At 60.2% G+C, this 56,977-nt stretch carries 46 protein-coding genes and 1 tRNA gene; 22 read left to right on the top strand and 25 right to left on the bottom strand.

Annotated elements, in window-relative coordinates; all coding sequences use genetic code 11:
* The first annotated feature begins 279 nt into the window (after positions 1-279).
* Positions 280-1,941 carry a helix-turn-helix transcriptional regulator gene (locus tag AC6I1V_RS07925; RefSeq protein ID WP_486855018.1) on the top strand — a complete coding sequence of 554 codons (1,662 nt, stop codon included), beginning with the start codon at positions 280-282 and terminating at the stop codon, positions 1,939-1,941.
* Positions 1,942-3,399: 1,458 nt separating this feature from the next.
* On the opposite strand, the gene AC6I1V_RS07920 is transcribed toward AC6I1V_RS07925, so the two are convergent.
* The 3 genes from AC6I1V_RS07920 to rpiB form a co-directional block, all read right to left on the bottom strand.
* Complete coding sequence (locus tag AC6I1V_RS07920) at positions 3,400-4,854, bottom strand: beta-barrel assembly-enhancing protease (RefSeq protein ID WP_486853767.1); 1,455 nt, start codon at positions 4,852-4,854, stop codon at positions 3,400-3,402.
* Complete coding sequence (gene cysS / locus AC6I1V_RS07915; RefSeq protein ID WP_486853768.1) at positions 4,839-6,296, bottom strand: cysteine--tRNA ligase; 1,458 nt, start codon at positions 6,294-6,296, stop codon at positions 4,839-4,841. Before cysS ends, AC6I1V_RS07920 begins: the two co-directional genes overlap by 16 nt.
* A 286-nt stretch (positions 6,297-6,582) precedes the next feature.
* Complete coding sequence (gene rpiB, locus AC6I1V_RS07910) at positions 6,583-7,041, bottom strand: ribose 5-phosphate isomerase B (RefSeq protein ID WP_486853769.1); 459 nt, start codon at positions 7,039-7,041, stop codon at positions 6,583-6,585.
* A gap of 291 nt (positions 7,042-7,332) precedes the next feature.
* Between rpiB and AC6I1V_RS07905 the strand changes: the two genes are divergently transcribed.
* Positions 7,333-7,701: a hypothetical protein gene (locus AC6I1V_RS07905; protein WP_486853770.1), complete on the top strand. Its 369-nt coding sequence runs from the start codon at positions 7,333-7,335 to the stop codon at positions 7,699-7,701.
* A gap of 147 nt (positions 7,702-7,848) precedes the next feature.
* Here AC6I1V_RS07905 and AC6I1V_RS07900 read toward each other — a convergent pair whose 3' ends face one another.
* From AC6I1V_RS07900 to AC6I1V_RS07885, 4 genes are all read right to left on the bottom strand, one after another.
* Entirely contained in the window at positions 7,849-8,172 is a 324-nt protein-coding gene (locus AC6I1V_RS07900) for a hypothetical protein (RefSeq protein WP_302552453.1), read from the bottom strand.
* Positions 8,172-8,978: a hypothetical protein gene (locus tag AC6I1V_RS07895; protein WP_486853771.1), complete on the bottom strand. Its 807-nt coding sequence runs from the start codon at positions 8,976-8,978 to the stop codon at positions 8,172-8,174. Before AC6I1V_RS07895 ends, AC6I1V_RS07900 begins: the two co-directional genes overlap by 1 nt.
* Complete coding sequence (locus AC6I1V_RS07890; RefSeq protein WP_337430502.1) at positions 8,975-10,744, bottom strand: tetratricopeptide repeat protein; 1,770 nt, start codon at positions 10,742-10,744, stop codon at positions 8,975-8,977. Before AC6I1V_RS07890 ends, AC6I1V_RS07895 begins: the two co-directional genes overlap by 4 nt.
* 104 nt (positions 10,745-10,848) lie before the next feature.
* Positions 10,849-12,054: a sigma-70 family RNA polymerase sigma factor gene (locus tag AC6I1V_RS07885; protein ID WP_302552450.1), complete on the bottom strand. Its 1,206-nt coding sequence runs from the start codon at positions 12,052-12,054 to the stop codon at positions 10,849-10,851.
* Positions 12,055-12,360: 306 nt separating this feature from the next.
* On the opposite strand from AC6I1V_RS07885, the gene AC6I1V_RS07880 reads away from it, so the two are divergent.
* The 6 genes from AC6I1V_RS07880 to AC6I1V_RS07855 all read left to right on the top strand — a co-directional run bounded on the left by AC6I1V_RS07880 (position 12,361) and on the right by AC6I1V_RS07855 (position 18,041).
* Positions 12,361-14,778 carry a homocysteine S-methyltransferase family protein gene (locus AC6I1V_RS07880; protein WP_486853772.1) on the top strand — a complete coding sequence of 806 codons (2,418 nt, stop codon included), beginning with the start codon at positions 12,361-12,363 and terminating at the stop codon, positions 14,776-14,778.
* 15 nt (positions 14,779-14,793) lie between these two features.
* On the top strand, positions 14,794-15,270 hold the full coding sequence (locus tag AC6I1V_RS07875; RefSeq protein WP_486853773.1) for a TlpA family protein disulfide reductase: 477 nt from the start codon (positions 14,794-14,796) through the stop codon (positions 15,268-15,270).
* A 102-nt stretch (positions 15,271-15,372) separates the two neighbouring features.
* Positions 15,373-15,831 carry an N-acetyltransferase gene (locus AC6I1V_RS07870; protein WP_302552447.1) on the top strand — a complete coding sequence of 153 codons (459 nt, stop codon included), beginning with the start codon at positions 15,373-15,375 and terminating at the stop codon, positions 15,829-15,831.
* 39 nt (positions 15,832-15,870) lie between these two features.
* The gene (gene hpt, locus AC6I1V_RS07865) at positions 15,871-16,401 is read left to right on the top strand and encodes a hypoxanthine phosphoribosyltransferase (RefSeq protein WP_308770835.1); all 531 of its coding nucleotides are present in this window, start codon (positions 15,871-15,873) and stop codon (positions 16,399-16,401) included.
* Positions 16,402-16,418: 17 nt separating this feature from the next.
* Positions 16,419-17,159 (top strand): DUF3426 domain-containing protein, encoded by a 741-nt coding sequence (locus AC6I1V_RS07860; RefSeq protein ID WP_302552445.1) that lies wholly within the window; start codon positions 16,419-16,421, stop codon positions 17,157-17,159.
* Between the two features lie 552 nt (positions 17,160-17,711).
* Positions 17,712-18,041, top strand: coding sequence for a CGGC domain-containing protein (locus tag AC6I1V_RS07855; RefSeq protein WP_486849899.1), 330 nt, complete (start codon positions 17,712-17,714; stop codon positions 18,039-18,041).
* Positions 18,042-18,973: 932 nt separating this feature from the next.
* Here AC6I1V_RS07855 and AC6I1V_RS07850 read toward each other — a convergent pair.
* The 5 genes from AC6I1V_RS07850 to AC6I1V_RS07830 form a co-directional block, all read right to left on the bottom strand.
* Positions 18,974-22,204, bottom strand: a complete 3,231-nt coding sequence (locus tag AC6I1V_RS07850; RefSeq protein ID WP_486853774.1) for a UvrD-helicase domain-containing protein — start codon at positions 22,202-22,204, stop codon at positions 18,974-18,976.
* 9 nt (positions 22,205-22,213) lie between these two features.
* Positions 22,214-23,005, bottom strand: coding sequence for a tRNA1(Val) (adenine(37)-N6)-methyltransferase (locus AC6I1V_RS07845; protein ID WP_486853775.1), 792 nt, complete (start codon positions 23,003-23,005; stop codon positions 22,214-22,216).
* Positions 23,006-23,275: 270 nt separating this feature from the next.
* Positions 23,276-23,584, bottom strand: a complete 309-nt coding sequence (locus AC6I1V_RS07840; RefSeq protein WP_486853776.1) for a Dabb family protein — start codon at positions 23,582-23,584, stop codon at positions 23,276-23,278.
* A gap of 29 nt (positions 23,585-23,613) precedes the next feature.
* The gene (locus AC6I1V_RS07835; protein WP_486853777.1) at positions 23,614-26,130 is read right to left on the bottom strand and encodes a carbamoyltransferase HypF; all 2,517 of its coding nucleotides are present in this window, start codon (positions 26,128-26,130) and stop codon (positions 23,614-23,616) included.
* Complete coding sequence (locus tag AC6I1V_RS07830) at positions 26,127-26,285, bottom strand: hypothetical protein (RefSeq protein ID WP_337431761.1); 159 nt, start codon at positions 26,283-26,285, stop codon at positions 26,127-26,129. Before AC6I1V_RS07830 ends, AC6I1V_RS07835 begins: the two co-directional genes overlap by 4 nt.
* 89 nt (positions 26,286-26,374) lie before the next feature.
* On the opposite strand from AC6I1V_RS07830, the gene AC6I1V_RS07825 reads away from it, so the two are divergent.
* The 7 genes from AC6I1V_RS07825 (at position 26,375) to AC6I1V_RS07795 (ending at position 34,080) form a co-directional block, all read left to right on the top strand.
* The gene (locus tag AC6I1V_RS07825) at positions 26,375-28,048 is read left to right on the top strand and encodes an AMP-binding protein (RefSeq protein ID WP_337431760.1); all 1,674 of its coding nucleotides are present in this window, start codon (positions 26,375-26,377) and stop codon (positions 28,046-28,048) included.
* A gap of 66 nt (positions 28,049-28,114) precedes the next feature.
* The gene (locus AC6I1V_RS07820) at positions 28,115-28,831 is read left to right on the top strand and encodes an aspartate/glutamate racemase family protein (RefSeq protein WP_486853778.1); all 717 of its coding nucleotides are present in this window, start codon (positions 28,115-28,117) and stop codon (positions 28,829-28,831) included.
* Positions 28,831-29,385 (top strand): homoserine kinase, encoded by a 555-nt coding sequence (gene thrB / locus AC6I1V_RS07815; protein WP_302552437.1) that lies wholly within the window; start codon positions 28,831-28,833, stop codon positions 29,383-29,385. The genes AC6I1V_RS07820 and thrB overlap by 1 nt, the downstream gene beginning before the upstream one ends.
* Positions 29,382-30,206, top strand: a complete 825-nt coding sequence (locus AC6I1V_RS07810) for an amino acid ABC transporter permease (RefSeq protein ID WP_486853779.1) — start codon at positions 29,382-29,384, stop codon at positions 30,204-30,206. The genes thrB and AC6I1V_RS07810 overlap by 4 nt, the downstream gene beginning before the upstream one ends.
* A gap of 630 nt (positions 30,207-30,836) precedes the next feature.
* A complete protein-coding gene (locus tag AC6I1V_RS07805; RefSeq protein WP_308770863.1) occupies positions 30,837-31,643 on the top strand; it encodes a transporter substrate-binding domain-containing protein in 807 nt (268 codons plus the stop codon).
* Positions 31,640-32,578, top strand: coding sequence for an amino acid ABC transporter permease (locus tag AC6I1V_RS07800; protein ID WP_486853780.1), 939 nt, complete (start codon positions 31,640-31,642; stop codon positions 32,576-32,578). The genes AC6I1V_RS07805 and AC6I1V_RS07800 overlap by 4 nt, the downstream gene beginning before the upstream one ends.
* Before the next feature lie 950 nt (positions 32,579-33,528).
* Positions 33,529-34,080, top strand: coding sequence for a metal-dependent hydrolase (locus AC6I1V_RS07795; protein WP_337431755.1), 552 nt, complete (start codon positions 33,529-33,531; stop codon positions 34,078-34,080).
* A 1,203-nt stretch (positions 34,081-35,283) separates the two neighbouring features.
* Here the strand turns inward: AC6I1V_RS07795 and AC6I1V_RS07790 are convergent.
* The 5 genes from AC6I1V_RS07790 to AC6I1V_RS07770 all read right to left on the bottom strand — a co-directional run bounded on the left by AC6I1V_RS07790 (position 35,284) and on the right by AC6I1V_RS07770 (position 40,291).
* Positions 35,284-35,988 (bottom strand): ABC transporter ATP-binding protein, encoded by a 705-nt coding sequence (locus AC6I1V_RS07790; RefSeq protein ID WP_337431753.1) that lies wholly within the window; start codon positions 35,986-35,988, stop codon positions 35,284-35,286.
* Positions 35,981-36,787, bottom strand: a complete 807-nt coding sequence (locus tag AC6I1V_RS07785; RefSeq protein WP_472261879.1) for an ABC transporter ATP-binding protein — start codon at positions 36,785-36,787, stop codon at positions 35,981-35,983. Before AC6I1V_RS07785 ends, AC6I1V_RS07790 begins: the two co-directional genes overlap by 8 nt.
* Positions 36,784-38,028, bottom strand: coding sequence for an ABC transporter permease subunit (locus tag AC6I1V_RS07780; RefSeq protein WP_302553884.1), 1,245 nt, complete (start codon positions 38,026-38,028; stop codon positions 36,784-36,786). The genes AC6I1V_RS07785 and AC6I1V_RS07780 overlap by 4 nt, the downstream gene beginning before the upstream one ends.
* A gap of 11 nt (positions 38,029-38,039) precedes the next feature.
* Positions 38,040-38,948 (bottom strand): ABC transporter permease subunit, encoded by a 909-nt coding sequence (locus tag AC6I1V_RS07775; RefSeq protein WP_302553885.1) that lies wholly within the window; start codon positions 38,946-38,948, stop codon positions 38,040-38,042.
* 227 nt (positions 38,949-39,175) lie between these two features.
* Positions 39,176-40,291 (bottom strand): branched-chain amino acid ABC transporter substrate-binding protein, encoded by a 1,116-nt coding sequence (locus AC6I1V_RS07770; protein WP_486854491.1) that lies wholly within the window; start codon positions 40,289-40,291, stop codon positions 39,176-39,178.
* Between the two features lie 243 nt (positions 40,292-40,534).
* On the opposite strand from AC6I1V_RS07770, the gene ispE reads away from it, so the two are divergent.
* The 5 genes from ispE (at position 40,535) to pth (ending at position 44,168) form a co-directional block, all read left to right on the top strand.
* A complete protein-coding gene (gene ispE / locus AC6I1V_RS07765; protein ID WP_486854490.1) occupies positions 40,535-41,446 on the top strand; it encodes a 4-(cytidine 5'-diphospho)-2-C-methyl-D-erythritol kinase in 912 nt (303 codons plus the stop codon).
* A gap of 33 nt (positions 41,447-41,479) precedes the next feature.
* Positions 41,480-41,555 (top strand) — tRNA-Gln (locus AC6I1V_RS07760).
* 43 nt (positions 41,556-41,598) lie between these two features.
* Positions 41,599-42,534, top strand: a complete 936-nt coding sequence (locus AC6I1V_RS07755) for a ribose-phosphate diphosphokinase (protein ID WP_302553889.1) — start codon at positions 41,599-41,601, stop codon at positions 42,532-42,534.
* A 240-nt stretch (positions 42,535-42,774) separates the two neighbouring features.
* Entirely contained in the window at positions 42,775-43,356 is a 582-nt protein-coding gene (locus AC6I1V_RS07750) for a 50S ribosomal protein L25/general stress protein Ctc (RefSeq protein ID WP_302553890.1), read from the top strand.
* 215 nt (positions 43,357-43,571) lie between these two features.
* Positions 43,572-44,168: an aminoacyl-tRNA hydrolase gene (pth, locus tag AC6I1V_RS07745; protein WP_302553891.1), complete on the top strand. Its 597-nt coding sequence runs from the start codon at positions 43,572-43,574 to the stop codon at positions 44,166-44,168.
* 1,302 nt (positions 44,169-45,470) lie between these two features.
* Here the strand turns inward: pth and AC6I1V_RS07740 are convergent.
* The 6 genes from AC6I1V_RS07740 to AC6I1V_RS07715 all read right to left on the bottom strand — a co-directional run bounded on the left by AC6I1V_RS07740 (position 45,471) and on the right by AC6I1V_RS07715 (position 52,859).
* Positions 45,471-46,481: a bifunctional riboflavin kinase/FAD synthetase gene (locus AC6I1V_RS07740; RefSeq protein WP_486854489.1), complete on the bottom strand. Its 1,011-nt coding sequence runs from the start codon at positions 46,479-46,481 to the stop codon at positions 45,471-45,473.
* A 3-nt stretch (positions 46,482-46,484) separates the two neighbouring features.
* Positions 46,485-47,369 (bottom strand): DsbA family protein, encoded by an 885-nt coding sequence (locus AC6I1V_RS07735; protein ID WP_486854488.1) that lies wholly within the window; start codon positions 47,367-47,369, stop codon positions 46,485-46,487.
* A 147-nt stretch (positions 47,370-47,516) separates the two neighbouring features.
* Positions 47,517-49,238: an FAD-dependent oxidoreductase gene (locus AC6I1V_RS07730; protein WP_302554672.1), complete on the bottom strand. Its 1,722-nt coding sequence runs from the start codon at positions 49,236-49,238 to the stop codon at positions 47,517-47,519.
* Between the two features lie 107 nt (positions 49,239-49,345).
* Positions 49,346-49,669: a hypothetical protein gene (locus tag AC6I1V_RS07725; protein WP_497736956.1), complete on the bottom strand. Its 324-nt coding sequence runs from the start codon at positions 49,667-49,669 to the stop codon at positions 49,346-49,348.
* 152 nt (positions 49,670-49,821) lie between these two features.
* Positions 49,822-51,255: a carbon starvation CstA family protein gene (locus AC6I1V_RS07720; RefSeq protein WP_302553471.1), complete on the bottom strand. Its 1,434-nt coding sequence runs from the start codon at positions 51,253-51,255 to the stop codon at positions 49,822-49,824.
* Positions 51,256-51,485: 230 nt separating this feature from the next.
* Positions 51,486-52,859 carry a glycerate kinase type-2 family protein gene (locus AC6I1V_RS07715; RefSeq protein ID WP_486854657.1) on the bottom strand — a complete coding sequence of 458 codons (1,374 nt, stop codon included), beginning with the start codon at positions 52,857-52,859 and terminating at the stop codon, positions 51,486-51,488.
* 740 nt (positions 52,860-53,599) lie between these two features.
* Between AC6I1V_RS07715 and AC6I1V_RS07710 the strand changes: the two genes are divergently transcribed.
* Complete coding sequence (locus AC6I1V_RS07710; protein WP_486854656.1) at positions 53,600-54,595, top strand: D-2-hydroxyacid dehydrogenase; 996 nt, start codon at positions 53,600-53,602, stop codon at positions 54,593-54,595.
* 84 nt (positions 54,596-54,679) lie between these two features.
* A complete protein-coding gene (locus AC6I1V_RS07705) occupies positions 54,680-55,417 on the top strand; it encodes a class I SAM-dependent methyltransferase (protein ID WP_302553474.1) in 738 nt (245 codons plus the stop codon).
* A 509-nt stretch (positions 55,418-55,926) separates the two neighbouring features.
* On the opposite strand, the gene AC6I1V_RS07700 is transcribed toward AC6I1V_RS07705, so the two are convergent.
* Positions 55,927-56,310 (bottom strand): cupin domain-containing protein, encoded by a 384-nt coding sequence (locus AC6I1V_RS07700; protein WP_497736955.1) that lies wholly within the window; start codon positions 56,308-56,310, stop codon positions 55,927-55,929.
* Positions 56,311-56,582: 272 nt separating this feature from the next.
* Positions 56,583-56,966: a cupin domain-containing protein gene (locus AC6I1V_RS07695; protein WP_479859017.1), complete on the bottom strand. Its 384-nt coding sequence runs from the start codon at positions 56,964-56,966 to the stop codon at positions 56,583-56,585.
* Positions 56,967-56,977 lie beyond the last annotated feature (11 nt).

Raw genomic sequence — 56,977 nt, 5'->3', positions numbered from 1 at the left:
GTCCATTACTTGAAGAGGGGAAAATTGTGAAATAGCATATTAGATATAGTTTTACTGTTGATCTTTATCAGCGCATGTGCTTTTCTGGGCACATTCGCATAGGGACACAATTCGGGAACACCTTCCGGGACATACGGAATGGGTGCTGTTTCCGTAATCGGCTGGATGCCGGAGGGGCAACACGCAGGATGGGCTTTGGCGTAGGACAGCGCCGGGCCATGAGGGGAGTGTGGGAAGACCACGCTCGGGGGACCCTCTACACCAAAGATGGATATTGACATGAGACATCAGGAACGCAATGTTTCCGAGTTTGATGAAATCATAACCTATCCGCCGTCTGCCGCTCCTTCCGGGGAGAAACAGGTCATGAGCTGCGTTCAAGCTTTTACGGCGGCGCTTGGTTTCGCTATGTCCGCAGGGTGGGACTGGCTTCCATCAATGCACAGGTTGTGGCTCCGGGATTACTTCGAGGCGGTGAGCATGCCGACGCCGTTCGGCTTTTTCGGCACGCTGTCGGGAAGCATTTTCTTTAAGATGATTATGCTGCTTGCGCTTTGCCCCGTCATGGAGCGCCTCTTTCTTGCATTCCCGCTGGATCGCGTGGCCTTCCGCCGGAAACCTCTTCCGAACGCCGACAGCGCACTGTTCCCTTCGGCCATAAGGGAGCGCATTTATTTAAGCACACCCCTCATCCTCGCCCAAATCTCCGCCATCCTGCTCCTGCTTCTCTTGACGTTTTTCCTGCCGCCTTGCCTGAAAGGGCTCATGCCGTGGCTGCTTGGGACTGTTTCGGCTTTGTTCGGCCTGCTTTGGTTTGTGCTCCTGACCCTGCTGCCCGGCGTCTGGAGCTGCATCTCCTACGGCTTGGCAATCACGTTCAGCATCGCTATTTCCCTGCTTTTGGATGCGGCGCCGACAGAGTCGCTGGCCCATTTCAGGATGCTGTTTCCCCTTCTTTCGATCCCGTTGATATTCTTTGCTATGCCGCCTTCGGACGACATCAGGAGGCGTGTCCGGCGTCACCACCGCCAACATCTGTTCAGCCCTCGGGTAAAGGGCGTCTTGCTGCGCGGGCTGCTGCTGCGCCGGTTTTCGTATCTGGACATCCTCTCCAAGCAGGGAAGCGTCTATTTGGTTTTGTGCGTATTCCCCATTATGTATGGCGTTCAGATACTGCTTGATTTCTCAATCGGCTGCCCGATGGTGTCTTTCAATCTGATGCCCGATCCCCCGTTGGAGCGGCATGCCTTTCTCATCATGTCGGGAGAAATTTCAGGGGCTTTTCTCGCGTCGTCGCTGATCGCCTTCTTCCCAAGCCACTCGCTGCTGGTTCCCATGCTTGGCCTGTCGCTGTTCGGGTGCGGCTCACTGCTGACAGCGGTTTTCCCTTCCCCGCCGTTGAATTCCGTAGCCTTTTATATCATGCAGCTCTCTTCCGGCTGCTGCGCCGCGTTCGGCTTGTTTGTCCTGCACCAGTTTTTCCAGCGGAGCGGTTTCCTGTTCCGCACGTTGTCCAAGGCGCTTTTCCTGCTGACGCTGTTTGGTTCCATGGGCGGATATCTGCTGTGGAAGTTTGTGGACAATATCCACAACAGCTCCCTCAGTTCGCATGTGCTGTTCATGCATTTGCTGACCATTGGGGCCATTCTCGGCCTGTTCTTCGTGTATCTGATCCGGCGCCCGTTGCAGCACCTGATGGTCACGGCGCCGAGGCGGTCGCTGGAAGAGGCGTTTGTACCGGCCATTCAGGAAGATCCGTTTGAACAACTGACGCCCCGCGAACGCGAAGTCGCCGAACTGGTGCAGACCGGCATGAAAAATCTGGAAATCAGCGCAAAGCTCAACATCACCGAGACGACGCTGCGTGTCCACCTGCGCCGCATTTACCGGAAGCTCGGCATTCAGGGGCGCTCGAACCTGCGGGACTTCAACGCGCCGTAGGCGCTCCGCCCACCGAAGGCGTGCCTTTGGCTCCCACGGAAGCCTTTTCCGTCATCAATGCCGGAACTGGAAACGGCCCCGTGGCTGCCGGCCTGCGGGACGCCTTCCGTTTCCGCCCTTTCCCAACACCATCACAGAAAAGACGAAAACGGTTCCGCAATCGGGATTGCCCGGTTGCGGAACCGTTCTTGTCGACAAGAATCCTTTCTCCATACCGAGAGCGGCAGGCTAACTCATGCCAGCCAATGACCTGCCGGATTACCAAAGCCCTGCCACATTAGGCTGTGTCGTCGTTTGAGATTTAACCATTTGAAATTGTTAAAATATTTTTATATATAAATGTATAATAATTTCAACATATTATATATAACTAACAATACAACCTAGGCCCCTCCTTATAGGGGAAATAAACCGGGCATGAAGAAGATGGCCTATGCCCACAGCAACCCTTTCTCCATACGGGAAAGGCTAGGCTCCCCATTCGCTATGGCAGCGAGGCTGACTTGGCCTCTTCCCATGCGAAGGCTAGGTCATGTTGTTAATTATATAATCTATTGAAATTATCAAACTATTTTTCAAGCTATAAAATAAGGCTGTGTCATAGAAAACGGTTGATGCTTTATCTCTTGAAATTCAAAAGGGATAACCAATAAAATCCCCCGGTCATGGAGCCCGCCAGCGGAAAATTGGAGAAAAAGCATATATTTTTCAGTATATTGTCGAGACAAAACAACCATGTGCTATGACAGAGCCTAAAATAATTAAGGCTCTGTTATAGTTTGTGGTTGTTTCATTTCCACAGTGCTGTGAAAATACAGCCTTTTTTTCCGTTTTTCCTCTTGGCGGAATACAGGGCTAAGGCATTTTGTCGGTTATCCCTGTGGAACTTCAAGGAAAAAAGTATCAACCATTTTCTATAACACAGCCATAATTAAATAGTTATATGCAAAATAACAACGTAATCTAGGCGGTGAATTTTTCATGCAGGGAGTCGAGTCAGGCCGTCCCCCATACCGGGAGGGCAGATGCAAGGCATGGAACAGCGTGGCCAGCCCAGATGGGGCTGGCGCTTACTTTTGCGCAACACCTGAAAGGTGATGGAATAGAAAACCATCTCCCATGTTGGAAAGGCTTGAGCTTCTTTCCCACTCGGCAGGCGTAATGCAATTCCCACATATGAAAAGGGGCTTCAACACGGCAAGGACATCCCCAACCTCACCCACCACCCTCTTCCATACGGGAAGAAGGGCTCCAACCCCGTTTAAGGGCATGGATGCGGCCACGACAAACCATCCCCCATATAGGAAGGGGATTCCGCGACGGTTTCCGCCGGGACGGACTCCTTCCGCGCGGCCTCCCCACCGGTCGAAAGTCTTGGGAGGAGAGAGGGTGGGGTTTGGGGAGGGGGAGGGGAAACCTTCTCCAGAAGGGTTCCCCTCCCCCTCCCCAAGCATCTTACTACTTCCACACCTCTTGCCGTTCGGCATAGGCGGCTTCAAAGCGCTTGAGCTGATCCTGTTCGGCGGGCGTGCGGGCAAGGGGGCGGGCCTGCTTGAGCCAGCTCTCGGTCTTGCGCTTGTCGTTCTGATACAGGGCGCTGTAGGCGAGATGCAGGTAGGCGTCGAACACCTTCCCGGCCTCGCCGAGAGAACGCCCGTAATAATAATGCACTTCCGCGTCTTGCGGGAGCCTGCGGAGCACTTGCCGGTAATACTTGTGGGCGGAAGCCTTGTCGCCGCTGCCGTCCAGCAGCCGGGCGTAGAAGAACTGGGCCATGATGTCGTTGGGATCCAGCCCCAGCGCCCGGAGCAGCGTTTTCCCGGCCCGCGCGTCGCCCTTGTTGTAATAGAACCGCCCGGCCTCACGCGCTACGAGGGCATCGTTGGGCGCGCAGGAGAGCGCCTTGGAAAAGGCCGCGTCAGCATCTTTGATCTGGTTGCGGCGCTCGGCGAGGATGCCTTGCCCCATGTAGGCGAGGCAGTCGGGCTTTTTGCCTTCAAGCTGCTTGGCAAAGAACCGGGCCGCCGCGTCGGGATCGCCGTAACGGGCCCAGATCAGCGTCTTGACGCGGTTGAAGCGCGCGTCGTCTTCCTTGCGGTTGCGCACGGCGGCGGAAAGCCCCTGGATGCGGGCGTGGATTTCGTTGATGCGGCCCCCCACGTCGGGGTGGGTGGACAGGTATTCGGGGATGTCGATGCCCGACGTCCACTGCTTGCGGCGGATTTTCTCAAACGCGCCTTTCAGCCCCTGCGGGCGGTACCCCGCCGAGGTGAGGTATTGCAGGCCGATCTGGTCGGCTTCGGTTTCGTCCATGCGGCTGTAGTTGAGCATGGCGGCCTGCCCTGCGGCTACGCTGCCCGCGAAGATGGCCCCGCTGCCTTGTCCGCCGCCGAGGAGGGCCGCCGCCAGCGCGCCGACGAGGCTGCCGATGGTGACGGCCTGCGCCCGTTCCATACGGGTGGCGATGTGGCGCTGGGTGACGTGGGCCAGCTCGTGGCTGAGCACGCCCGCGAGTTCGGATTCATGGTCAAGCTGCATGATGAGCCCGGTGTGGACGAAGACGGAACCGCCCGGCACGGCGAAGGCGTTCATGCTGTTGTGCAGCAGCACGTTGGCGGTGAAGGGGAAGGGCTGCGGAGGGAAGGCCTTGGAGAGGCGGTCTACGATGGACTGGATGTAGCCCTTGATTTCAGGGTCTTCCACAAGCGGCATGCGGGAGCGGACGAGCACGTCGAACTTGCGTCCGAGCTCCTTTTCGTCCTTGACGCCGAAACTGCCGAAAAGCGCGGCCTGCGCCGGGATCGCGCCCTGAAAAAACAGGGCGAATGAAAGGATCACGGCGACGAGGCCGCGCCAGAGGCAGCCGGGGGCGTTCCCGGCCGCACCGTAGCGTGCGTTCAGATGATATCCCATACAGGGCCTTCGGGGGTGTCCCGGACTTCCACGCCGAGGGCCGCGAGCTCGTCGCGGGCCGCGTCGGAACGGGCGAAGTCCTTGGCGGCGCGGGCTTCCTGCCGTTCGTGGAGGAGTTCGGCCACCTTGTTCATGTCCAATCCCTTGCGGCGGGCGCGGATTTCACGCAGGGAGGCGAGGAAGTCTTCCGGCTTTTGCGCGAACAGGCCGAGCAGGGTATCCCATTTCGCGGTGGCGTCACGGAATGCCTTGAGGATGTCGCGGCCTCCCTCGTTGTTGCGGAGCTTCTTGTCTTCGAGCACGCGCCCGGCGATGCGGATCATGTTGAAGAGGTGCCCCATGGCGGCGGCGGTGTTCACGTCGTCTTCCAGCGCGTCCATGAAGGCCTGATCCTGCTGTTTCAACTCTTCCACAAGCTCGGCGGGAGCCGCGCCGGGCTTCCAGTTTTCGCGGGCCAGAGCCTTGTCCACTTCGCGCAGGCATTCATAGACGCGCTTCTGGCTGCGTTCGCTCTCGTCCATGTTGTCGAGCGAGAAGTCGATGGGGCTGCGGTAGTGCTTCCCGGCGAGGAAGTAGCGCAGGGTTTCGGCAAGGTAGGTTTCGAGGATGTCGCGGATGGTCTTGAAGTTGCCGAGCGACTTGGACATTTTTTCGGAATCGACCTGCACGAAGCCGTTGTGCATCCAGATGTTAGCGAGGGGCTTGCCGAGCGCGGCCTCGGTCTGGGCGATTTCGTTCTCGTGGTGGGGGAAGATGAGGTCAAGCCCGCCGCCGTGGATGTCCAGCGGCAGGGGGATGTACTTCTCGCTCATGGCGGAGCATTCGATGTGCCAGCCGGGGCGTCCCTTGCCCCACGGGCTTTCCCAGTAGGGTTCGCCGGGCTTGGCGCTTTTCCAAAGGGCGAAGTCCAGCGGATCTTCCTTTTCGTCGCCGGGCACGACGCGCGCGCCGGAACGCAGGTCGTCGGGCGTGCGGCCCGACAGTTTGCCGTAGCCGGGGAAGGAGCGCACGCGGAAATACACGTCGCCGGAAGGCGTGGCGTAGGCTTTGCCGTCGGCGATGAGGCGCTCGGTGAGGCTGAGCATTTCCTGAATGTGCTCCGTGGCCTTGGGCTCGATGTCGGCGCGGATCACGTTGAGGCGGTCCATGTCTTCATGGTAGGCCTTGATGTAGGTTTCCGCGATTTCGGTGCTGGAAACGCCTTCGTCGTTGGCGCGCTTGATGATCTTGTCGTCCACGTCGGTAAAGTTGCGGACGAAGGTGACTTCATAGCCTTTATAGCGGAGCAGGCGCACGAGGATGTCGAACGCCACCGCGGAACGGGCATGTCCGATATGCGACAGCGCGTAGGCCGTGATGCCGCAGGCGTAGACGCCCACCAGCCCCTTGCGGATGGGCGTGAAGGTTTCCTTTTTTCGGGACATGGTATTGTAGAACTGCATGGGGGCTCCTTTAGGCGCGGGGAAGGGGGAACCGGGGGGCGCTTTCGGCAAAAAGCACCTTTCCCGGCCCCACCCGCAAAAACTTTGGCTGATGGGGAGGCGCACGGCGGGAATCCCTTTACGCACGGAACCGGAAGCTGACGCCGCCGGCAGGCCCTTGCTTGGCCTTCGCGTGCCGTTACGTGCGGGCCCGGAAGCAAACAGAAATCCGCCGCCTGCCGTATGGGGCGGGCGTATTGGGGAGGCCGTCCGCGGCCGAGAACCGTTTTGGGGACGGGCCCGGCCCTTATCCTTCGATCTGGTTGATGCGGCGGAGGTGGCGGCCGCCTTCAAAAGCGGTGTTCAGGAACAGTTCCGCGATGTCGAGGGCCACGCCCTGCCCGGTTACGCGCTCGCCGAGGCACAGCACGTTGGCGTTGTTGTGCTGGCGGGTGGCGCGGGCCTGAAATTCACAGCCGCACAGCGCCGCGCGGATGCCGGGGATGTGGTTGGCGGCCATGCTCATGCCGATGCCCGTGCCGCATACGAGGATCCCGAAAGAGGCCGGTTCGTCGCCGGGCGCGGCGCTGCCCGCGTCGGCGAGGACTTTGCCGCATACGCCCTTGGCATAGACGGGATAGTCGCAGCTTTCCGCAGTGGCGGGGCCGAGGTCGTGGACGTCATGCCCTTTTTCGGAAAGGCGCTTTACCAGCGCGGCCTTGAGTTCCAGTCCGGCGTGATCGGATCCGATATAGACGGTAGCCATCGTTTTCCTGTCTTTTTTTGATGTGAAAAAAGCTCCCCCGCTGGGGACGGTTCCAGTAAAAAAGGCTGTGCCATGGTATATGGTTGTTTTATTCCTACAGCATGTGAAAAATACAGCTTTTTTTCGTTTTTCTGCCGGTGGGCTCCATGCTTGGGGGCTTTTATGAGTATTCATTTGGAATTTCAAGAAATCAGGCATCAGCCGCTTCCTATGGCAGAACCACCAAAAAGGACATGCCTGTCTTTTTCATAAGCGTGCATGGCAAAGTGTCAACAGGCGGGCGGCGGGTGCTTGCCCGCCATTACCGGCTTCTTCTGTATCGTTTCCCGGAAAAAAAGGAAATGCCCGCCGGAACGTCCATCCGATGAAGAAAGGCTAAGGGGTGGATGGGATCCGCGCCGGAGGGTTTGGAGGGGAACCTTTTTTCGGAAGGCTGCGCCATGGGAAACGGTCGATGCTTTTTTTGAGGCTCTGTTATGGTTTGTGGTTGTTTCATCTCCACAGTGCGGTGAAAATACGGCCTTTTTCTTCGGTTTTCCCCTTGGCGGGCTCCACTGCCAAGGCATTTTTCCGATTATCCCTTTGGAATTTCAAGGAAAAAAGCATCAGCCATTTTCTATAACACAGCCTTTTTTGAAGTTCCAAAGGAACAACCAATAAAACGCCTCAGCTCTGGTTCCGCCAATGGGAACATTGGATAAAAAGGCTGTTTTTCCTCCCCGCTGAAGAGATGAAATAACCATATGCCATGACACGGCCTTTCAAAATCCCCCCTCAGAGCGTTGGGCCCGTTGGCCGCCCATTGCCCTAAAGCAGCCAGCCGAACCGGGCGCGGAGCGGGGCGAGGTACTCGGCGCGGTGGGCTTCCCGGCCTTTTTCGAGACGGGCGATGTCGCCTTCAAGCAAGGCAAGGTCGCCCGCAAGCTGTTCGCGCCGGGGATCGGCGAGGGTCGCCATGCGCGCCAGTTCACCCTGAATGGCCTCCTGACGGCGGCGCATGAGCGTCAGGCGGCGCTGGTAGCCGATATCCGGCCCGGCGATCCAGCGCGCTTCGGCCCACAGCACCCACAGGCCCAGATACATGATCCGAAAGAGTTCTTCGATGCGGTTCAGAGACGTTTGGACGTCCATCAGTTGTCTCCCCTCTTAATGGGTTCGATGATGGTACCCGCGGGAAGCTCCAGCGCAAGCTGGTCGTCCCGGAATGCCGCATCCGGCGTCTGGCGGTTCTTGACCAGCAGGATGGCCGAATAGCCGTCGGGATGCGTCAGCTTAAACTTGTAGGGCAGGGGCGGGTTGCCGTCGTCATAGGCAATATCCATGATCCAACCCTTTTCCGCCGACCAGCGGACGGGCAGGCCGTCGGGCCGCAGCTCCAGCATCCCCGGCAGGATGCCGCCGGAGAGCGTAAAGGCGATGTCCCCGTTGGGCAGGGCGCGGGGATGGAGCCCCTCGGCCGCACCGAAGACTTCGTGGAAACGGCCACGCATGAGCGAGGAGAAGTCGCGCAGGGAGAAGGGCACGGGCCTGCCGAAATTGAGCTGCACCCGCTGCGGGCCCTTATGGACGATGGCCTTGTTTTCGTTGGGGGCGTAGGCCGTAAAGCTGTCCTGCGTTTCCTGGATGCGGGCCACCAGCGCGCCGATCCCGGCCATGACGTCGAGGCGTATGGGCAGGTAGCCGTTGCTCCAGAGCAGGGTTTCCACCCGGCGGGTGTCGCCCTGCGAGCCGTAGCGGAGGCTGCCGCCCAAGCGGTACGGCCCGTGATCCGAGGCGCGGGCGGAAGCATAGCTTTGGTAGGCTTGCCATGCGGCGCTGGAGGCGTCCGAAGGCGCGGACGTCCCGATCTCCGGGCCGCGCGTGGCGCAGGCCTGAAGCGACAGGGCGAACAGGGCCGCGAGCATCAGGCGGAAAGGAACGGAAAGGCGGATGTTCATAGCGAATTCAGCTTATTGCGTATGGTTTCAGGGTTGGGGTGATCCAATTCGAGGGCCCGTTCCCATCCTGTGCGCGCTTCGTTTTTGAGGCCTTGTGCCTTGGCGATGTCGCCGTAGTGTTCCCATATGGTGGGATCGCCGCCGTCGGGGAGGCTTGTCGCCCGGCGGACGAGCGCCCATGCCTCGGCGTTTTCGCCCCGGCGGAAGTGCGCCCATGCGAGGGAATCCAAAATGTACGCATGATCAGGGGCCTGTTTGAGCGCCGCTTCGAGCAGCAGGACCGCGCGATCCAGATCCTTGCCTTGTTCGGCCAGCGAATAGCCTACATAATTCAGGGCCTGATAGTCTTCAGGATTGCGGGCGATGATGGATTCCATCACGGCAAAGGCCTCGCGCTTGCGGCCGAGGGAATCCAGAACGCTGCCGTAGACATAGGCGATTTCGTCGTCCGAAGGCCAGATCTGCTGCGCCGCCGTAGCCGCGGCCAAGGCTTCCTTATAGCGATCCTGCAACAGGTACAGATGGATCTCCATGAGCCGGAAATCCCGTTCCGTGGGGAACTGGCTCTGGCCCTGAAGGATGAGCTGCATGGCGTCTTCGTAACGCTGCTGATCGTGCAGCAGTTGGATGCGCAGGCGCAGCGCCCGGTCGTAAAAACGGTTTTCCGGGGGAATGGATTCAAGGTAGTTCAGGGTTTCCTGCACGTCCTTGTGGTATTCGTAGGCGATGGCGGCGAGGTAGAAGTGCACCTCGTCCGGCGCGTTGGGATCGTCCTTGAGGCCGTCGAGCAGGGCTTCCGCCTCCGGGTACATCCTCGCATCCAGAAAAAGCGTCGCCGCCGTGAGCTTGTAGCCGTAGGTGGCGGGGCCGTTCAGGGCGTAGTCCAAGGCTTTCTGCCCGTTTCCGGAACGGATCTGCCCTTCGACCATCCTGATCCAGATGTCCGGGTTGTCCGGGTCCTGCTCGATGAGGCTGTTATAGATTTCGTTCGCCTCGGAGTACTGCTTGTCCGCTTCCAGCAGGCGGGCCAGCTCGAACCATGCGTCAACGAATTCCGGGCTTTCCTGCACGGCGAGCCGGAGCTGCCGGATGGCCCTGAGCGGCTGCTTGAGGGCCACGAGGGCCTGCGCATGGGCATACCGGACGAAAGACGTCCGCAGGCGCTGCGGCAGGGCTGAGAACACCTTGTCGGCTTCCTTGAAATGCCCGGTTTTGACGTAGAGGATGCCGAGCTCCTGCTGCACGAGCTCGGAGTCCGGGCGCTGCCTGCGGTAGTCTTTCAAAACCTTGAGGGCCTGCTCGTTGTCGCCCTGCTCAAGCCACGTCTCGGCAAGCAGGAGGTGCAGGCCGAGATCGCCGGGCACGCGCCTGACGGCCTGTTCGAGCAGGCTGCGGGCCTCGCTGGTTTCCCGGTTGAGCATGAGCCAGGCCGCCGCGTCGATGAAGGGCTGCGGCCTGTTTTCCAGCGTCAGGAGGAGCTTTACGGCCTCAAGGACGCCTTCCTTGTCGTCATTGCGAATGGACTGGTCGAGCAGGAGGGTCGCGTAGGTGCGCTGGGCCTCAGGCGAGAGATCCCATTGCACGGGCTCCTGCGGCGTGCTGCGGGCGCACCCGGTGAGCATCTGCACGGCCAGCACGGCGCAGGCCATCCCGCGCAGCAGATTGCGGACAAGCCCCGCGCCGCAGCGGGAACTTCCCCGGCGGGCGTGGGATGGCGCAGCCGCAAACGGGGCCGCGGGATGAGTGAGGCGAATGCGGAAGCTCATGAGCAGACTCTGGGGGTTGAAACACGATAACAGGGGATGACGAATACCCTAAACGGGAACGAACAACAACCGGAGATTGCGTATCCGAAACGCCGTTTCCCTTCTTAGTGCGAGATCCAGTCTTCGGAGAAGTCCTGAATATCGGCGGAGAGATGGGTCTTCAGCTTTTGGAGCAGGCGGGCCTCAAGCTGGCGCACCCGTTCGCGGGTGACGTTGTAGCGTTCCCCGATTTCCCGCAGCGTGACCGGATCGTCGGTCAGGAGGCGGTGCTCAAGGATATAGGCCTCCTTTTCGGAAAGCGAGGGCAGGATGTCGCGGATCTTGCTTTGGAGCAATTTGGCGATTTCCATACCCGCGAGGCTTTCCTCAATGCCGGGGCCGAGCGCGGGCAGGAAGTCCATGCGCGTGGCGCTGCCGGAATCGTCGCCGACAGTGGCGTCGAGGGACATATCGGAGGCGTCCAGCCGCTGCTGCATCTCCACGATCTGATCCTCGCCCACGCCGAGGCGCTCGGCGAGAACCGCCGCGTCGGGGTCGAAGCCTTCGGCAATGAGCTTCTGGCGTTCGCGGTTCAGGTTGTAGAACAGCTTGCGCTGGGCCTGCGTCGTGCCGATCTTGACCATCCTCCAGTTGTCCATGATGAACTTGAGGATGTAGGCGCGGATCCAGAACGCCGCGTAATAGGAGAACTTGATCCCCTTGTCCGGGTCGAACTTGTTGACGGCCCGCATGAGGCCGACGTTGCCCTCCTGGATGAGGTCGAGCACGTTCTGCATCCAGCGGCGCTGGAAGTCCATGGCGATTTTGACCACCAGCCGCAGGTGCGAGGACACCAGACGGAAGGCCGCGTCGCTGTCGCCGGTCTTCTGCACGCGGCGGGCCAGATCAAATTCCTCATCCGGCTTGAGCATGGGGAAGCGGCTCACTTCGCGCAGGTAGAGGTGCAGCGAGTCCTTGCTGGACGACAGGGAAGGCAGGTGCTGCTGCGACGGCACGGGCAGGGTATCGCCTTCGGGCAGGATGTCGGCGTCGGGGTCGAGCGCGGTCACGTCGTCTTCGGGCAGCTCGTCTCCGATGTCTTCGTCGTCCTCGGCGTCGGCTGCGTCCACGGGCTTGACGGCCTTGAGCGCGGCTGTTTTTCCGGGAACCTGTTTGGGGAGGATCTCCGGTTCGATGATTTCGGGCTCCACAGCGGTATGGTGCTCTTCAGCCGCCACTGCGGAAGGGGCCGGGGGCGCGATCGCGTCGGCGGCGGGCTCCCCGGTCGTTTGGCCGCCCTTGGCGGCCTTGGTGGAAATGCGACGGCTCATATGATTTGTACGTCCTTTTGCCATAAATCTTTATCAGAGTTGAGGGCGGTGGTCCGGGCTCCGGCGCCGGGCGGGACGCTCCGCGCGGACGCGCCTCATGGTGTTACGAAAAAAATCATGTGGAGGAGGGCCCGTACGGGGCGGCTCCTCAATCAGATGCTATAGTTTTGGTTTGTCCTTTTCAACGATTTTCAGTAGACAGAAACCCAAGGGGAGAGCCCGTGCCGTTTGGTGCGGGCTCCTGTTCACGAGCCATTCAAGACCTGCCCGCCTGTGAAGGGGCAGGAAACCATAAAGGAGAACCGCGTGGCGGATTTTCGTAGCGCACTCGCTTCCGGGCGCACCCTGCTGCTCGACGGGGGCATGGGGACCATGTTGCAGGCAAGGGGCCTGCCCGCCGGGGAACACCCGGAACAGTTCTGCCTTGATCGGCCGGACGTGCTCCGTGGGATCCACGCCGACTACCTTGCCGCGGGTGCGGACATCATCCTGACGTGCACCTTCGGCGGTTCGCGCCTCAAGCTTCCGGCGGGCATCGACGTGACGCCGTTCAACCGCACGATGGCCCGGATCGCCCGCGCCGCCGTGGACGCCGCCGGTCGGGAAGCCTTCGTCGCCGGCGACATGGGGCCGTGCGGGCAGTTCGTGCGCCCGCTTGGGGATCTGCACCCGCTGGAGCTCTACGAAGCCCTGCGCGAACAGGCGCGCGGCCTTGTGGAAGGCGGCGTTGATCTGTTCCTCATCGAAACGCAGTTCGATCTGGCGGAAGTGCGCATCGCCGTGGCCGCCATCCGTGCCGAAAGCGACCTGCCGATCATGGTTTCCATGACCTTCGAGCAGGGGACGAGCCTTACCGGGACGACCCCGGAAATTTTCGCCGAAACCATGCAGAACCTCGGCGTGGACGCGCTCGGCCTGAACTGCGGCCTTGGGCCCGAACAGATGGCCCCGCTCATGGAGCGTTTCCTCGCCTGTTCGTCCGTGCCGGTGCTGGCCGAGCCCAACGCGGGCCTGCCCGAACTGGTGGACGGCAAGACCGTGTTCCGCCTGCCGCCCGAACCCTTTGCCGAAAAGACGGCGGCCTTCGTCGGCATGGGCGCGCGGCTTGTGGGCGGCTGCTGCGGCACGACCCCGGATCACATCGCGGCCCTGCGCCGGGCCGTCGATGCCGTCGGCCCCCGCCCCACCCCCTCGGTGACGCCTTCCGGCATCGTGCTGACCACCCGCACCCGGCTGGTGCGCATCAGCCCCGCCGAGCCGTTCAAGATCATCGGCGAACGCATCAATCCCACGGGCAAGAAAGATCTGCAAGCGGAATTGCAGGCCGGGGAATACGGCCTCGCCATGCGGTTCGCCTCCGAGCAGGTGGCCCTCGGCGCGCCGATCCTCGACGTGAACGTGGGCGCGCCCATGGTGGACGAGGCGCTGCTCCTGCCCGAACTTGTCCAGCGCCTCACCGGAAAATACGCCGAACCGCTTTCCCTCGACTCCTCGCACGCGGAGGCCATTGCCGCGGCCCTGCCGTTCTGCCCCGGTTCCCCGCTGGTGAACTCCATCAGCGGCGAAGCCGACCGCATGGAACATCTTGGCCCGCTGTGCAGGCAGTGGGGCGCGCCGTTCATCCTGCTGCCCATTCAGGGCCGCAAGCTGCCGGTGAAGGCGGCGGACCGCATCGCCATCATCGAGGACATGCTCGACAAGGCCGCCATGCTCGGCATCCCGCGCCGCCTCGTGCTCGTGGACGTGCTGGCGCTGGCCGTGGCTTCCAAGGCGGAGGCGGCCCGCGAGGGCCTTGAGACGATCCGCTGGTGCGCCGCGCACGGCCTTGCGACCACCATCGGCCTGTCCAACATTTCCTTCGGCCTGCCCGCCCGCGAACTCGTGAACACCACCTTCCTCAGCATGGCGATGGGCGCGGGGCTCAGCTCCTGCATCGCCAACCCCTCAAGCGGCCGCCTGCGTGAAGCCAAGGCCGCCGGGGACGTACTCATGGGCCATGACCGGGATGCCGCCGCATTCGTGAACGGCTACGCCACATGGACTCCGGGCAACGGCGGGACGGCGGACGCCGCCGCGTTTGCCCGCGCCGCGGCGCAGACCGTGGAGGAGGCCGTGATCCTCGGCGACCGCGAAAGCGTGGTCGGGCTTGTGGAAAAGGAACTGGAAGCCGGGGCCGATCCCTTTGAGCTCGTGCGCGGGCGGCTCATCCCCGCGATCACCGAAGTGGGCTCGAAATACGAGCGCCGCGAATACTTCCTGCCCCAGCTCCTGCGCTCCGCCGAAACCATGCAGACGGCTTTCGCCCGCCTGAAGCCGCTTTTGGAACGCGAAGCCGATGCCGAGGCCCAGAAAACCATCGTCGTCGCCACCGTTGAGGGCGATATCCACGACATCGGCAAGAACATCGTCAGCCTCATGCTCGGCAACCACGGCTTCAAGGTCGTGGATCTGGGCAAGGACGTGAAGGCCGAAGCCATCGTCGAGGCCGCCGTCGCGCACAAGGCCGATCTCATCGGGCTTTCCGCGCTGATGACCACCACGATGGTCCGTATGCGGGACACGGTCGATCTCGTGAAGCAGCGCGGCCTCGGTGTCGACGTGATGGTCGGGGGCGCGGTCGTGACCCCGGCATTCGCGGAAAGCATCGGGGCCAACTATTCGTCCGATGCCGTGGACGCCGTGCGGCTCGCCAAGAGCCTCATCGCGGCCCGCAAGAACCAGTAACCCAAAGGAACAGCCATGCGCCGCCTTTCCTGCCTGATCGCCCTGCTGGCCTGCCTCGTGCTGGCCCTGCCCGCGTTCGCCGCCCCTCAGAAGGCCGATGCCGTCCCCGGCATTTCCGGCGAGGGGGTTCTCGATATCGTGAAAGCCAACAAGGGCAAGCTCGTCTTCATCAACTTCTTTGCCACATGGTGCCCGCCCTGCCGGGAGGAGATCCCCGAACTGCTCAACATACGCAAAGCCTACCCCGCCGACAAGGTGGCCATCGTGGGCATTTCGCTTGACAGCGATCGCGGGAAGTTGGAATCATTCGCCGAGGCCATGAACTTCAACTACCCGGTTTACCTCGCGGAGCCCGACGTTCCCGCCCTGTTCGGGATCTCGTCCATTCCGTTCAACCTGCTGTACGACAAGGCCGGCAAGCTGGTCGCCGGAGGCCCCGGCATGGTCGGCAAGGAAGAACTTGAGGAAGCGTTCAACGGCCTTCTCAACTGATTTGGCATGCGTCCGGGGAACCCGCCGTTTCCCGGACGCCGTTTTCCCGGCCCGCTTGGAGGGCCGGATCAACCGCGGCTGCCCCACGGGGGGAGGAAGTCGATGAACCTGAGCGTTCGCAAGGCCCGCATGGGCGATATCCGGGCCATCCACGCCCTTTTGATGACGAGTTCCGCCGACGGCCTGTTGTTGCCGCGTTCCCTGACCGATCTGTACGGCCATCTGCGCGACTTTTTCGTTGTGGAGGGCGACGGGGCCACCGTCGGCTGTGGGGCCTTGTCCATCATTTGGGAGAACATGGCCGAAGTGCGCTCGCTGGCCGTGGCCGCCCATGCGCGCCGGAAGGGATGCGGGCGGCTGATCGTGGAGGCCTGCGTCGCCGAAGCCCGCGGGCTGGACATCCATCGCCTGTTTGCCCTGACCTATCAACTGCCTTTCTTCAATGCGCTCGGCTTTTCCGTTGTGGAAAAGGAAGTGCTGCCCCAGAAGGTCTGGGTGGACTGTGTGCATTGCCCCAAATTCCCGGACTGCGACGAAACGGCTGTCCTGCTGGAAATCTAACCCGCCTTGCGGGACGTGGCCGTCCCCGAAGGAGCCTTCATGCGTATTACGAATCTCAAGCCTCTGATCAGCGAAGAAGCCATCCAGACGCGCGTCAAGGAAATGGCCGAAGAGATCAGCGCGCTTTATAAAGATGAGCCTTTGGTCGTCGTGTGCGTGCTCAAGGGTGCGTTCCTGTTTTTTTCCGATCTCGTCCGGCATCTCACCTGCAAGCCGGAAATCGATTTCGTGCGCCTCGCCAGCTACGGCAGCGCGGCGCAGCGTTCCAAGGCGATCACGTTCACCAAGGATGTGGAAATCCCGCTTGAGGGCAAGCATGTGCTCATCGTCGAGGACATCGTGGACACCGGGCACAGCATGGATTTCCTGTTCCGCCAGTTTCAGGCGCGCGGCGCGCGGAGCCTGCGGCTTGCGGTCCTGCTCGACAAGAACGAGCGGCGGGAGGTGCCCGTCACTTCTCACTTCGTCGGGTTTGCCTTGCCTAGCGGGTTCGTCGTGGGGTATGGTCTGGACTACGCTGAGGGTTATCGGGAACTCCCGGCGATCTATGAGGCTGAAATAGAAGAATGACGAATGGCGGAGTCCCTATGATTGTTACATGCCCTAATTGCAGTACCAAATTCAATCTGCCCGAAACGCAGGCCGCTCCTGGGGCCAAATTGCGCTGTTCGGTGTGCAAGCACGTGTTCCAGCTTTCCGACGGCGTGAAGCCCGCGGAAATCCGTATGGAGCCGGACTTGAGCCTTTCTTCCCCGTCCCTTTCCATGCCGCCCAAGAAGAAGGGCGGGGCATGGGGCTGGGTGCTGACGCTGCTGCTCCTCTGCGCGGTTGCCGGAGGCACGTGGTGGGCTTGGACCTACACGCCGCTCTTCGATACCGTGAAGGAGATGATCGCGCCGCCCAAGAAGCAGGACCCGGTGGAGCTGGTCAAGAACATCGCCCTGCGCGGCGTGCGGCAGTACAACATCAGCAACGAAAAGCTCGGCAACATTTCGGTGGTTGAAGGGAAGGTCGTGAACGGCTTCAATCAGCCGCGCGAGCTGATCCGCATCGAAGCGGCGCTGTACGATTCCGCGGGCAACGCGCTGGTTTCCAAACAGCAGCTTGCGGGCACGTCCCTGTCGCTGTTCCAGTTGCAGGTTCTCGGCGAGCAGGACATCGAGCAGGCCCTTGCCAACAAGATCGACATCATGGCGACCAATACCAATGTCCTCCCTGGTGGAGAGGTTCCCTTCATGGTCGTTTTTTACAGCCCGCCGGACAACGCCGCCGAGTTCGGCGTCAAGGTCATCGACGCGCGCATTCCCCCTGAGAAAGAGAAGAAGTAGGGGGATGAAGATTGGGGAGGGGAGAGGGAACCCTTCTGGAGAAGGGTTCCCTCTCCCCTCCCCAAACCCCACCCCTCTCCCTCCTAAGACTTTTGTAATGGGGGAGTGCTGACACAGGGGAGCGGGGGAAAGACGTTATGGAGCGGGATTCTCGTCATGGATGGGAATCCCGCTCTTTTGTCGGGACGTTCACCTTTTCGATGGTTTTTGAAAAATTCATTTTAAGTTTCATATAATTGGATATATGCTTCATTGGAAGCATGAATGTCTTCCTTTGTTCCCGCCGTTGTGTGGGCTGGTTAAAGCCGGTATTGTTTTTTCAGGCTGTGCCATAGAAAATGGTTGATGCTTTTTTCCCTGAAGTTCCAAAGGATTAACCGACAAAATGCCTTAGCCTTGGATTCCGCCAAGGGGAAAGCTGGAGAAGAAGGCCGTATTTTCACCGTGCTGTGGAGATGAAACAGCCGTATGCTATGGCAGGGCCTTCCTTCATCCCCCTTTTCGGACGGGAGGGGTAGACGTGTTTCAGTAAAGAAAATGGGAGGAATCAATATGAAAAAGGTCGGCATTATCCGCTGCCAGCAAACTGAGGATTTATGCCCCGGCACGACGGATTTCGTCACGGCGGCCAAAGGCAAGGGAAGCTTTGAAGGGTTCGGGGAATGCCAGATCGTCGGCTTCGTGAGCTGCGGAGGCTGTCCCGGCAAGCGCGCCGTAGCCCGCGCCAAGATGCTGGTGGATCGCGGGGCGGAGGCCGTTGCGCTCGCCTCTTGTATCGGCAAAGGAACGCCCATCGGCTTCCCCTGTCCCAACCGTGAGCAGATGATGCAGGCTATCCGCGCGAAGATTGGCGACATCCCGCTGCTCGAATATACCCACTAAGGCGTAAAGGCACCACTCAGGGGGGGCGCCGCCAAGCCCGGACATCCGGCTCTCCTCCAGACAAAAGGGAGAGCCTCTTGCTAGGGCGTGTCATTATTTTAGGCTGTGTTCAATTTTGCGGTTGATGATTTTTTCAATGAAAATCAATAGATAAAAGCTCGTTCCACGTCTTAGTGATGTGGGTCTCTCTCATTTTTTGTTCATTACATGAAATCCAGTTTTGAAGAATTGTTGCGAGACCTCCGAATAATTTCTAAAGAACTCTTCCTTTCCAGTTGGAATCTTGTATCAACCACAAACTTAAACACAGCCTTATTTTATATATAATTATTTGAAATTATTAAAAATAATCTTTTTGTGACTTGAAAAAATAGTTAAATAATTTCAATAGATTATATCTGATTGACGACATACCTTAGGGCCTGTTCACACAAACAGAGAATAAACATATTTTTAAAATGGTTATCCTCATTTTTGAGCAGTGCTGCATTTTTCTTCAACCCTCTTCAATCATGGGAAAAATTCAGCATAGCGTGAACACGCCCTAGAGACTGTTCACACAAACAAGGAATGAACATAATCTCTTACAAATGGTTATCTCCGTTTTCGAGCGATGCCGAATGCTTCTTCCAACCTATTTCAGTCATTGGAAAAACTCGGTATAGCGTGAACACGCTCTAGCAGAAAAACTGGAGAAAAAGGCTGCACTTTCACCATGCTGTGGAGATAAAACAACCACATACTACGGCAGAGCCTTTCTATGGCAGAGCCTTCTCAAAAAAAGACGCTCCGGCAATGGAGCGTTTTTTTATCCGGCACAACTGGCGAAAGGGATTCGATAAGGTCAAAAGTCTTTGGGGAGGATGGGGGAGGTTTGGAGGGGGAAGGAGGGGCTTTCTCCAGAAAGGCCCTCCTTCCCCCTCCAATATTCCCTAAAACAACTTCATCTGCGTGGCTTTCGTCTGCACATGGCGGACAAGCCGGGTATGACGGAACAGTTCGGGCAGCGCGGAGAGGAAACGCGAAGGGGACAGTTCCAGCACTTTGCCGTAAAGACGGCGCTGCGCCGCATGGCTGACGAAAACAGCATCCTGCGCACGGGTCAGGCCGACATAGAACAAGCGCCGCTCTTCCGCGAGCGCGTCCGGATCGGCGGTGCCGCCGGGATCGCCGTGGAGCAGCGCATCCGCACCGGGGAAAGGCAGGATGCCCTCTTCTAAGGCGGGCAGGAATACGGCCCGGAACTCAAGGCCCTTGGCGGCGTGCAGGGTCATGATCTGCACCTGCTCCGCCTGCTCGCGCACAAGATCCAAATCCTGCCGCAGGCACACCCAGTCAAGCAGCCCTTCCCATGTCTTGCCCTGTTCGCGGAACGCCCGGAGCAGGGCGTTGTAGGCCGCAGATTCGGTGAACAGCGGGGCGAGGAGCTTGGCGGCGTCCAGATGGGAGGCCAGCGCGGACGGCCCTGCCTGCCAGAGCTGTTCGGGCAGGGACGCGCCCAACTGCGGCACATCCACGTCGAGGCTGCCGGGGCCTTCCGGCGCGGCAAAGGGGCGCTGGAAGCGCTGGCCCGCCAATTCAAGGATGAGGGCGGCGGAAGGATCGGCCCAGAAGGGGGCCGTTTCCGGTGCCGAACAGGGGACACCCCGGCGCTCCAGAGCGGTTTTCAGGGGCGGAATGAGCGCCTTCATGCGGACAAGCACGGCCACCTCGCCGGGGCTGCACGGCGTGGCAAGCGTGGCATCGCGGCGGCGGGAATCTTCCAGCGTATGGGAGGTTCCGCCAAGAAGAAGCGCAGCCTGATCCGCGACCCATGCGGCTTCCTTGCGGGCGTCCGGGGCACTGAACAAGTGCAGGCAGGCTTCCGCTTCACGGGTGGGGATAAGTTTTCCACAGGCTGAGGACGGCCCAAGCAGCGCCGAAGCCGAGGTCAGGATTCCGGCGGCGGAACGGTGGCTCGCGGCGAGCGTGACGCTCTCCAGCGAAGGCCACGCTTCACGCAGGGCGGACTGGACATCGGGATGCGCCCCACGGAACCCGTAAATGGCCTGATCGGGGTCTCCAATGCCGAAAAAGCCGTGCCCGCCTTCGGGCATCAGCGCCCGCACAAGGGCGACCTGCAACGGCGAAAGGTCTTGTATTTCGTCGACCAGCACGTCGCTCCACTGGCGTTCCGGCTCGGCTTGCAGGCGGGCCAGCCAGTGCTCCAGCAGATCCGTATAGTCCGCAAGGTTCCGTTCGCGCTTGGCGGCATGGTAACGCTCCAGCAGGGCGGACTGCTCTGCCGTCAGGGGGCTGAGGCGTTCGCGGGCGAGAGACAGCTCATCCCATACGCGTCTGGCGTCGGCGGCGGACAGGGCGTTGGCCTTGGCGAACACGCTCCGGGCCGTTTCCTCGGGCAGCACGGCGGGCAGGGCCTCCTCCGTCGAGGCGCTCCAATGGGACAGGGCCAGTGCGTGCAGGGTATCGGCCTGAGGCAGTGGGACGCCTTCCCCAAGGGCGCGTTCAAGGCGTTCCCGGAGCTCGGCGGCGGCGCGGCGGGTAAAGGTAACGGCAAGGATGCGCTGCGCGGGGATGCCGTCCTTGATGAGGCGCTGGACACGGCCCACGAGGGTACGGGTTTTGCCGGAGCCGGGGCCAGCAAGCACCAGCACGGGGTTTGGCCCGGCTTGGATGGCTTTCCGCTGCGCTTCGGAATAGGGGAACGCCTTCGGATCGGGCGGCGTTTGGGGCGACGGGGGCGTCATTGCCGCGAACAGGGACGCCTGTTTCGGCGCTGGTTCCTTGGAGGGCGCGGCTTTGGGCTTCCTGCCCGGCTTTTTGGCTTCGGGCAGCGCATCCAGCAAAGAGGAAGAACGATACCTTCCCGTCACAAACTGTTTGCGCTCTTCTTCCGAGAATACTTTGACGACCCCGTATTCGCCGTCAAAGCCCGCCTCCTTGATGACGTCGCCCCGGCGCATACGGGCCACGGCCTCACCGAGGGCGTCCCAGTGCTGCCGCAAATCCGATTCGGGCACCGTGTGCAGGATGTCCATTTCCGAACCGAACAAACGAACCAGCTCGGACTGCCTTTCCTGCACTTTACGGCTCTTGGGGCCGACGGAAAGCAGTTCGCCGAGCATTTCCGGGAGCGGGAACAGCGAGACGAACCCCGGATCGTGCTTGGGCATGACCGGGGCCTTGCGGTCGGCCAGCGCCATGACCCGGTGGAGCACGCCGACCGTGAGCGGCTTGCCGCATACCGGGCAGATGTTGCCGATTTTCATGGATTCTTCCGGCTCAAGGACAACATTGCAGGCGCGGTGCCCGTCGAGGTGGTACTTTCCTTCCTCAGGGAAGAATTCCACCGTCCCCCGGTAGGTGCAGCCTGAGCCTTCCTCGCCCCGTGCGGCCCGGCGCAGCGCGTCGAATATGCCGTCATAGGAAGGCGTGCCTTCAAAGAGATTGGCTTCGCGGCCGAGGTTCTCCCCGGAATGCGCGTCGGAGTTGGACACGAGCACATAACGGTCGAGCGCAGACCAGAGCCGGTTCATGTCAGGATCGGAGGAAAGGCCGGTTTCCAAGGCGAAAATATGTGAGGAGAGCGATCCGAAGCAGTCTTCCAGCGCGTCGAAGCCGGATTTGGAGCCAAACAGCGAAAACCACGGCGTCCAGATGTGCGCGGGAATGAGCACGCCGCGCTCGTCGGTTTCAAGCACCATTTCAAGGAGATGCTCGCAATCGAGGCCAAGGATCGGCCGCCCGTCGGAAGTGATGTTTCCGATGGCGGCGAGCTTGTTGGACAGCTTGTCCGCACTCTCCAGGCTGGGCATGATCACGACGTTGTGTACTTTGCGTACGGAACCGCCTTTCTTGTAGATGGAGCTGATTTCCGCTTGGATGAGGAATTGCGGCTCGCTGACGCCGTCCGGGCGAGAAAAGCCGGGGATTTCCGTTTCCAGCGGCGTCTTTTCGCGGACGCGGTAGAGGCCGCTGTTGTCGTCATAGACGAGGTCACGCCGCAGCTCGTCCCTCCATGCCGGATGGGTGAAGTCGCCCGTGGACATGACGGAGAGCCCTTTGATCATGCTCCATGCCGCAAGATTGCGGATATTGAGCCTGCCGCTGGTGGCGCGGGAAAAGCGCGAATGGACATGCAGATCTGCGCGAAAGTATTTCATTCCTCAAGACTAACGCAAAAAGGGGCAGAATGCCAGTGATTCCGGCGTGGAAAAACCTTCCGGGCCGTACAGGGCGATGGGCTCGGCGGCGGACGGTTTGGCGTATGGGCCCTTACGGGCTTCTATGAGCACGAACGTGGCTGGGGACGTTTTTTGTTTGTGAATGAATTGTAACAAAAAGGGAGCCAGCCCCGCCCCATCCAGCGCCGCCAGCATATCCTGGAGCCTGTCCGGGCTTATGATGCAGACGAAACGCCCATCCGTTTCGAGCAATGACGAGGCTGCGGATGCGAACAGCGGAAACGTCCCCTTATCGCCGAACAGGGCCCTTCGGCGGGCCTGTGTTGCAGGCAGGCGACCTGAACCGATGAGACGCCACGGCGGGTTCGCCATGACCAGTTGGATCGGGGAGGTTTCCACACGGAGTTTTTCTAAAAAATGCGTGTCGGCAAGCTCCCCGGTATACAGGGCAAACCGATCCGAAAAGCCGAGCTTGGCAGTATTGTTTCGGGCGGCGGCAATCAGTTCGGGATTGCAGTCTATACCGAAGCCACGGCATTTGTTTCTTTGAAGTAACAAATAGGCAAGGCCAACAACGCCGCATCCTGTTCCAAAATCTATAAACCGTATGGTAACATCGTTTGTACGGCTCACTGCAAAGGCCGCGAGCAGCAGCGCATCGACGCTGAACCGGAAACTGCCCTCAGGCTGTTCCAAGCCCGCGGGAAAGGCCCGCCGCGCTTCCGCGTGCAGTGACGGGAGCTCACCGATCGGCGCTGTTTTTCCAAATGGCTCTGGCATAGGATATGGTTGTTTCCTCTCCACAGTTGGTGAACATACGGCCCTTTTCCCCGTTTTCCGTTGGGGGGGCCAGAGCTGGGGCAGCTTGCCGGTCATCCCCTTGGAACTTCAGGAAAGCATTGGCTCATTTCCTATGGCGCAGCCTTTCAAATGGCGCCATACGCGGTATGCGATGGGAAAGGAGGGGCGGTTGCGGCCTAGAGAAGAGGCTTGGGGAGAGGGGAAGGACAGGGCGTTTTGCCGGAAGGCCCCTTCCCCTCCTTGTGCCGTTTAGAAAAGATAGTCGATGGCCTGACGGGACTCGGTCACGAGCTTGATGAGTTCTTTGCCGACGGCGACATGCGCGGGGTGTTCGGCGTAGGCCTTGAGCCCTTCGGCGTCGTCATGCGTGGTCATCAGGAGCACGTTGACCGGCATGGTGCAGGTGGGGAGGAACTCATAGGACACTTCAAGGGACTTGAGGGACGGAATCTGTCCCATGAGGGCTTCAAGGCGCTGCCTGATGAGCTTGGCGTTTTCGGCGGCGGTACGGCCTTCGGCTTCGGGTTTCAGCGTCCACCAGACGATGTGACGAACCATGATGCGACTCCTATTGGGCAGAGGTTGAATCAGCGGAGAACGTGGGATGCCCACGCAGCTTGGCCATAGGACAGCCCGCCGTCTCCGGGTGGCAGTGCGTGATGCGTGAGCGGAACGAGCCCGCGCCGCGCCAGCGCTTCCGGCAGCAGCAGGGCGATAGTCCGGTTGTGGAAGACGCCGCCGGACAGGGCCACGGTACGGACGCCGCAGCGCCGCGCCCCGGAAAGCGCCAGTTCGGCAAGCCCTTCCGTCAGGCCAAGGTGGAACCGGCGGGCCAGATCGGGGACAGGGACACCTGCCCGCCGCAGTTCCAGCAGGTGCAGAAAAAAGGCTGCCGTGTCAAGTTCCAGCAGGCCGCCCCGTTCCCTGATGGGGAAGGGGGCGGATGTTGTTACCGATAGGTCTTGTTGCGCTTCCAAGCGGATGGCGGCCTGCCCTTCGTAGGTGACGGACGGGCACAAACCGAGCAGTGCGGAAACGGCGTCGAACAGGCGGCCGCAGCTTGAAGTCATGGGCGTGGCCTCGCGGCGTACCATCTCCAAAATGGCGTCGTGTATGGCGCGCTTTCCGTCCGCCCTCAAGAGTGCGTGCATGTCCTCCGCAAACCGTCCGCGCAGCCCTTCGGCCTCAGGGAGCCCCATGAAGCCGCTTGCGATGCGCCACGGTTCCCTGATGGCGGCCTCGCCTCCGGGCAGCGGGAACGGCGCAAGGCGTCCGATGCGTCCGCCATAGCGTTCTTCGCCGGCGGCTTTCGGATCGACGAAGAGGAGCTCCCCGCCCCATATGGTTCCGTCCGTGCCGTATCCGGTTCCGTCCAGAGCCAAGCCGAGCGCGGGGGCGTCATGCCCGTTTTCCGCCAATACGCCGTACACATGGGCAAAGTGGTGTTGCAGGCGCAGGACGGGCAGGCCGGAATCCAGCGCATAGCTTGTGGAGAGGTAGTCGGGGTGCAGATCGCAGACGACCGCCTCAGGCTTGACTTCCAGCAGCCCGCCGAGGTGTTCCGCCATATCTTGGAAAAACGCGAACGTTTCAAGGTTTTTCAGATCGCCCACATGCTGGCTGAGGAAAGCATCCTTGCCGCGCGTGAGGCAGAGCGTGTTCTTGAGTTCCGCGCCTGTGGCCAATACGCAGCGGCCCGCGTCGCGGGGGAGCTCCAACGGCCTCGGCACGAACCCCCTTGCCCTTCGGAAGAAGTGGAGCGGGGGGGCTTCCCGGAGGAGGCTTCCCGAAGAAAAGTTCCCGGCTTCCCCTTCAGCGTTTTCGGCTGAAGTGGAGGGAAGCCCCGCAGGAGCCCCGTCTGGGAGGGAGGGGGAACAAGCGGAGGGGATGCCGTTTTTTTGTGGATAACATTGTGGATTGTTGCCTGTGGAAAAACTGGTTTCCGGCAATGATTCCACCCGTACCACGGAGTCGTCGGCACGGATCAGGATGTCCCGGTTATGGAGCAGGAAAAGGTCGGCGATGTGCCGCAAACGGGCCAGCGCCTCGCGGTTGCCGAGCGAGATGGGTTCGCCGCCCGCGTTGCCGGAGGTCATGACGAGCGCCGGGAGCGGAGAGAGCGCGGCGAATGCTTCGAGGAGCAGGTGGTGCAGCGGGGTATAGGGCAGCATGACGCCGATGCTGTCCACGTCCGGCGCAATGGCGGGCGGCAGGACGCCGCGCGAGGCGAGCACGACGATGGGCCGTTCGGACGAGGTCAGGGCGGCGGCTTCCGCATCGGAAACATGGGCGACGCGCCGGGCCGTTTCAAGATCCGGCACCATGATCGCCAGCGATTTGTGCGGGCGGCGCTTGCGTTCGCGCAGCAGGGCGACGGCTTCGGCGCTGGCTGCGTCGCAGACCAGATGGAAACCTCCGAGGCCCTTGACCGCAACGATGTTTCCGGCACGCAGGGCGGCGGCTGTCCGCTCGATGGCGTGCTGCCCTTCGGCAAGCTCCGGGCCGGGGATGCGGGGATCGCCTTCGGGGGCGGCGGCCAGCCAGACCTTCGGCCCGCAGGCGGGGCAGGCGTTGGGCTGGGCGTGGAAGCGGCGGTCGAGGGGATCGTTGTATTCGGCGGCGCAGTCCGGGCACAGGGGGAAACAGCTCATGGACGTGGTGGCCCGATCATAAGGTATGGAACGGGTGATGGTATAGCGGGGGCCGCAGTCCGTGCAGTTCGTGAACGGGTAGCGGTAACGCCGGTTCGCCGGATCGCGCATGTCCGCGAGGCAGTTGCCGCAGGTCGCCACATCCGGGCTGACCAAGACGGCGTGGCCGTGGCGCCCTTCGCTGTGTGCGATGGCGAAGGCCGTTTCGCCGTCCGCAAGCGGCAGTTCCTCGCGGCGCAGGGACGTGATCCGCGCAAGCGGCGGCAGGCCGTGTTCGAGCGCGTGGGCAAAGGCGGCCAAAGCCTCATCGCTTCCCTGCACCTCCACCCGGACGCCGTCCGACGTGTTGCCCACATGCCCGGTGAGCCCGTGCCGGGTTGCGGCACGGTATACGAAAGGCCGGAAACCAACCCCTTGGACTTGTCCGCCGATGATATAGCCGTGTCGTCTCATGTTGCGCTCCCGTTGTGTCCGAAAAAAGAGGCGTTGTGCCCGATTTGCTGCCTGCCGCCGGAAAAGCGGGGGAAAGCCGCGGATACGCCGCCCATAAGCGTCTTCCGGCCACCATAGCCGTCCGTGGGAAGCGCGGCAACCCCCAAAGCTCTCATGACGGAGCCCTTGCGGGGCGGGTGCCTCGTTTGGTATGATCCTCGCTTCCACCTTATGTTTTTCCAATTTGTTTTTTGGGAGTCCTCACATGAACGATTTTGCAGTGCAGGAGCTGACGCTGGGCCAGCTTCTGGAGAATACGGCGGCCCGTTTTCCCGATACCGACGCCGTGATCCACGCGGACCGCGAGCTGCGGCAGACGTGGTCGGAGTTTTCGGCGTGTGTGGACGATATGGCCAGAGGCTTGATGGCCATCGGCGTGCGGAAGGGCGAGAAGGTTGCCGTATGGGCGACCAACGTGCCGCATTGGGTGACCCTCATGTTCGCCACGGCCCGCATCGGGGCCATTCTGGTCACGGTAAACACCAATTACCGCGAAACGGAACTGCGTTACCTGTTGCAGCAGTCGGAATGCGAAAACCTTTTCATCATCGACAGCGTTCGCGACCACGATTTCATCGCTTCCACATATAAGGTGCTCCCAGAACTGCGCAGGCAGCGGCGCGGGATGCTTGAGGTCGAGGATCTCCCGCACCTGAAGCGCGTGTTTTTCCTTGGCACGGACAGGCACCGGGGCATGTACTCCCTGCCGGAAGTCTTTTCCCGCGCCGGGGATGTCTCGGATGAGGCATACGAAAGCCGCAAGGCGTCCATTTCGCCTTATGACGTGGTGAACATGCAGTACACGTCCGGGACGACGGGTTTCCCCAAGGGCGTGATGCTGACGCACGTGAACATCGTCAACAACGGCTACTGGATCGGCTACCATCAGAAATTTTCCTCGCGCGACCGGGTATGCCTGCCCGTGCCCCTGTTCCACTGCTTCGGCTGTGTCCTTGGGGTCATGGCCTGCGTGAACCACGGGGCCACCATGGTGCTGCTCGACGCCTTCTCCCCCGTGCAGGTGATGACCGCCGTGGTGCAGGAGAAGTGTACCGCCCTGTACGGCGTGCCGACCATGTTCCAGGCCATTCTGGATCACCGCGCCTTCCCGCGTTTCGACTTTTCCTCGTTGCGCACGGGGATCATGGCGGGTTCCGTGTGCCCTGAGCCGCTCATGCGCCGGGTCATGGAACAGATGTGCATGAGCGAAATCACCATCTGTTACGGCCTGACCGAAGGCTCTCCGGTCATGACCCAGACCCGCACCGACGATACCGTGGAGCGCCGGGTCAAGACCGTGGGGCGGAGCATGCCCGGTATTGAGGTCACCATCCGTGATCCCGAAACCAACGAGGAAGTCCCCCGCAATGCCGTGGGCGAGGTATGCTGCCGAGGCTACAACGTGATGCAGGGCTACTATAATATGCCCAAGGATACGGCCGAGGCCATCGACGGGGAGGGCTGGCTGCATTCCGGCGACCTCGGCGTCATGGACGAGGACGGGTATGTCAGCATCAGCGGGCGCATCAAGGACATGATCATCCGGGGCGGCGAAAACGTATATCCCCGCGAGGTGGAGGAGTTCCTCCTCAAGATGGACGGCGTGGCCGACGTGCAGGTCGTAGCCGTGCCGAGCCGCCGCTACGGCGAAGAGGTGGGCGCGTTCCTCATCCCCAAGGAGGGCGCGAATGTCGCCCCCGAAGATGTGCGCGACTATTGCAGGGGCAAGATCGCGTGGTATAAGATCCCGCGCTATGTGGCTGTGGTGGAAGGTTTCCCCCTGACCGCCAGCGGCAAGATCCAGAAATACAAGCTCCGTGAAATGGCGGCGGAATACTTCCCTGAGGCCATGCGCGGGCGCAGCGGGCGCCCCGTTTGAGGGGCGCGGCGTGATGTCTGATTTGAGGAAAAGGCGGCGCTGGCGTCCGCACGGGGAGCCATGCCGATGAAGACCATCGGCCTTATCGGCGGCATGAGCTGGGAAAGCACGGCTACATACTACCGGATCATCAATCGGCTGGTGCGGGAGCGGCTCGGCGGGTTCCATTCCGCCAAGTGCGTCCTGTACAGTGTGGATTTCCACGAGGTTGAGGGTTGCCTGCGGGCGGGGGACTGGGAGCGCGGCGGCGGGCTGCTGGCGGAGGCCGCGCGCGGCCTTGAGCGCGCCGGGGCCGACTGCGTACTCATCTGCACGAACACCATGCACAAGGTGGCGGACGCGGTGCAGGCGGCGACGTCCCTGCCGTTGCTGCACATCGCGGAACTGACCGCCGACGAGCTGGAGGCCGCCGGGGTGTCCGCGGTCGGGCTGCTCGGCACGCGCTGCACGATGGAACAGGATTTTTATACGCGCAGGCTCGTGGAACGGGGCATCGCCGTATTGATCCCCGGAGAGGATGAACGGGCGCTGGTCAACCGCGCCATCTTCGATGAGCTGTGCCTTGGGACGGTTTCCGAGGCCTCCCGGCGGGCATTCGCGGCGATCATCGGCGGCCTGACGGACAGGGGCGCGCAGGGCGTCATCCTCGGCTGTACGGAAATAGGCTTGCTGGTGCGTCCGGGGGACACGTCCGCACGGCTGTTCGATACGGCGGAAATCCACGCCCGGCGCGCGGCATTGTATGCGCTTGGCGAAGCATTCCCGCGCGACGGGGGAGAGTGATGAATACGATTTCTTCAATAAAGGTTCCCGGCCTGACCGAGGACAAGTGCGTGACCCTTATCGGCATGGCCGGGGCTGGAAAAAGCACCGGCGCCCGCGCCGTGGCCGAACGCCTCGGCTGGGCCTATGTGGATACCGACTATCTGATTGAATCCACCTATGGCGCGCGCCTTCAGGACGTGACGGACGCCTTGGACAAGGAAAGCTTCCTCGACGTGGAGGCCAAGGTCATCCTGTCCCTCCGCATGCAGCGCGCCGTGCTCGCCACGGGCGGCAGTGTGGTCTATCGGCCTGAAGCCATGCGGTATCTGGCTTCCCTCGGCCCGGTGGTCTTCCTCGATGTCCCGCTCCCCATCATTTTGGAGCGTATTGCCCGCAAGCCGGATCGCGGGCTTGCCATTGCGCCGGGGCAGACCGTGGAAGATCTTTTCCATGAGCGCGAGGCGCTGTATCGCCGGTGGGCCACCTGCCGCGTCGCGGCGGGGAACCTCAGCGTTTCCGAGACGGCGGATGCCGTTTTCGACGCCATTGCCGGGCACGGGCAGGCCCTATGAACGAACGGGCTTGCGGCGTACGGCTTCATCCCGCGGCCCGGCTGCTGCGCTGGATGGGGCGCCATGCCGTAGGTGTGGGCTTCCTTTTGATCGGCGTCTGGCTGTTCCGCGCGGTGCTTGCCGGAGCTGACGGCATCTCCTACGATTGGCAATGGTATCGCGTCTGGCGGTATCTGGGGCGCTGGACGGACGGGCATTTCATCCCCGGCCCGTTGCTCGACGGGCTCGGCATGACCGTGCGCATCGCGTTTTCCGGGCTTGCCCTTGCCGTTGCCGCCGGGCTCGGCGCGGCGTTGCTGCGGCTGTCCCCGTGGCCTGTGGCGCGGGGCATGGCGCATGCCTATGTGGGGTGTTTGCGGAATACCCCGCTGCTCCTCCAACTATTTTTTGTCTATTTTTTGTTCGCCCCCGTCATAGGCGTCGGGCCTCTCGGCGCGGCTGTGCTGGCCCTCGGCCTGTTTGAGGGGGCGTACATGACGGAACTGTTCCGGGCGGGCCTGCTCTCCGTGCCCAGGGCGCAGTGGGAGGCGGGCATCAGCCTCGGCCTCGGCATATGGAACACGCTCCGGCTCGTTATCCTGCCGCAGGCCGTGCGCCGGATGTTGCCGCCGCTGACCAGCCAGCTTGTTTCGCTCATCAAGGACACCTCGCTCGTCAGCGCCATCGCTGTGGCGGATCTCACCATGCAGGCGCAGGTGTTGATCGCGGACACGTTCCTTGCGTTTGAGATATGGCTGATCGTCGCGGCGCTGTACCTCGCGCTTACGCTTTGCGTGGCGCTGCCCGCCCGCTGGCTGGAGCGCCGATACGCTTGGCGGTAGGCCCTTGGGTGGAAAATGGGGAACCTTCCCGGAAAAGGCTTCCGCCCCGCGTTTCCCCGCTTATCCCCCAAGGCGTTTGGCTCACGGGAAAACGGCGGAAGGTTCTGTTGAGGAAAGGTTTTGTCAGGGGATATGGCAATATATTGATAAGACATGGTGAATATGCAGCATTCATGGCTTTCAGTAAATTCTATGGCTGGCCTTTCGTCGGTTATCCGTGGGGCTTTCAAGGGATAAAATGCCAACCGGTTGCCGCAGTACAGCCAAAAGAAAAGGCTTTGTCATAGAAAACGGTTGAGGCTTTATTTCGTGAAATGCCAAAGAAATAACCAGTAAAATACCCCAATCGTGGAGCCGTCAGCGGAAAAAGGCTGTGTCCTAGAAAATGGTTGATGCTTTTTTCCTTGAAGTTTCAAAGGAATAACCAGCAAAATGCCTTAGCCATAGGTTTCGCCAAGGGGAAAACAGGAGAAATAGGCTGTATTTTCACTACACTGTGGGATGAAACAACCGCATACTATGACAGAGCCCGGAAAAATTGGAGTAAAAGTATATACTTTTCAGTGTATTGCTGAGATAAAACAACCATATGCCATGACAGAGCCAAAGAAAAAGCTCATAGGAGACGTTATGAAAAAAATTTTTGTAGTGTTGATGTTGATGGCGGCTTTGATCCTGCCCGGCCTGGCACAGGCGAAGGGTGCGCAGACGCCCATGATTGACGATGTGGTCAAGCGCGGCGTGCTGCGCGTCGGTTTTTCCTCGTTCGTGCCGTGGGCCATGCAGGACAAGAACGGTGAATTTGTGGGCTTCGAGATCGACGTGGCGAAACGTCTTGCCAAGGATCTGGGCGTGGAGCTCCAGCTTGTGCCCACGAAATGGGCCGGGATCATCCCTGCGCTGATGGCCGGGAAATTCGACGTCATCATCGGCAGCATGAGCGTCACCCCTGAGCGCAATTTGAAGGCCAACTTCACGGTTCCCTATGATTACGCCACCATCGAAGTCATGGCGAACAAGGAAAAGACCAAGGGCATGAAGTTCCCCGAAGACTTCAACAAGCCTGAAGTGGTCGTTGCCCTGCGCACGGGCAGCACGCCCGTTCCCGTCGCCAAGAAAGTGCTCCCCAAGGCCACCTTCCGCCTGTTCGACGATGAAGCCCCGGCCGTGCAGGATGTGCTCTCAGGCCGTGCCGACGTGATGTTCTCGTCCGCGCCGCTTCCGGCCTTTGAGGTGCTCCGCAACCCCGGCAAGCTCTATCAGCCCTCCACGGACGCCTTTTACCGCCAGCCCGTGGGCATGGCCATCCGCAAGGGTGACCCCGACAGCCTGAATGTGCTCGACAACTGGATCCGCACGGTCGAAGCGGAAGGCTGGCTCTCCGAGCGCCGTCATTTCTGGTTCAAGACGACCGACTGGGAAGCGCAGGTTCAATGATATCCGGCGGCTCCCGGAAAGCGCCCCGGCGCGAGTGGTCGCCCTATGCCGAGTATACTCGGCAGGGGCGGCTTTTTCCCACGTTCGGGCGGGTGGACGCCGTTCTGGCCGTCCTGCTGTTTCTGGGAGCCTGCTTTTTCCTGTGGCGCTCGGAAACCATAGCCGCCTACCGCTGGAGCTGGCCGGAACTGGCGGATTTCCTTATCCGCCGTACGCCCGGCGGTTACGAGCCCGGCCTCCTGATACGGGGGCTCATCGTCACCCTCCGGCTCGGAATCTGGTCGATGGCGCTGGCCCTGCTCATCGGCGGCGTGTTGGGAACCCTTTCCGCCGGGAAACGCGGCATTGCGGCGCTGCCCATTCAGTTTTTCGTCAATTCCGTCCGCAATACCCCTCCTTTGGTGCTGTTGTTTCTCCTGTATTTTTTCGCGGGCAACCTGCTTCCCGTTTCCGATATGGAACAGGCCCTGCGCTCCATGCCTCCTTTCGTCAGGGATGCGGTGGCGTGGGGATTCGCCCCGGAAGGCCAGCTTGACCGCATGGTTGCGGCGGTGCTGACGCTTGGGGTGTATGAAGGGGCCTATGTTACGGAGATTGTCCGCGGGGGCATCGAGGGCGTTCCGCATGGGCAATGGGAAGCTTCGGCGGCGCTCGGTTTTTCCCGCTCGCAGCGGCTCCGTCTGGTCATTTTTCCGCAGGCCGTGCGCGCGATCCTGCCCCCGCTCGTGGGGCAGGTCATCACCACGTTCAAGGATTCCGCGCTGGCTTCGCTCATTTCTTTGCCCGACCTGACCTTTCAGGCCCTTGAAGTTATGGCGATCAGCCGCATGACCTTTGAAGTTTGGATCAGCGCCGGGGTCATCTATTTGCTTCTTGGCGTCCTCTGTGCCCGCTACGGTCGCTGGCTCGAAATGCGGGGGACGTGGAAGGCGTAGAAGAGCGTAAGGGGAGGGAAGGAAGGGGAGAATCGGGGGAAGGGAGGGGAAACCTTTCTGAAGAAAGGTTTCCCCTCCCTTCCCCCGAACCCCCATCCCTCCCCTTCCCAAGACTTTCGACTGGTGGGGAGGCTGCGCGGCGGGAGTTCCTGCCGTATGAAGGGAGTCCGACCATGCGGGGGTTCCGTGTTCGGCATCATGGGGGACTCTGGCTTATGGAGTGAGGGGTTGGTGATTCCCACGTTCCTTTGCTCTTTGGAGAGGCGTTTTTCTTTGGCTCTGTTATAGTTTATGGTTGTTTCATCTCCACAGTGCGGTGAAAATACAGCCTTTTTCTCCGGTTTTCCCCTTGGCGGGATCCAAGGCCAAGGCATTTTGCCGGTATCCCTTTGGAGCTTCAAGGAAAAAAGCATCAACCATTTTCTATAACACAGCCTTTTCTTAAGGTTTTTGACTGGCAGGAGGCTGTGCGGCGGGAGTTCCTGCCGTATGAAGGGAAGCCGATCATGCGGGGGCTCCCGTGTTCGGTATCATGGCGGGCTCTGGCTTATGGAGTGAGGGCTTGGGTGATTCCCATGCTCCTTTGTTCTTTGGAGAGGCGTTTTTCTTTTCTCAATGTTTTTTGGCTGGGGTAGAGGCTGTGCGGTGAGACCTGCCGTAGAAGGGCAATGTTTGGAGATTCCTCATGTCACTTTTGTGCCGGAGGCGGTTTCTTTTTATGTGAGACGCCTTATCACGTCGCAAAAGGGGAATAATAGAGAGTTCGGTGTGTTGCATTTGCATCTACAGCCTCTCGAACCTGATTGCAGGGGAAATTGGGACAGGAAAGGAGAGCTGTTTGAGCGCGGCGGCGCAGCCTCATACTTTTCTGAACGTGCCGTAGGGAGCTTGACCTTTGTGGGGATGAAACCGTACTGTGCCGTTTTTCCTTTCTATCATATGGATGAAGCATGAAGTGGTTTACGCACAAGGCAGTGGCTGTAGCGGGGGCGCTCGCGGCAGGCGCGCATCCGGCGGCGTTGTTCGCCGTAATGGTCGGGAGTGTGCTGCCCGATATGGTGGATACGGCAATGGCGCGGGGCGACAAGAAAGTATGGAGACGCATCCATCGGCAGACGTCGCATTGGTTCGGTTGGTATCTCATCATCATTGTACTGGGGTTTCTTATCCCGACACAGCGGATTGTGCTTGATCTGCTGCGGGCGACGCACATCACATTCCCCGGCGTGTCTCCGGCGGCGCTGGCGCAGGTCAGCGGCATCGGCAACGATCTGCTTGTCTGGGTCGGCATCGGCGGTTTGATCCACGTCCTGCTGGATGCACTCACGCCTATGCGCGTTCCCCTCTATCCTTTCGGAGGCAGCAAGCGTTTCGGCATCAACCTCGTCAGCACGGGGACGTGGCGCGAAACCATATTCCTGTTCGCAGCCCTCGGAGCCATAGCCCTCCAGTTCGATCAGGCCCGTGCTGTCTTTGAAGAGGCCGTCAGGACTGTTTTATAAGGCTGTGCCATATAGCCGGTTGGTCTTTCGCTTTTTGAAATTCCATACGGCTCTGTCACAGGATGCGGCTGTTCCATCTCCACTGTATGGTAAAAATACGGCCTGTTTCTCCATTTTTTCCTTTGGCTGGCTCCATGTCTGAGGCATTTAATTGTTTATCCCCTTGAAACTTCAAGAAAGAAAGCCTCATTCTTTTTCTATGGGACAGCTTTCCATGTAAAGAAGAGCCCCTCAGACAAGAGAACAGCAGAAACATTATAAAAGCACCGTATATTCACTGTGTTATGTGAATGTGCCACCCATAATCCAGAACGCGGCCTTAGAGCAGATTAACTTTAATAAATGGCTGTGTTCAATTTTATGGTCGATGATTTTTTCAATGAAAATCAATAGATAAAAGCTCGTTCCACGTCTGGTGATGTGGGCCTCTCTCATTTTTTGTTCATTACATGAAATCCAGTTTTGAAGAATTGTTGCGAGACCTCCAAATAATTTCCAAAGAACTCTTCCTTTCCAGTTGGAATCTTGTATCAGCCACAAACTTAAACACAGCCTAATAAATTACAATGTTAAAGTTTAAGACACGTTCGTTTCGGCATTGAACAGCGTAAATACATTGTGCTTATATCTTCCAATGACGGTCTGTTTCCCGTAGTCGGAAGCGTATTTTTAAAGTAAAAACGCTCTGGGCCGTGTCGTCATGTTACATGTAATTATTTAGGCTGTGTCATAGAAAATGGTTGATGTTTTTTCCTTGAAGTTCCAAAGGAGCAACCAACAAAATGCCTTAGCTAGTGATTCCGTAAGGGGAAAGCTGGATGAAAAGGCTGTATTTTCAGTGTCCTGTGAAAATAAAACAATCACATACTGTGACAGAGCCATTATTTAAAACTATTAAAAATAATTTTTGCGGTTTAAAAAAATAGTTAAAAAATTCAATATATTATATATAATTGACGACACGGCCTAATAAAAGCCCATAAATGAGGAAACGGAGCGGAAAAAATGAACCCCGTTCCGCCGATTCCCATAAAAAACGCCCGAACGGTCTTCCGTCCGGGCGTTTTCCGTTCACAGGCAAATCCGTGAATAGGGATTCGATAAAGCCAAAAGTCTTTGGAAAGGGAGGGATGGGGTTTGGGGAAGGGAGGGAAAAGCTTTTCTTCAGAAAAGTTTTCCCTCCCTTCCCCAATAACATTCCCGCTACATCCCCAAATACGCTTTCTGCACGGCGGGATCCGTGAGGAGCTTGTCGGCGGAGTCTTCCATGACGATGCGGCCGTTTTCCATGACGTAGGCGCGGTTGGCGATGCGGAGCGCCTGGTTGGCGTTCTGCTCGACGAGGAAAACGGTGGTGCCGTCGGCATTGATCTTCTCGATGATGGAGAAAATCTGCTGGATGATGATCGGCGCGAGGCCGAGGGAAGGCTCATCAAGCAGGAGCAGCGTCGGACGGGCCATGATCGCGCGGGAAATCGCCAGCATCTGCTGTTCGCCGCCGGACAGCGTGCCGCCCGTCTGGTTGCGGCGCTGGGCGAGGATGGGGAACAGATCAAAGATGTAGTCGAGATCCTTCTTGATGTTGTCCTTGTCGTTGCGGAGGAAGGCCCCTAGATCCAGATTCTCCTGCACGGTGAGATCGGGGAAGATCAGGCGGCCTTCCGGCACCTGGCTGATGCCGAGCGCCACGATCTTGTTGGGCTTGAGCGTGTGGATGGGCTGCCCCCGGAAGAGGACTTCGCCGCTGCGCGGAGGCGTACCGCCGCAGATGGTCATCAGCGTGGTGCTCTTGCCCGCGCCGTTGGCCCCGATGAGCGTGACGATTTCCCCTTCGTTGATGCGGATGTTCACGTCCCGAAGGGCCTGAATGTTGCCGTAGAAGGTGTTGACGTTGCGAAGCTCAAGCATGGTCGGATTCTCCAAGGTACGCCTTGATGACGCGGGGGTTCTCGCGCACTTCCTGCGGCGTGCCCATGGCGATTCGGGAGCCGTATTCCATGACGTAGATGCGATCCGAAAGGGACATGACCATGCCCATATCATGCTCGATGAGCAGGATGGACAGGTCGAACTCCTTCCGAATGTGCAGGATGAGCGACTTGAGTTCGAGGGTTTCCTGCGGGTTCATGCCCGCGGCGGGCTCGTCGAGCAGCAGCACGGCGGGATCGGTCGCCAGGGCGCGGGCGATCTCCAGGCGGCGCTGCGCGCCGTAGGGCAGGTTCCGGGCCTCGTCCTTATAGTGCATGTTCAGGCCGACCTCGCGCAGCAGCTCATAGCTGCGGTCGATGGTGGCCTGTTCTTCGGCCCTGGTGCGCGAGTCCTGAAAGACAGCGCCGACGATGCCCGCCGACGTGCGGCAGTGGCGTCCGATCATGACGTTTTCGAGCACGGTCATGGTCGGGAACAGGCGGATGTTCTGGAACGTGCGGGCCATGCCGAGCGAGGTGATCTCGTTGGGCTTCATGCCGTTGAGGGTCGTGGAGCTGGCGGGCTTGCCGTTGCGTTCGGGCAGGTGAAGCTGGACGGTGCCTTCGGTGGGCAGGTAGATGCCGGTGATGCAGTTGAAGAACGTCGTCTTCCCCGCCCCGTTGGGGCCGATGAGCGCGACGATTTCCTGCCGGTTGATCGTGAGATCCACCTCGTTGAGCGCGCGCAGGCCGCCGAAGTTCTTGGACAGGTTGGTTACTTCGAGCACAGGGGTGTTCATGCCTGGCCTCCCGTGGCAGGAACGTCGAAAGCCGACTTGGAGCTGTCGATCTTGTCCTTGTTCGTGATCTTGTACGTGCGTTTTTCGCCGGAGATGAGCCCCTGCGGGCGGTAAATCATCATGATGACCATGACGGCGCCGAACAGGAGCATACGGTATTCGGAGAACGCGCGCAGGTATTCGGGCGCGAGCACCAGAATGGCCGCCGCGATGGTGACGCCGAGCACGGAGCCCATGCCGCCGAGCACCACCATGGACAGGATCATGGCCGATTCCATGAAGGTGAAGCTGGCGGGGTTGATGAACGTGGTCTTGGCCGCGAAGATGACCCCGGCGAACCCGGCCCAGCAGGAGCCGAGCGCGAAGGCCGAGAGCTTCACCTTGGTCAGGTCGATGCCCATGGCTTCACAGGCGATTTCGTCTTCACGCAGGGCTTGGAGGGCAAGGCCGATGCGCGAGTTCTTGAGGCGCCCCACGACGATGATGGTGACGACCACGGCGGCGAGGACGATGTAATAAATGTAGTTGGTCGCTTCGGTCACGCCCATTTCCATGCCGAACAGGGATGGGCGGCTGATGTTGGACAGGCCGAAGGAGCCCTTGGTGACGCTTGTCCAGTTTTCCAGCACGAGGCGGATGATTTCGCCGAAGCCGAGGGTCACGATGGCCAGATAGTCGCCCTTGAGCCGCAGGACGGGGAAGCCGAGCATGAGGCCGAACAGGGCCGCCATGATGCCGCCCACGGGCAGCACGGCCCAGAAGCCGAGGCCGAAATAGGTGTTCAGCAGGCCGTACGTGTAGGCGCCCACGGCGTAGAAAGCCGCGTAGCCGAGCACGAGCTGCCCGGCGAGGCCGACCACGATGTTCAGGCCGAGGCCGAGCATGATGTAGATCAGCGCCGAGATCATGATGTTGATCTGGTACATGGAGCTGATGTACGGCATGGCGATCATCAGGGCCGCGACGAGGCCGAGGCAGGTGTAGCGGGGCTTGGGCCGCCGGACGGCCTCAAGCGCGCGGGAGAAGGCCGAAGGGCCGCTGGAAACCGTCCCACGGGCTTTGCGTTCCATGCTCCAGCGCCAGAAAATGGCGAGCACGAACGCGCCCACGCCGATGGAAGCCATGTTTTCCCAGCGGAACAGGATCGTGTTGTTGAGGGCGTCCACCTTGAGGACGACAAGCGGGAAGGTGAGCGCCATGAACCATACGCTGACCATGAGCGCCTTTAAAATCATGTTCATGTCGGCCTCCCTTAGACCTTTTGAACCTTGGGCTTTCCGAGGATGCCCGCCGGACGGAAGATGAGGATGAGCACCAGCAGGGCGAAGGCGAGGGCGTCTTCGTAGGCGCTGGAGATATAGCCGGTGGCGAAGCTTTCGCACAGGCCGAGCACAAGGCCGCCGACCATGGCGCCGGGGATGGAGCCGATGCCGCCGAGCACGGCGGCGGTAAAGGCCTTGATGCCCGCGATGAAGCCGATGAAGAAGTTCACCTGCCCCACGTGGTTGGCGATGAGTACGCCGCCGATGGCGGCCAGCGACGAACCGATGATGAACGTCAGGGAGATGATGCGGTCGGCGTCGATGCCGAGCAGCATGGCCATCTTGCGGTTCTGCGCTGTGGCGCGCATGGCCTTGCCCATCTTCGTGTACTGGATGAACAGCGTAAGCGCGATCATCGTGATGAGGCTGGTGACGATGATCAGGAAATCGCTGGTGCCGATGATGTGGGAGATGGGATCCAGAAACTCAAAGTCGGTGATGAGCTGCGGAAAGGCCACAAAGTCGGACGTCTGAGCCAGGCTCACATAGTTCTGGAGGAAGATCGACACGCCGATGGCGGAGATGAGGGGCGAAAGCCGGGGAGCGCCGCGCAGGGGGCGATAAGCGATCTTCTCGATGGTGTAGCCATAGGCCGCGCACCAGATCACCGCGGCCAGGGCGGCGATGACGATGATGCCCGCCGCCGGGAACCCCATGATGCCGAGCGCGCTCGCCACGATGAGCGCGGTGAACGCGCCGATCATGTAGATTTCCCCGTGAGCGAAGTTGATGAGCTCGATGATCCCGTACACCATCGTGTAGCCCAGCGCGATGAGCGCGTAGATGCTGCCTCTGGTGAGTCCGCCACAAAAGAGTTCGACGAAATATTGTAAATCCATTGGCCCTGCTCGCTGGTTTCTCCGGTGAACCTCCGGCTCCGGGGGGTGCCCCCGTCCCGCCCGCCTCAGCGTCCGCGGGAAGCCCGGAAAAATCGTTTAGTAAGAAAGACAGCCGCCCGTCAGGATGCCGCCCCGCAACGTGCGGTTCACCCTGCACCCTCCGGACGCGTCGCGGAGGATGCAGGGTGAACATTGGCGTCATACCCGGAAAAGGGAATGACGTATCGTTACTTTAGCTCGACGAACTCGCCGTTCTTCACTTCGTAGATGGAGAAGCCGATGCCTTCGGCGTCGCCCTTGTCGTCAAACTTGATGGTGCCGAGGGGGGTATCCACCTTGTTCGTGCGGAGGGCTTCCATGATCTTCTGGGACTCGGTGCTGCCGGAAACCTTGATGGCTTCGAGCAAGGCGATCGTCGCGGAATAGGCGTTGTCATAGAAGGCGCCCGGCTCGGTGCCGTACTTCTTCTTATGGTTTTCGTGCGCCTGAATGTTCATGGGCAGCTTGGATACGTCGGTGGGGCCGGTGGCGTAGACGCCTTCGGCGTTCTTGCCGGCGACCTTGATGAACTGTTCGTCCTTCACCCCGTCGGGGCCGATGAAGGGGATCTTGATCTTCTTTTTGGCAAGCTGCTGGACGAGCTTGGACGCTTCGGGATGGTAGCCGCCGAAGATGATGCCGTCGGCGCCGGACTTGCGGATCTTCTGGATCACCGCGCCGTAGTCCACGGCGCCGGGGGTGATGCCTTCTTCGAGGACGATCTTGACGCCGCCCTTCTCAAGCATTTCGCGGGCGTAGTTCACGAAGCCGCGGCCGTAGTCGCCCTTGTCGTGCAGGAGGGCGACCTTCTTCAGGCCGAGCTTGTCCTTGGCGAAGGAACCGGCGAGGTGGCCGGATACGTCGTCGGAGGCGATGGTGCGGAAGAAATAGGGGTAGTCGCCCTTCTGGGTCAGCTCAGGCGTGGTGGCCGACGGGGAAATGGACACGATCTTTGCGTCGTTGTAGATCGGCAGGGCGGCTTTGGTCGCGCCGGAACAGATGGAACCCATAACGGCCACGGCGCCTTCGGAAAGAACCTTGGTGGCGGCGTTGGTGCCGAGTTCGGGCTTGCACTGGTCGTCTTCGGCGACGATTTCGATCTGCTTGCCGAGAATGCCGCCCTTGGCGTTGTATTCTTCGGCGACGATGCGGGCCGCGTTAAGGCTCGGCATGCCGTAGGAAACGAGGTCGCCGGAGTGTGCTCCGGGAACGCCGATTTTGATCGTATCGGCAGCATGCACCGGGGCGGTCATAGCCATGACGGCCATGCCCGCAAGAGCCGCTTTCATCCATGCGCGTGTCATAAGAAACCTCCCCCTCATTCATAGGGATAGTTGGAGTTATCGGACAGGCGAGCCGGTCCGAAGCCGTCCATGCCGAAAAGGGAGTGTGGGGCGAAGCAATGCCGAGCCTCCGTTTTTTTCGGATGAACCTCTGTTAGACATCGTTTTTAGTGCCATGACTGTACAGGGCTTGTCAAACGTTCGCAGGCGAAAGATGATAAAAGAAAATCGGAAGATATAAATTGATCAGACAAACAGCGCGACATGCGCCGGGAGGAAGCCGGGGTGGATGACGGAACGATGGAATGGGCGGTGCTGCGGATCGGGTGCAAGGTGAACCTGACCCTGCGGATTACGGGGGTGCGCCCCAACGGATGGCATGAGCTGGATACGGTATTCCTGCCGCTGGATGAGCCTTCCGACACGCTCAGGCTTGCCCTGAGGCCGGAAGGCGGGCTGAAGCTCCGCTGTGAGGAGCCGGGCATTGATTTGGAAAACAACACGCTGACCAAGGCTTACCGCCTGTTCGCCGAGGCTTCGGGCTTCCATCCGGGCGTGGAGGCCGTGCTGGAAAAAGGCATCCCGCACGGGGCCGGGCTCGGAGGGGGGAGCGCGGACGCGGCGGCGCTGCTCGGATGGCTGAACGCCCGCGCGCCGGAACCCCTGCCCCTGCCGGAGCTTGTCGGGCTGGCCGCCCGCATCGGGGCGGATGTGCCGTTTTTCCTGTACAATGTCCCCTGCCGGGCTTCGGGCATCGGCGAGCGGCTCGCCCCATGCCCTGAGTGGCTGGATGCGGCGGGCGTCGCCGGGGCGGGGCTCGTCCTGTTGTGCCCTGGGGAGCATGTGTCCACGCCGTGGGCCTATGCCGCATGGGACGAATGGAACAGGCCCTTGACAGAAGTACGTAACGGCGCTATAAACCGTGGCTCTCAGAAACCTCTCGGTGGGGCTTCCTCCATCCAGTGGCTTGAAAACAGTTTTGAGCCGCCGGTTTTCGAGGCCATCCCCCGCCTTCGCCGACTCAGGGAGCAGCTCCTGCGGCAGGGGGCCTTCGCCGCCGTCATGAGCGGCAGCGGTTCTTCCCTCTTCGGGCTCTTCCGGGATGCAGGGAGCGCCTTCCGGGTGGCGGAGGGGTTCCGGGAAAAAGACGTGGCTGCCTATAGCCACGCATTGTAAGGTTTCCGCTTCCAAAGGAAACCTTTGTCACGCTGGGGTGTCGCCAAGCAGGTAAGGCAACGGGTTTTGGTCCCGTCATTCGAGGGTTCAAGTCCTTCCGCCCCAGCCATTTTTTTGCGCTTTAGAGGTTTCTTAACCGGAAGGCCTCCCCTATGTACGGTGATCTCAAGATTCTGACAGGCACCTCGAACGCTCCTTTGGCTCAGGCCATTTGCGAGCATCTCGGCTGCCAGTTGACCCCCGCCCTGTGTGAGAAGTTCAGCGACGGCGAAAGCCGCATCGAAATCAGCAGCAGCGTCCGCGGCGACGACGTGTTCGTCATCCAGCCGACCTGTGCGCCCGTGAACTTCAACCTGATGCAGCTCTGCCTCATGCTCGACGCGCTCAAGCGCGCCAGTGCGGGCCGCATCACCGCCGTCATCCCTTACTACGGCTATGCCCGTCAGGACCGCAAGGTCAGCCCGCGTGCGCCCATCAGCGCCAAGCTCGTGGCCGACTTCCTGTCGACCGCCGGTGCGAACCGCGTGGTGACCGTGGATCTGCATGCCGGACAGATTCAGGGGTTCTTCAACTGCCCTGTGGACAACCTGTTCGCGTCTCAGGTGCTGCTCGAACCCTTCATGTCCATGAAGGGCGAGATCGTTGTGGTTTCCCCCGACGCCGGCGGCGTGGAACGTGCCCGTTCCTTCGCCAAGCGCATTGAAGCGCCCCTCGCCATCATCGACAAGCGCCGCGACCGCCCCAATCAGGCGACCGCCACGCACGTCATCGGCGATGTGGCGGGCAAGATCGCGGTGCTCGTGGATGACATCATCGATACGGCAGGGACGATCTGCGCCGGAGCCGAAGTCCTGCTCCGCGAAGGCGCCCGCGAAGTCTACGCCTGCGCTACGCACGGCGTGCTTTCCGGCCCCGCCCTTGAGCGGCTCAACAACTCGGTGTTCACCAAGGTCGTTATTACCGACACGATCCCGTCGGGCGATCGTTTGGACGTGTGCTCGAAGCTGCAGGTCGTTTCCGTGGCCAGCCTTCTCGCCAAGAGCATCCACAACATCCACACCGGGTCGTCCGTAAGCGTGCTGTTCTAAAGCAGGCCGCCTTTGAAATGCTGTACATTTCAGAGGCGCCGCTTTGTCTGAAGGCATCGTTTCCGGCAGAAGCGGCACCGCGTTGCGGTGCGCCGAACCAGCGTTCGGTTGGAGCGTTTCATTTTGGGAATGTTCCGGGCGAACGGCAAGGAACCTCTCCGGCGCCCTCCGGGGCACCGGCTTATCACAGCGAATCTACCACCACGGCGTTTTTCCCGTGGAAGGGTAAGGAGAACATCCATGTCCGATCTTAAAGTGCTCAGCGTGCAGAAGCGCGCCGGTCTCGGCAAGGGCGCCAACCGCCGCGCCCGTCAGGAAGAACTCATCCCCGGCGTGTTCTACACCGCCAAGGGCGCCAACCTGCCCGTGCAGATGTCCACCCGCGCCTTTGTAAAGCTCTTCTCTCAGGTTGGCCGCACCACCGTGTTCAACCTTGAAATTGAAGGCGAAGGCACGCATCCCGTGCTGATCTGGGCCACGCAGCGCGATCCGATCAGCAGCCGTTTCACCCACATCGACTTCTACGGCGTTGAGCTCGACAAGCCCGTGAAGATCACCGTTCCGGTCGAATTCTCCGGCGTTGCCCGCGGCACCAAGGTGGGCGGCAAGCTCGAAACCTACCGCGAACAGATCCAGCTCATGGCGAAGCCTCTCGATATGCCTTCCAAGGTTACCATCGACATCTCCGGCATGGATGTGGGTACCACCATTCAGGTTGCCGACGTGAAGCTCCCCGAAGGCGTCAAGGCCGCCTATGACAACAACTACGCCATCGTGTCCGTGTTGATGCCCGGTGGCGGCGATGACGCTGCCGCTGAATAAGCGCATTGTTCTGGAGTGGGGAGGGGTGCCCTTCTTGGGGCATTCCTTCCCATTCCGCTGCCTCTTTTCCCCGGCGGGATGCCGGGCATCCGTTGATGCCGAGGGAAATGGGCCGTCCCCTGTATGGCTGGGGGAAGGAATTGGCGAGGAATCCGGTGGATTCCTTTTTTTGTGGCCTGCGTCCGTCAGGCCGGAAGTTTTTCGAGAGGTTTGATATGGCTGTCGCCGGACTTATCGTGGGTTTGGGCAATCCGGGCAAGCAATACGAATCGACCCGTCACAACATGGGTTTTTTGTTTGTGGATGAACTGTTGCGCGAGGCGAGGAATGTTTCTTCCATGTCCGGGGACAAGTTCCGCTGCGAGCTGTGGAAGGCGTCCCTTCCGGGCAGCCCGGATCAGTGGCTCATCGCCAAGCCGCAGACCTTCATGAACCTTTCCGGGGAATGTGTGCAGCCTCTCGCGGCGTGGCACCGTCTTTTGCCTGAGAACATTCTCATTGTTCACGATGAATTGGACATCGCGCCGGGCCGGATGAAGTTCAAGAAGGGCGGGGGGAATGCCGGGCACAACGGTTTGAAGTCGATCACGCAGCGTCTGGGCACGCCGGATTTCTACCGTCTCCGCCTTGGCATTGGCCGCTCCCCGCATGGCAGTGAGGACACTGTGAACTGGGTTCTTGGGCGGCTCACCCCCGAAGCGCAGGAAGCCTTCCGCAAGCAGCTTCCCGCCGCCTTTGAGGTTGTCCGCCTTTTTGCCGAAGGGAACATTCCCGCCGCCACGCACGCGGCGAACGCGTTTGTGATTGAGTGAAATTGGAGGGGGGAAGGGGAAACTTTCTGGAGAAAGTTTCCCCTTCCCCCCTCCAAGCCTCCCCCTTTCCCCTTCAAAGACTTTTGTAAATGGGGCGGGTTACGGTTGTGGCGTCTTGGCAGCCTGTGCGTTGGCGTAAGTTCCCCGGTGATGCCTCTCGGGGGCTCGGAGTTTTATAAGGTGGTGTTACAGCAAACGATTGCTGATTGATTTCTTGAGGTTCGCGATAAATAACCAATAAAATAGGCTGTGTCCTAGAAAATGGTTGATACTTTTTTCCTTGAAATTCCAAAGGAATAACGAGAAAAACGCCTCAACTATGGATTCAGCCAAGGGGAAAACTGGAAAAAAAGGTTGTATTTTCACCGCACCGTGGAGATGAAACAACCACATACTATAACAGAGCCTTTTTCTAAAGTTTTTGGCTGTGTCGTAGGAAACGGGTGATGCTTTTTTTCTGGAAATTCCAAAGGTATTAAAGAATAAAATCCCCTAATCACGAACCCGTCAGCGGAAAATTGGATAAAAAGCCTCTGTTTTCAGCATACTGCGGGAATAAAATAACCAGATACGAGGTCGTGCCGTCATTTGTATATAATTATTTGAAATTATTTAAAATAGTCTTTTTATGGTTTAAAATAATTAAATAGTTTCAATATATTATATATAATTGACGACACGGCCTAGGCAGGGCCAAGTTTTTCTATGGTTCTGTTCAAGTTTACGGTTGATAAAGAGAAAGGCTCTGTTATCGTTTATGGTTGTTTTATCTCCATGGTGCGGTGAAAATACAGCCTTTTTATCCGGTTTTCCCCTTGGCGGGAGCTACGGCTAAGGCATTTTTCCGGTTATCCCTTTGGAACTTCAAGAAAGCATCAACCATTTCCTACGGCCCGGACTAAGAAATAAAACATCAGTCGTTTGTTCTGGCACAGCTTATATAAAAGGGTCCGTTATAGTATATGGTTGTTTCGTCTCCACAACGCGGTGAAAATACGGCCTTTTTATCTTGCTTTACCCTTGGCGGAATCTATGGCTAAGGTCTTTTTCGGTTATTCCTGTGGTACTTCAAGGAAAAAAACATCAACTATTTTTCAAGGCACAGCCATATAAAAGTTACTGCTTTTTATGTAGGGCTTGTTTCTTATGCAGATGCTTGTTTGAGAAGGGAAGCATCCGGCATCGACAGGACGCCCGCAGCAGAAACGGTTCCGAAGCCAGCGCAAGCTGGATGCGGAACCGTTTCTGCTGCGGGCGTTGTGCCGGGGTCCGGGGGGCGGTAGCCCCTTGCCGCCGGAGGCCTCAGCCTCTCTGTTCCCCTGCAACCGTTTCCAATATTTTCCGTGCTTGCTCAGCGTCTTTTTTGATCTGGGCGACGAGAGAGTCTGGGCCGGTAAAGGTGACTTCGCCGCGCAAGCGTTCGACAAAGGCGACTTCGAGATGCTTGCCGTACAGATCGGCGTCGAAATCGAGCAGGTGCGTCTCGACCGTGAGCGCGCCCGGCCCGAAAGTCGGGTTGTAGCCGATGTTCGTCACTGCCGGATACGTGTCCGGCGTGGGATGCGCGGGGTCGAGGACAAAGGGGAGCCCGCTTCCTGCGGATTCGGACGGCGTGGCAAGCGTCACGTACACGCCGGGCTTGGGGAGCATGGTCGGCGTGGGGGCGAGGTTCGCCGTGGGGAACCCCAGCAGGCGCCCACCCCGGTTTTTGCCGTGGATGACTTCGCCCTGCACGCTGTACAGGCGTCCGAGCAGGCTGCTTGCTTCCCATACCTGCCCTTGATGCAGCAGCTCCCGTATGCGTGTGGAGCTGACCACTTCGCCGTGCACGGAGAGCGCGTCCATCCGATCCACGCGGAACCCTTCGGCTTTGCCGAGCTGGGTGAGGACTTCGGGCGTCCCGGCGCGGCCCTTGCCGAGGGTGAAGTCATAGCCGAGGAACAGTTCGCGCATGTTCAGCGTGCCGAGAAGGATGCGGCGCACGAAGGTTTCCGGCGGCATGGCTGCGAATTCGGGCGTAAAGGCCACGAGCATTACAAGCGCCATGCCGGAGGCTTCCAGCAGCGCAAGCCGTGCCTGCGGGGTCGTGAGGCGCGGAGGCGCGTGTGGCGTCAGCACTTCAAGGGGATGCGGGTTGAACGTCATGGCGACGGGGATTGTTCCCGTTTGGGCCGCACGTTCACAGGTCATGGCGAGGAGCGCCTGATGCCCCAAGTGGACGCCGTCGAAATTGCCCACCGTTACCGAGGTTCCCTGAGAGAGAGCCAACGGCAGCGGCAGATCAAGCGCATCGGGATTGCGGGTGATGATCATGCGTTACTTCTGCCCGGAGGGAGCGGCCTGCAAGGCCATGTTGATGGCTTCCTTGAACAGCTCGGAAGACAGCGCGCCGCGGGCCACAAGGTTGTTGATGAGGAAATACGGAGTCCCCTGCACGCCTACGCGCTGGCCTTCGGCGATGTCGGCGTCCACCTCGGCGCGCACGTCCTTACGCTTCACGTCGGCGGCGAGCTTCTTCATGTTCAGCCCGGCATCCTTGGCGGCGCTCACAATGGCGGGTTCGCCGTTCTTGAGCACATCGGCGCGGCGGGAGAAGAGCAGGTCATAAAACTTCCACGCCAGTTCAGGATCCTGCCGGGCGGCGGCAACGTGGTATTCGGCGGCGAGGCGGGCGACGCCGGTGGTTTCCAGCGGGAAGTGCTTGAAGACGTATTTGATCTTGCCCTGATTTTCCTTGAGGACTTTTTCCATCGTCCCCGCGGCCTGCTGGCAGTAGGGGCAGGTGAAATCAGAATAGGCCACGATGGTCACGGGCGCGTCAGCGGCCCCGCGAACCGGGCGGTTTTTGATATCCACTTCCTTGGGCTGGTTCAGCTCCGCCTTCCACTGGGCGATCAGGTTTTTGTGGCGGCGCTGGTTGGAGCCTTCCTGAGCGATGTCGAGCACGGCCTCGCTGTTTTCGCGCAGGACGCTGAGCAGCAGGTCAGGGTTCTTCTGGAGGGTTTCGCGCAGTAGTTCCGCAAAATTGTCAGTGGTGACGGCGCTTGAGGCCGCGTAGGACGGGGTGGCGGCGGACGCCCATTTATTGGAGAGGAACAGCAGATAGGCCGTTAGGATGAGCCAGATGGCGAGAAGGGCCCAGAGTATTTTGCGTTTCATCGAGGTTTCCTTGATGGCTGGATTCGAGGAGAGGGCGTTCATACAAACTTCCTTGTTTTGGCGGGTAGTTTACCGGGACAGGGGGGCTGTGGCAAGGGCACGGCAGCGGCAAAAAAAGACGGGGAAAAGCGGAAACGGAACGCTTTTCCCCGTCTTGCGCCGTCTGGAGGGGAGGCCCCCAGACTGGTTTTACATATTGTCGCCGCGTTTGATGAGCGCCTGCATGCCGCCGAGGGCGTTCACCACGTCGGTCACGCCGTGGTTGTGCAGGTACAGCATCACCTCATAGGCGCGCAGGCCGGTGTTGCACACGAGGGCCACCGGGCGATCCTTGGGGATGGAATCAAACTTCGCTTCAATGTCTTCCAGCGCGATGGCGTGCCATTCGCCGGGATACTTGGCGGCGGTGGCGTTGCCGGAAGCGGCGGGGCGGGCGTCGGCGAAGAAGACGTTGTTGTTGGCGCGATCCTTCCAGAGTTCGCCGAATTCCTTGGAAGAGATGGCCTTGAGCTGACCGGAGAGGATGTTGTCCGCTACGTTGGCCACGGCGTTTACGGCGTCCATCGCGGAGGCGAAGGGCGGCGCATAAGCGATTTCGGCGTTGGCGAGGTCGTCGATGGTGGGCTTGCCGAACTGGAGCATGGTCGCCACGGCGTCGATGCGGGCCTTGAGGGCGTCGCCGTCTTCGCACACGCCCTGAATGCCGAGTACGCGGCGGGTTCCGCGTTCGACCACGAGTTCGAGGGTCATCATGTGCTTTTCAGGATAGAAATGGGCGCGGTCGAGCTGTTCGAGGCTGGCGGAAACGGCGTCGAATCCGAAGGCTTTGGCACGCTCGATGGTCAGGCCGGTGCCGCACGCGGACATCTTGAAGAGCTTCACGCACCATGTGCCCACGGCGCCGTGGAAGGTTGCCGCCTTGCCGCTGTCGCTGGCGGCGTTGGTGCCGATGACGCGGCCCTGCCGGTTGGCGAGGGAGCCGAGCGCCAGCACGAAGGGCTTGCCGGTGACGAGGTTCGGGATGGCTACGCAGTCGCCGCCCGCATAGATGTCGGGATCGGAGGTCTGCATATATTCGTTGACGAGGATCGCGCCGGTGCGTTCCTCAAGATCGAGCCCGGCGGCGCGGGCCAGCGCGGTGTTGGGAGCGAAGCCGGTAGCGAAGATGACCAGATCGGCGTCGAGGGTGCGCTTGTCGGTCACGACGCGGGCCACAGCCCCGTTTTCACCTTCAAGGCGCTGCACTTTTTCGCCGGTGTAGACGTCGACGTTGTGTTCTTCGAGGTCATGCCTGACCATGTCGGACAGGCTGGCGGACATGACGCCGGGCATGGCCTGCGGCATGAATTCCACCACGCTGGTCTTGATGTCCCACATGTCGGCGAGGGCCACGGCGATTTCCATGCCGATGAACCCGGCGCCGATGACCACGGCGTTCTGCACGCTGCCGGATGCGCAGGCCTTGCGGAGCGCGTCGGCGTCTTCAAGGTTGTTCGCGCCGCCCACGTTTTTGAGGTCGCGGCCTTCGACGGGGGGCACCTTGGGCGTGCTGCCGGTGGCGATGATCAGGCGGTCGTAGGGAAGCGTCTTTTCTTCGCCCGTGACCAGGTTCTTGGCCGTCACGGTCTTGGCGGCGCGGTCGATGGCGGTCACGCGGGTCTGGTTCAGGGTATGCACGCCCTTATGCTCGAAATATTCGGGGGTGCGCACGGTTCCGTAGGTCGTGGAGCGCAGCGCGTCCAGCGAATTGATTTCGCCGGAAACATAGTAGGGGATGCCGCAGCCGCCGAACGAAATATTGATGTTTTCGTCGATCATGGTCACGTTGGCTGTGGGATCAAGCCGCTTCAGACGGCTGGCCGCCTTGGGGCCGAGGGCCACGCCACCGATGACGATAATATTTTTGGACATATTTCCTCCCTTCCTGAAAACAGGGGTAAAGGTACAAGAAAGTCGGTTTCTGGCATACACGGTTCCCCGCGAATGCGCAAGGAGGGGATAGAATTACATGGGCTCCATTACGGGCCGAGGCAAGAAATCCCGCTTCCGGCATAGCGCAACGGCGCTTTTCCCATATGATAGCAGTAAGCCCCGCCCGAATTTTCCGGCAGAGGCTTTTTCTCCCCTCTCTTTTCCATTCCCCCTGCCTTTCCATTCCCTTTGCCAATAAAAAAGGAGCCGAAGCTCCTTTTCCTGAAGGCCGTGCCATAGAAAACGGCTGATGCCTTTTCCTTGAAGCCCCAAAGGATTAACCGACAAAATGCCTTAGCCGTATGTTCCGCCAAAGGGAAACTGGAGAAAAAGGCCGTATTTTCACCGCACTGTGAAGACGAAACAACCATATGCTATGACACAGCCTTCCGAAAAACAGGGAAATCCGTGAACAGGGATTCGATAAGCGCGAAAGTCTTGGGAGAGGATGGGGTGGGGTGTGGGGAGGGGAAGGGGAACCTTTCTCCAGAAAGGTTCCCCTTCCCCTCCCCACATACATCCCTTAGCAGCCCACCTCGTTCCCGGTTTCAGGCATGCGCTTGCCGCGGGAAAGGAACAGCACCAGCGAAGCGGCGGCGGAGGCGATGCCGATGAGCGTGGACGCCTCGACGGACATGCCGAACCCGATCTTCGCGTAGCAGAGATAGGAGACGCACACCACGGTCATGAAGGCCGCCGGAAGGGTCGCTATCCAGTGGAAGCGCCCGCGGCGGGCAAGGTAGACGGCGATGGCCCACAGGGTCACGCAGGACATGGTCTGGTTGGCCCAGCCGAAGTAGCGCCAGATGACCGCGAAATCCACGCAGGTCAGGGCGATGCCCGCGATGAACAGCGGGATGGCGATCATGAGGCGCTTGGCGATGGGGCCCTGATCGATGCGCAGCGTGTCGGCCACCAGCAGGCGGGCGCTGCGGAAGGCCGTGTCACCCGTGGAAATGGGCAGCACCACCACGCCGAGGATGGCAAGTATGCCCCCGATGGGGCCGAGCAGGGCCATAGAGATTTCCTGAACCACCAGCGTGGGCGTCCCGGCCTTGATGACTTCGCCGAGGGCTTGGGGCGATTCGTAGAAAGACAGGCCGAGCGTCACCCAGATCAGCCCAAGGACGCCTTCGGCGATCATGGGGCCGTAAAAGAGCATCCGGCCGTGCTTTTCGCTTTCCATGCACCGGGTCATGAGAGGCGACTGGGTGGCGTGGAAGCCGCTGATCGCGCCGCAGGCGATGGTGATGAACAGGAGCGGCCAGATGGGAAGGCCGGTCGGATCGGTGTTCACGAAAAAGTCGGTGTTGGGCAGGACGGGGCGGCCGCTGAGCATAAGCGAGCCGACAAGCCCGAAGGCCATCACCAGCAAGAGAATTGAGAAGAAGGGATAGATGCGCCCGATGATGGCGTCAATGGGCATGATTGTGGCAAGGAAGTAGTAGGCGAAGATAACCGTGCCCCAGAAGGGCAGGCTGAAGCTCGTCAGGTTGGCGAGCAGGGCGGCTGGGCCGAGCACGAACACGGCGCCGACCATGATCATGAACGCGATGGTGAACACTTCCATAAAACGGCGGACGCCGGTGCCGAGGTTGCGCCCGATGATCTCAGGGTAGGAAGCACCGCCGTAACGCAGGGACATCATGGCCGAACAGTAGTCATGCACCGCGCCGCCGAAAATGCAGCCGAAGACGACCCAGAGCAGGGCGGAAGGCCCGTACAGCGCCCCAAGGATGGGGCCAATCACGGGGCCGAGCCCGGCGATGTTCAGAAGCTGGATGAGAAAAATCTTGTAGCGGGGCAGTTCGATATAGTCCACGCCGTCGCGCCGGGTTTTGACAGGCGTGGGGCGCCCGAAATCGGCTCCGAACACTTTTTCCACGAATGCGCCGTACACGAAGTACCCGCCGAGCAGCAGCGCGAGGCTGCCCCAGAAATACCATAAACCAGACATGATCTCCTCCCATATCTGTGAAACCCGTGGGGCCGTTTCCACCACGGCGACCGGAAGGACGGCATGCCGTTCCTGTGCGTTTCGCTCCTCGCTTGTCCGCATCCAGCGCTTTTCCGGGACGCCCCGCCCCGGAGCCCGTCCTGACCCGCCGGTCGTGAACGAGAACGATTACCCTCCTTTTCCCCGCTTGTACATAGCCGAAAACACCTCAAAATATTTTTATGCCCCTGTTATTTCGGCCTGACCAATATGATGGACACATCCATGACGTTGGTGCGCGTGGGGCCTGTACGCAGGAGGGTTCCGGCCTTGAGCAGCAGGGGGTAGCTGTCGTTGGCGCCGAGGCTTTCTTCCGGGTGCAGCCCGATGGCGCGCAGGCGGGCCAGATCGCCGCTGAAGGCGTAGCCGCCCGCCGCATCCGTGGGGCCGTCCGTGCCGTCCGTCCCCACGCAAATGAGGTCGATGCCGCGGTCGTCCGCCAGTTCCAACGTGGCGGCGAGCGCCATTTCCTGATTGCGCCCCCCCTTGCCGCTGCCCCGGATGGTCACCGTGGTTTCGCCCCCGGCGAGCAGGCAGAGCGGCGCATCGCCGGGGCGCAGGCCCGCTTGGGCGCGGCGGGCTTCGGCGACGAGCCGCGCCGCCGTCAGCCGGGCCTCGCCGCTCATCTCCGTCGTGAGGATGCGGGGCACGAAGCCGCACCGCGCGGCCTCGTCCGCCGCCGCTTCCAGCGCCTGTTTCACCGAGGCCACGAGCACGTTGCGGACGCGCCCGAAAGCCGGTTCATCCGCCTTCGGCGTTTCCGGGATGCGGCCTTGAAGCCCCGCCTCAATACGGGCCCAGATCGACTGCGGCATTTTCCAGCGCAAGCCGTAAAGCTCCACCACACGCAGACAGTCCGCGAAGGTGCTCGTATCCGGCACGGTGGGGCCTGAGGCGATGACGTCAAGGTCGTCGCCCACCACGTCGGAGACGATGAGCCCAAGCACGGTGGCGGGGAAGGCCGCCCGCACGAGGCTGCCGCCGCTGAAGCGGGAGAGGTGTTTGCGCAGCGTGTTGATCTCGTGGATTGTGGCCCCGCATTCCAACAGCATGGAGGTGAGCCGCTGCATGTCGGCCAGCGGGATTTCCGGGTGCAGGGCCGGGGTAAGCGCGCTGGCCCCGCCCGTGAACGTACACAGGATGAGGTCGTCCTCGCGGCTGTCTAAGGCCATGTCCACGATTTCGCCCGCAGCCGCTGCGCCCGCCTCATCGGGGACGGGGTGTCCGCCTTCCTTGATCCTGATGCGTCTGGTTCGCTGGCCTTCCGGCAAATCGTGCCCGTATTTGACGATCACAAGCCCGTCGCTGATGCGGTCGCCGAGCAGGTTTTCCAGCGCCGCCGCCATCGGAGCCGCGCCTTTGCCCGCGCCGAGCACGCGGATACGGCGGTAGGCGTCGAGGTCGCCCGACCATGCGGGGGCTCCCGCTTCATCGATCAGGGTCAGCCTGTTGCCGTCAAGGCGAAGGTGGCGCAGCACGGCCACGTCGGGCGCTACGGCGTTCAGGGCCGCATCCGTGAGGCGGCGCAGTTCGGAGGCTGCTGGGGAGGAAGGCAGATCGGTCATGGTGCGGCTCCTGTTGTGTCGGTTGGGGAGGTCGAAAAGCTTTTGTGCCGGCTCAGCCATAGCAAGGGATTGGTGCCTGTTTCATACGGTTCAAGAGAGATGCTGGGGAATACTCTTCCGCCATTGGGATCGCCGGTAATTGCCTTTAAAAATTCAATGAAATCAGTCAGTCAAACATTGCATCAGCCCAATGCCGTGACAGGGGTTTTACGGTTATGGAACCTCTGCCCAGACTTCTCCGGCGGGGCTGCCGGGAGGACGGCGGGCATTGGGAAAAGCAATAAAGGTACCTGCGGGGAAAGGCTTTTCCTCGGTTATGTCGTTGATTAGATATAATCTATTGAAATTATTAAGCACTTCTCAAGTCGCAAGGTTGTTCCAATAAGTTGAAATAGTTATGTTTTAGGCTGTGTTATAGAAAATGGTTGATGCTTTTTTCCTTGAAGTTCCAAAGGGATAACCGGCAAAATGCCTTGGCCGTGGCTCCCGCCAAGGGGAAAACCGGATAAAAAGGCCGTATTTTTCACCGCACTGTGGAGATGAAACAACCACAAACTATAACAGAGCCATGTTTTAAATGACGGCACAATCTGGGGCCCGGACAAGGGCATATCCGGGATGCGCCCGGAAGCGTGAGCTTTTCTTTTGGCTCAGGCCGGGGCTCTTGTCAAAGGGTGAACGTATCCGGTATTTTCTTTGTTCCTTTGAACATCAACCGAACATCAACCCGGAGCGGTGCCATGAAAATCGTTGTTCTTGACGGCTATACCCTGAATCCCGGCGACAATCCGTGGGACCCGCTGGCGGCGCTCGGCGATCTGACGGTGTATGACCGCACCAATCCCGAAGATGTGCTGGAGCGGAGCCGGGGGGCGGAGATCCTGATCACCAACAAGACCCGCTTGAATGAGGACACGTTGGCGGCCTTGCCGGGCCTGCGCTGCATCGGGGTCATCGCCACGGGGTACGACGTGGTGGACATCGCGGCGGCGGGCAGACGGGGCATCCCGGTGATGAACGTGGTGAACTACGGCACGGAGGCCGTGGCGCAACATGCTTTCGCGCTGCTGCTGGAACTGTGCCGCCGCACGGCCCTGCACGACGCGGGCATCCGTTCCGGGCGCTGGGCCGCCGGGCCGGACTGGTGTTTCTGGGATACGCCGCAGGTGGAGCTTTCGGGCAAGGTCATGGGCATCCTCGGTTTCGGGACCATCGGGCGCCGCGTCGCCGAACTGGCGCACGCGTTCGGCATGAAGGTGATCGCTGCTTCCGCCCGCAAATCCGCCGCCGAACTTTCGGCCTCTTCCGCTCCCGTATCTTTCCCTGTGGAATTTGTGGAACTGGACGAGCTGTTCCGCGCTTCGGACGTGCTTTCCCTGCATTGCCCGCTGACGGAGCAGACCCGTGCCATCATCAATGCCGCCGCCATCGCCGCCATGAAGGACGGGGCCATCCTCCTGAACCTTGCGCGCGGCCCGCTGCTTGATGAAGCCGCCGTCGCCGAGGCCCTCGCATCCGGAAAGCTCGGCGGCCTCGGCGCGGACGTGGTGTCCGTGGAGCCCATCACGCAGGACAATCCGTTGCTGACCAGCCCCAACACCCTGCTGACCCCCCATATCGCCTGGGCTACCCGTACCGCCCGGCAGAACATCACCCGGATCATCGCCGAGAACATCGCCGGATGGATGGCGGGCCAGCCCAAAAGCGTGGTGAACAAGGCCTATCTGAACGGATAAATGACGGAGGGAGCCGAAGGGCTCCCTTTTTTAACCCCGCGCTTCCCCTTTGGGCGAGGATGCGCTGACCAGCCGGAAGACACGATGAAAGAGAATAAATACGACGATCCGATATTTTTCGGCAAATACAGCCGGATGCCGCGCTCAAAGGAAGGGCTTGACGCCGCCGGGGAGTGGCATGTGCTGCGGAGGATGCTTCCTCCGTTCGAGGGCAAGCGGGTGCTTGATCTGGGGTGCGGCTTCGGCTGGCATTGCCGGTATGCCGCCGAACAGGGGGCCGCCTCCGTGGTGGGCGTCGACCTGTCCGAAAGGATGCTGGCCGAGGCCCGTGCCATGACGGATTCTCCCTCCATCCAGTACCTGCGTATGCCGATTGAAGCTATCGATTTCCCGGCGGGCTCGTTCGATGTGGCGATAAGTTCCCTCGCCTTCCACTATGTCGAGTCGTTCGGCGGCCTGTGCGCGAAGGTGAACCGTTGCCTCTCCGCCGGAGGGCGCTTCGTCTTTTCCGTGGAGCATCCGGTATTCACCGCGCAGGGAGCGCAGGAATGGCATTGCGACGCGCAGGGGAATCATCTTCACTGGCCTGTGGACAGCTATTTTTCCGAGGGCGTCCGCAAGGCCGTTTTCCTCGGCGAAGAGGTCATGAAGTACCACAAAACCCTGACTACCTACGTCAACGGCCTTCTCCAGAACGGATTTGAATTGCTGGAACTTGTGGAGCCGCAGCCGGAACCCGGCCTATTGGAAGCCTACCCGGAAATCATGCGGGATGAACTCCGCCGTCCCATGATGCTGATCGTGTCGGCCCGGAAGCGCTGACCCCACCTTCCGGTTCCAGAGCGTCCGTGTTGCGCCTGTTTTTCGGCCGTGTCGCTAATTAGATGTAATATATTGAAATTATTTAACTTTTTTCGAGCTGTAAAAGGTTATTTTTATAATTTCAAATCGTTATATGTAAAATGACGACACGGCCTAGGCTGATGCGGGCGGGCTGTTTCGCCCCATAAAGGAGAGGCGATCCCAAGGGATCGCCTCCTGTTTTCCCTGCAAAGGGGCAGGGGACGCCCCTCCCCTTCTTTGGGACTCTATCATGTATCTGGTTGTTTTATCTCCATAATATGGTGAAAAACAGGCGGTTTCTCCGGTTTTCCGTCGATAGGCCCCATACTTTGGGGATCTTATTGGTTATTCCTTTGGAATTTCAAGACATAAAAGATCAGCCCTTTCCTATGGCACGGCCTTAGTGCTCAAGTTCCAAGGCTTTGGGCCGCATCGAAGGCCGTATTGCGGCGTTGTAACGGTGCGGCCTTGGCCCGGTTTGGGACGGTTTACAACCAGCTCGGCTTGCTGCCGGATTCCGTCAACACAGCGTCGCTCATGGTGAAACCTTCAAGGCTGCCCGCTTTGGCCTGAATACAGATGAAGCGCATGGCGCTGCCGTCCGCCGCACGCAGGCAACGCTCCCCCTGCGGATCGATGCGGAAGCAATCCCCTTCCTTCAGCGGCAGTTCTTCCCCGTCGATGTACAGCAGCCCCTTGCCCTCAAGGATGAGGTAGATTTCCTCATTCTGGGTATGGTGGTGTACAAAAGGCACGCTGGCCCCGGCGGGCAGGGTGTTGCAGGATACTTCCGCACCCGTGAGGTTCAGGGCGTCGTGCAGTTCGCCGCGGTTTCCCTTCATGTCGATATGCGCCAACTTGTACTGAGCCATAATCCGTCTCCTATTTTAGTTTGACATCGAACTAATTGAGTCTAAAAAAGGGCGTTTGCCCTTTAGCCGTTTATGCACTTGTCCAGAAGCCGATCCAAAAGTTCCGCCTCTTCTTTGCTGAGCCGGTCAGTAATCAGTTGAAACTTTAAGACATAAAGCCTCAGCCCTTTCCTATGGCACGGCCTTAGTGCCCAAGTTCCAAGGCTTTGGGCTGCATCGAAGGCCGTATTCCGGCGTTGTAACGGTGCAGCCTTGGCCCGGTTTGGGACGGTTTACAACCAGCTCGGCTTGCTGCCGGATTCCGTCAACACAGCGTCGCTCATGGTGAAACCTTCAAGGCTGCCCGCTTTGGCCTGAATACAGATGAAGCGCATGGCGCTGTCGTCCGCCGCACGCAGGCAACGCTCCCCCTGCGGATCGATGCGGAAGCAATCCCCTTCCTTCAGCGGCAGTTCTTCCCCGTCGATGTACAGCAGCCCCTTGCCCTCAAGGATGAGGTAGATTTCCTCATTCTGGGTATGGTGGTGTACAAAAGGCACGCTGGCCCCGGCGGGCAGGGTGTTGCAGGACACTTCCGCACCCGTGAGGTTCAGGGCGTCGTGCAGCTCGCCGCGGCTTCCCTTCATGTCGATATGCGCCAGCTTGTACTGAGCCATAATTTATCTCC

This window comes from Bilophila sp. T19-St14 (assembly GCF_059728385.1).
This window is presented reverse-complemented; position numbering and strand designations above follow the sequence as displayed.

Bases quoted from the DNA above. Each gene is read 5' to 3' on its own strand.
- thrB (WP_302552437.1), top strand. From the start codon at position 28,831: ATGAATACGATTTCTTCAATAAAGGTTCCCGGCCTGACCGAGGACAAG.
- AC6I1V_RS07810 (WP_486853779.1), top strand. From the start codon at position 29,382: ATGAACGAACGGGCTTGCGGCGTACGGCTTCATCCCGCGGCCCGGCTG.
- AC6I1V_RS07845 (WP_486853775.1), bottom strand. From the start codon at position 23,005: ATGCCAGAGCCATTTGGAAAAACAGCGCCGATCGGTGAGCTCCCGTCA.
- AC6I1V_RS07715 (WP_486854657.1), bottom strand. From the start codon at position 52,859: ATGACCGATCTGCCTTCCTCCCCAGCAGCCTCCGAACTGCGCCGCCTC.
- AC6I1V_RS07895 (WP_486853771.1), bottom strand. From the start codon at position 8,978: ATGAACATCCGCCTTTCCGTTCCTTTCCGCCTGATGCTCGCGGCCCTG.
- AC6I1V_RS07875 (WP_486853773.1), top strand. From the start codon at position 14,794: ATGCGCCGCCTTTCCTGCCTGATCGCCCTGCTGGCCTGCCTCGTGCTG.
- AC6I1V_RS07925 (WP_486855018.1), top strand. From the start codon at position 280: ATGAGACATCAGGAACGCAATGTTTCCGAGTTTGATGAAATCATAACC.
- AC6I1V_RS07795 (WP_337431755.1), top strand. From the start codon at position 33,529: ATGAAGTGGTTTACGCACAAGGCAGTGGCTGTAGCGGGGGCGCTCGCG.
- cysS (WP_486853768.1), bottom strand. From the start codon at position 6,296: ATGCAGTTCTACAATACCATGTCCCGAAAAAAGGAAACCTTCACGCCC.
- AC6I1V_RS07720 (WP_302553471.1), bottom strand. From the start codon at position 51,255: ATGTCTGGTTTATGGTATTTCTGGGGCAGCCTCGCGCTGCTGCTCGGC.
- AC6I1V_RS07735 (WP_486854488.1), bottom strand. From the start codon at position 47,369: ATGAACGCCCTCTCCTCGAATCCAGCCATCAAGGAAACCTCGATGAAA.
- AC6I1V_RS07860 (WP_302552445.1), top strand. From the start codon at position 16,419: ATGATTGTTACATGCCCTAATTGCAGTACCAAATTCAATCTGCCCGAA.
- AC6I1V_RS07750 (WP_302553890.1), top strand. From the start codon at position 42,775: ATGTCCGATCTTAAAGTGCTCAGCGTGCAGAAGCGCGCCGGTCTCGGC.
- AC6I1V_RS07830 (WP_337431761.1), bottom strand. From the start codon at position 26,285: ATGAGAGCTTTGGGGGTTGCCGCGCTTCCCACGGACGGCTATGGTGGC.
- AC6I1V_RS07700 (WP_497736955.1), bottom strand. From the start codon at position 56,310: ATGGCTCAGTACAAGTTGGCGCATATCGACATGAAGGGAAACCGCGGC.
- pth (WP_302553891.1), top strand. From the start codon at position 43,572: ATGGCTGTCGCCGGACTTATCGTGGGTTTGGGCAATCCGGGCAAGCAA.
- AC6I1V_RS07740 (WP_486854489.1), bottom strand. From the start codon at position 46,481: ATGATCATCACCCGCAATCCCGATGCGCTTGATCTGCCGCTGCCGTTG.
- AC6I1V_RS07870 (WP_302552447.1), top strand. From the start codon at position 15,373: ATGAACCTGAGCGTTCGCAAGGCCCGCATGGGCGATATCCGGGCCATC.
- AC6I1V_RS07805 (WP_308770863.1), top strand. From the start codon at position 30,837: ATGAAAAAAATTTTTGTAGTGTTGATGTTGATGGCGGCTTTGATCCTG.
- rpiB (WP_486853769.1), bottom strand. From the start codon at position 7,041: ATGGCTACCGTCTATATCGGATCCGATCACGCCGGACTGGAACTCAAG.
- AC6I1V_RS07800 (WP_486853780.1), top strand. From the start codon at position 31,640: ATGATATCCGGCGGCTCCCGGAAAGCGCCCCGGCGCGAGTGGTCGCCC.
- AC6I1V_RS07775 (WP_302553885.1), bottom strand. From the start codon at position 38,948: ATGGATTTACAATATTTCGTCGAACTCTTTTGTGGCGGACTCACCAGA.
- AC6I1V_RS07820 (WP_486853778.1), top strand. From the start codon at position 28,115: ATGAAGACCATCGGCCTTATCGGCGGCATGAGCTGGGAAAGCACGGCT.
- AC6I1V_RS07855 (WP_486849899.1), top strand. From the start codon at position 17,712: ATGAAAAAGGTCGGCATTATCCGCTGCCAGCAAACTGAGGATTTATGC.
- AC6I1V_RS07695 (WP_479859017.1), bottom strand. From the start codon at position 56,966: ATGGCTCAGTACAAGCTGGCGCATATCGACATGAAGGGAAGCCGCGGC.
- AC6I1V_RS07920 (WP_486853767.1), bottom strand. From the start codon at position 4,854: ATGGGATATCATCTGAACGCACGCTACGGTGCGGCCGGGAACGCCCCC.
- AC6I1V_RS07710 (WP_486854656.1), top strand. From the start codon at position 53,600: ATGAAAATCGTTGTTCTTGACGGCTATACCCTGAATCCCGGCGACAAT.
- AC6I1V_RS07705 (WP_302553474.1), top strand. From the start codon at position 54,680: ATGAAAGAGAATAAATACGACGATCCGATATTTTTCGGCAAATACAGC.
- AC6I1V_RS07825 (WP_337431760.1), top strand. From the start codon at position 26,375: ATGAACGATTTTGCAGTGCAGGAGCTGACGCTGGGCCAGCTTCTGGAG.
- AC6I1V_RS07785 (WP_472261879.1), bottom strand. From the start codon at position 36,787: ATGAACACCCCTGTGCTCGAAGTAACCAACCTGTCCAAGAACTTCGGC.
- AC6I1V_RS07900 (WP_302552453.1), bottom strand. From the start codon at position 8,172: ATGGACGTCCAAACGTCTCTGAACCGCATCGAAGAACTCTTTCGGATC.
- AC6I1V_RS07890 (WP_337430502.1), bottom strand. From the start codon at position 10,744: ATGAGCTTCCGCATTCGCCTCACTCATCCCGCGGCCCCGTTTGCGGCT.
- AC6I1V_RS07780 (WP_302553884.1), bottom strand. From the start codon at position 38,028: ATGAACATGATTTTAAAGGCGCTCATGGTCAGCGTATGGTTCATGGCG.
- AC6I1V_RS07840 (WP_486853776.1), bottom strand. From the start codon at position 23,584: ATGGTTCGTCACATCGTCTGGTGGACGCTGAAACCCGAAGCCGAAGGC.
- AC6I1V_RS07755 (WP_302553889.1), top strand. From the start codon at position 41,599: ATGTACGGTGATCTCAAGATTCTGACAGGCACCTCGAACGCTCCTTTG.
- hpt (WP_308770835.1), top strand. From the start codon at position 15,871: ATGCGTATTACGAATCTCAAGCCTCTGATCAGCGAAGAAGCCATCCAG.
- AC6I1V_RS07850 (WP_486853774.1), bottom strand. From the start codon at position 22,204: ATGAAATACTTTCGCGCAGATCTGCATGTCCATTCGCGCTTTTCCCGC.
- AC6I1V_RS07835 (WP_486853777.1), bottom strand. From the start codon at position 26,130: ATGAGACGACACGGCTATATCATCGGCGGACAAGTCCAAGGGGTTGGT.
- AC6I1V_RS07730 (WP_302554672.1), bottom strand. From the start codon at position 49,238: ATGTCCAAAAATATTATCGTCATCGGTGGCGTGGCCCTCGGCCCCAAG.
- AC6I1V_RS07770 (WP_486854491.1), bottom strand. From the start codon at position 40,291: ATGACACGCGCATGGATGAAAGCGGCTCTTGCGGGCATGGCCGTCATG.
- AC6I1V_RS07790 (WP_337431753.1), bottom strand. From the start codon at position 35,988: ATGCTTGAGCTTCGCAACGTCAACACCTTCTACGGCAACATTCAGGCC.
- ispE (WP_486854490.1), top strand. From the start codon at position 40,535: ATGCGCCGGGAGGAAGCCGGGGTGGATGACGGAACGATGGAATGGGCG.
- AC6I1V_RS07885 (WP_302552450.1), bottom strand. From the start codon at position 12,054: ATGAGCCGTCGCATTTCCACCAAGGCCGCCAAGGGCGGCCAAACGACC.
- AC6I1V_RS07725 (WP_497736956.1), bottom strand. From the start codon at position 49,669: ATGGTTGTTTCGTCTTCACAGTGCGGTGAAAATACGGCCTTTTTCTCC.